The 56724-nt window shown below is 65.7% G+C and carries 46 protein-coding genes and 1 pseudogene (1 of these 47 only partly in view); 28 read left to right on the top strand and 19 right to left on the bottom strand.

Annotated elements, in window-relative coordinates:
* Positions 1-51 precede the first annotated feature (51 nt).
* Together ACQ5BL_RS09130 and ACQ5BL_RS09125 are read right to left on the bottom strand one after the other, a co-directional pair.
* The gene (locus tag ACQ5BL_RS09130) at positions 52-618 is read right to left on the bottom strand and encodes a hypothetical protein (protein ID WP_243808949.1); all 567 of its coding nucleotides are present in this window, start codon (positions 616-618) and stop codon (positions 52-54) included.
* Between the two features lie 154 nt (positions 619-772).
* Entirely contained in the window at positions 773-3193 is a 2421-nt protein-coding gene (locus tag ACQ5BL_RS09125; RefSeq protein ID WP_243808950.1) for a DUF3772 domain-containing protein, read from the bottom strand.
* Positions 3194-3447: 254 nt separating this feature from the next.
* Between ACQ5BL_RS09125 and ACQ5BL_RS09120 the strand changes: the two genes are divergently transcribed.
* From ACQ5BL_RS09120 to ACQ5BL_RS09105, 4 genes are all read left to right on the top strand, one after another.
* Positions 3448-4488 (top strand): histone deacetylase family protein, encoded by a 1041-nt coding sequence (locus ACQ5BL_RS09120; protein WP_243808951.1) that lies wholly within the window; start codon positions 3448-3450, stop codon positions 4486-4488.
* A gap of 101 nt (positions 4489-4589) precedes the next feature.
* Positions 4590-5687 (top strand): extracellular solute-binding protein, encoded by a 1098-nt coding sequence (locus ACQ5BL_RS09115; protein WP_243808952.1) that lies wholly within the window; start codon positions 4590-4592, stop codon positions 5685-5687.
* Positions 5688-5858: 171 nt separating this feature from the next.
* On the top strand, positions 5859-6779 hold the full coding sequence (locus ACQ5BL_RS09110; RefSeq protein WP_243808953.1) for a DMT family transporter: 921 nt from the start codon (positions 5859-5861) through the stop codon (positions 6777-6779).
* Between the two features lie 176 nt (positions 6780-6955).
* Positions 6956-7090 carry a PA1414 family protein gene (locus tag ACQ5BL_RS09105; RefSeq protein ID WP_279381562.1) on the top strand — a complete coding sequence of 45 codons (135 nt, stop codon included), beginning with the start codon at positions 6956-6958 and terminating at the stop codon, positions 7088-7090.
* Between the two features lie 59 nt (positions 7091-7149).
* Here ACQ5BL_RS09105 and ACQ5BL_RS09100 read toward each other — a convergent pair whose 3' ends face one another.
* The 6 genes from ACQ5BL_RS09100 to speB form a co-directional block, all read right to left on the bottom strand.
* Complete coding sequence (locus tag ACQ5BL_RS09100) at positions 7150-7875, bottom strand: MBL fold metallo-hydrolase (RefSeq protein ID WP_207885340.1); 726 nt, start codon at positions 7873-7875, stop codon at positions 7150-7152.
* 137 nt (positions 7876-8012) lie between these two features.
* Positions 8013-9614 carry a 5-guanidino-2-oxopentanoate decarboxylase gene (locus tag ACQ5BL_RS09095; RefSeq protein ID WP_243808954.1) on the bottom strand — a complete coding sequence of 534 codons (1602 nt, stop codon included), beginning with the start codon at positions 9612-9614 and terminating at the stop codon, positions 8013-8015.
* 86 nt (positions 9615-9700) lie between these two features.
* Positions 9701-11080 carry a sodium:solute symporter gene (locus tag ACQ5BL_RS09090; protein WP_207885338.1) on the bottom strand — a complete coding sequence of 460 codons (1380 nt, stop codon included), beginning with the start codon at positions 11078-11080 and terminating at the stop codon, positions 9701-9703.
* Positions 11081-11206: 126 nt separating this feature from the next.
* The gene (locus ACQ5BL_RS09085) at positions 11207-12721 is read right to left on the bottom strand and encodes a purine-cytosine permease family protein (RefSeq protein WP_243808955.1); all 1515 of its coding nucleotides are present in this window, start codon (positions 12719-12721) and stop codon (positions 11207-11209) included.
* Positions 12722-12746: 25 nt separating this feature from the next.
* Positions 12747-13157 carry a YybH family protein gene (locus tag ACQ5BL_RS09080; RefSeq protein WP_207885336.1) on the bottom strand — a complete coding sequence of 137 codons (411 nt, stop codon included), beginning with the start codon at positions 13155-13157 and terminating at the stop codon, positions 12747-12749.
* Between the two features lie 16 nt (positions 13158-13173).
* Positions 13174-14133, bottom strand: coding sequence for an agmatinase (gene speB, locus ACQ5BL_RS09075; protein WP_207885335.1), 960 nt, complete (start codon positions 14131-14133; stop codon positions 13174-13176).
* A 287-nt stretch (positions 14134-14420) separates the two neighbouring features.
* Between speB and ACQ5BL_RS09070 the strand changes: the two genes are divergently transcribed.
* The 4 genes from ACQ5BL_RS09070 to ACQ5BL_RS09055 all read left to right on the top strand — a co-directional run bounded on the left by ACQ5BL_RS09070 (position 14421) and on the right by ACQ5BL_RS09055 (position 18613).
* Positions 14421-15317 (top strand): LysR family transcriptional regulator, encoded by an 897-nt coding sequence (locus tag ACQ5BL_RS09070; protein ID WP_207885334.1) that lies wholly within the window; start codon positions 14421-14423, stop codon positions 15315-15317.
* Positions 15314-15913, top strand: coding sequence for a tRNA-uridine aminocarboxypropyltransferase (locus ACQ5BL_RS09065; protein WP_243808956.1), 600 nt, complete (start codon positions 15314-15316; stop codon positions 15911-15913). Before ACQ5BL_RS09070 ends, ACQ5BL_RS09065 begins: the two co-directional genes overlap by 4 nt.
* A 461-nt stretch (positions 15914-16374) precedes the next feature.
* Positions 16375-17985 carry an ABC-F family ATP-binding cassette domain-containing protein gene (locus ACQ5BL_RS09060; RefSeq protein WP_243808957.1) on the top strand — a complete coding sequence of 537 codons (1611 nt, stop codon included), beginning with the start codon at positions 16375-16377 and terminating at the stop codon, positions 17983-17985.
* A 178-nt stretch (positions 17986-18163) separates the two neighbouring features.
* Entirely contained in the window at positions 18164-18613 is a 450-nt protein-coding gene (locus tag ACQ5BL_RS09055) for an acetyltransferase (RefSeq protein WP_243808958.1), read from the top strand.
* A 64-nt stretch (positions 18614-18677) separates the two neighbouring features.
* On the opposite strand, the gene ACQ5BL_RS09050 is transcribed toward ACQ5BL_RS09055, so the two are convergent.
* Positions 18678-19031: an antibiotic biosynthesis monooxygenase gene (locus tag ACQ5BL_RS09050; protein ID WP_243808959.1), complete on the bottom strand. Its 354-nt coding sequence runs from the start codon at positions 19029-19031 to the stop codon at positions 18678-18680.
* A gap of 73 nt (positions 19032-19104) precedes the next feature.
* Here ACQ5BL_RS09050 and soxR point away from each other — a divergent pair, with 73 nt between their 5' ends.
* Positions 19105-19566 (top strand): redox-sensitive transcriptional activator SoxR, encoded by a 462-nt coding sequence (soxR, locus tag ACQ5BL_RS09045; protein WP_243808960.1) that lies wholly within the window; start codon positions 19105-19107, stop codon positions 19564-19566.
* An 80-nt stretch (positions 19567-19646) separates the two neighbouring features.
* Here the strand turns inward: soxR and ACQ5BL_RS09040 are convergent, their stop codons facing one another.
* From ACQ5BL_RS09040 to ACQ5BL_RS09030, 3 genes are all read right to left on the bottom strand, one after another.
* Complete coding sequence (locus ACQ5BL_RS09040) at positions 19647-20999, bottom strand: HlyD family type I secretion periplasmic adaptor subunit (protein ID WP_207885328.1); 1353 nt, start codon at positions 20997-20999, stop codon at positions 19647-19649.
* 5 nt (positions 21000-21004) lie between these two features.
* Positions 21005-23167, bottom strand: a complete 2163-nt coding sequence (locus ACQ5BL_RS09035; protein WP_243808981.1) for a type I secretion system permease/ATPase — start codon at positions 23165-23167, stop codon at positions 21005-21007.
* A gap of 163 nt (positions 23168-23330) precedes the next feature.
* A complete protein-coding gene (locus ACQ5BL_RS09030; protein ID WP_430293102.1) occupies positions 23331-24620 on the bottom strand; it encodes a TolC family outer membrane protein in 1290 nt (429 codons plus the stop codon).
* Positions 24621-25171: 551 nt separating this feature from the next.
* Between ACQ5BL_RS09030 and ACQ5BL_RS09025 the strand changes: the two genes are divergently transcribed.
* Complete coding sequence (locus ACQ5BL_RS09025; protein WP_430293101.1) at positions 25172-34195, top strand: retention module-containing protein; 9024 nt, start codon at positions 25172-25174, stop codon at positions 34193-34195.
* A gap of 179 nt (positions 34196-34374) precedes the next feature.
* On the top strand, positions 34375-35559 hold the full coding sequence (locus ACQ5BL_RS09020) for a thiolase family protein (RefSeq protein ID WP_430293100.1): 1185 nt from the start codon (positions 34375-34377) through the stop codon (positions 35557-35559).
* Positions 35560-35846: 287 nt separating this feature from the next.
* On the opposite strand, the gene ACQ5BL_RS09015 is transcribed toward ACQ5BL_RS09020, so the two are convergent.
* A complete protein-coding gene (locus ACQ5BL_RS09015) occupies positions 35847-36056 on the bottom strand; it encodes a DUF6316 family protein (protein WP_207885324.1) in 210 nt (69 codons plus the stop codon).
* Between the two features lie 261 nt (positions 36057-36317).
* Between ACQ5BL_RS09015 and ACQ5BL_RS09010 the strand changes: the two genes are divergently transcribed.
* From ACQ5BL_RS09010 to ACQ5BL_RS08955, 12 genes are all read left to right on the top strand, one after another.
* A complete protein-coding gene (locus ACQ5BL_RS09010; RefSeq protein ID WP_207885323.1) occupies positions 36318-36956 on the top strand; it encodes a peroxiredoxin in 639 nt (212 codons plus the stop codon).
* 278 nt (positions 36957-37234) lie between these two features.
* On the top strand, positions 37235-38248 hold the full coding sequence (locus ACQ5BL_RS09005) for an aliphatic sulfonate ABC transporter substrate-binding protein (protein ID WP_243808963.1): 1014 nt from the start codon (positions 37235-37237) through the stop codon (positions 38246-38248).
* A 3-nt stretch (positions 38249-38251) separates the two neighbouring features.
* The gene (locus tag ACQ5BL_RS09000; protein WP_243808964.1) at positions 38252-39073 is read left to right on the top strand and encodes an ABC transporter permease; all 822 of its coding nucleotides are present in this window, start codon (positions 38252-38254) and stop codon (positions 39071-39073) included.
* On the top strand, positions 39073-39825 hold the full coding sequence (locus ACQ5BL_RS08995; RefSeq protein WP_243808965.1) for an ABC transporter ATP-binding protein: 753 nt from the start codon (positions 39073-39075) through the stop codon (positions 39823-39825). The genes ACQ5BL_RS09000 and ACQ5BL_RS08995 overlap by 1 nt, the downstream gene beginning before the upstream one ends.
* A 206-nt stretch (positions 39826-40031) precedes the next feature.
* On the top strand, positions 40032-40625 hold the full coding sequence (gene ssuE, locus ACQ5BL_RS08990) for an NADPH-dependent FMN reductase (RefSeq protein WP_243808966.1): 594 nt from the start codon (positions 40032-40034) through the stop codon (positions 40623-40625).
* Between the two features lie 135 nt (positions 40626-40760).
* A complete protein-coding gene (locus tag ACQ5BL_RS08985) occupies positions 40761-41726 on the top strand; it encodes a sulfonate ABC transporter substrate-binding protein (RefSeq protein ID WP_243808967.1) in 966 nt (321 codons plus the stop codon).
* 161 nt (positions 41727-41887) lie between these two features.
* Positions 41888-43036 carry an FMNH2-dependent alkanesulfonate monooxygenase gene (ssuD, locus tag ACQ5BL_RS08980; RefSeq protein WP_243808968.1) on the top strand — a complete coding sequence of 383 codons (1149 nt, stop codon included), beginning with the start codon at positions 41888-41890 and terminating at the stop codon, positions 43034-43036.
* Between the two features lie 82 nt (positions 43037-43118).
* A complete protein-coding gene (ssuC, locus tag ACQ5BL_RS08975; protein WP_207885316.1) occupies positions 43119-43913 on the top strand; it encodes an aliphatic sulfonate ABC transporter permease SsuC in 795 nt (264 codons plus the stop codon).
* On the top strand, positions 43910-44737 hold the full coding sequence (gene ssuB, locus ACQ5BL_RS08970) for an aliphatic sulfonates ABC transporter ATP-binding protein (RefSeq protein WP_207885315.1): 828 nt from the start codon (positions 43910-43912) through the stop codon (positions 44735-44737). The genes ssuC and ssuB overlap by 4 nt, the downstream gene beginning before the upstream one ends.
* Positions 44738-44783: 46 nt before the next feature.
* Positions 44784-44999: a TOBE domain-containing protein gene (locus ACQ5BL_RS08965; protein WP_003455791.1), complete on the top strand. Its 216-nt coding sequence runs from the start codon at positions 44784-44786 to the stop codon at positions 44997-44999.
* A gap of 248 nt (positions 45000-45247) precedes the next feature.
* Entirely contained in the window at positions 45248-45667 is a 420-nt protein-coding gene (locus tag ACQ5BL_RS08960; protein WP_243808969.1) for an MAPEG family protein, read from the top strand.
* Between the two features lie 125 nt (positions 45668-45792).
* Positions 45793-46752 carry a DMT family transporter gene (locus tag ACQ5BL_RS08955; protein WP_243808970.1) on the top strand — a complete coding sequence of 320 codons (960 nt, stop codon included), beginning with the start codon at positions 45793-45795 and terminating at the stop codon, positions 46750-46752.
* 141 nt (positions 46753-46893) lie between these two features.
* Here ACQ5BL_RS08955 and aqpZ read toward each other — a convergent pair whose 3' ends face one another.
* From aqpZ to ACQ5BL_RS08935, 4 genes are all read right to left on the bottom strand, one after another.
* Positions 46894-47574, bottom strand: coding sequence for an aquaporin Z (aqpZ, locus tag ACQ5BL_RS08950; protein WP_207885312.1), 681 nt, complete (start codon positions 47572-47574; stop codon positions 46894-46896).
* Positions 47575-47728: 154 nt separating this feature from the next.
* Positions 47729-48352, bottom strand: a complete 624-nt coding sequence (locus ACQ5BL_RS08945) for an NAD(P)H-dependent oxidoreductase (RefSeq protein ID WP_243808971.1) — start codon at positions 48350-48352, stop codon at positions 47729-47731.
* Positions 48345-49739 carry a class II fumarate hydratase gene (locus ACQ5BL_RS08940; RefSeq protein WP_243808972.1) on the bottom strand — a complete coding sequence of 465 codons (1395 nt, stop codon included), beginning with the start codon at positions 49737-49739 and terminating at the stop codon, positions 48345-48347. Before ACQ5BL_RS08940 ends, ACQ5BL_RS08945 begins: the two co-directional genes overlap by 8 nt.
* Positions 49740-49828: 89 nt before the next feature.
* Positions 49829-50842 carry a DUF2804 domain-containing protein gene (locus tag ACQ5BL_RS08935; protein ID WP_243808973.1) on the bottom strand — a complete coding sequence of 338 codons (1014 nt, stop codon included), beginning with the start codon at positions 50840-50842 and terminating at the stop codon, positions 49829-49831.
* A gap of 121 nt (positions 50843-50963) precedes the next feature.
* Between ACQ5BL_RS08935 and ACQ5BL_RS08930 the strand changes: the two are divergent.
* From ACQ5BL_RS08930 to ACQ5BL_RS08910, 5 genes and pseudogenes are all read left to right on the top strand, one after another.
* A pseudogene (locus tag ACQ5BL_RS08930) lies at positions 50964-51522 on the top strand (DUF2059 domain-containing protein).
* A 39-nt stretch (positions 51523-51561) separates the two neighbouring features.
* Positions 51562-51870: a BolA family protein gene (locus ACQ5BL_RS08925; RefSeq protein WP_243808974.1), complete on the top strand. Its 309-nt coding sequence runs from the start codon at positions 51562-51564 to the stop codon at positions 51868-51870.
* A gap of 155 nt (positions 51871-52025) precedes the next feature.
* Complete coding sequence (locus ACQ5BL_RS08920) at positions 52026-52961, top strand: rhodanese-related sulfurtransferase (RefSeq protein ID WP_243808975.1); 936 nt, start codon at positions 52026-52028, stop codon at positions 52959-52961.
* Positions 52962-52997: 36 nt separating this feature from the next.
* Positions 52998-53600 (top strand): DsbA family protein, encoded by a 603-nt coding sequence (locus ACQ5BL_RS08915; protein ID WP_243808982.1) that lies wholly within the window; start codon positions 52998-53000, stop codon positions 53598-53600.
* Positions 53593-55386 carry an ABC transporter ATP-binding protein gene (locus ACQ5BL_RS08910; RefSeq protein ID WP_430293099.1) on the top strand — a complete coding sequence of 598 codons (1794 nt, stop codon included), beginning with the start codon at positions 53593-53595 and terminating at the stop codon, positions 55384-55386. Before ACQ5BL_RS08915 ends, ACQ5BL_RS08910 begins: the two co-directional genes overlap by 8 nt.
* On the opposite strand, the gene ACQ5BL_RS08905 is transcribed toward ACQ5BL_RS08910, so the two are convergent.
* Positions 55387-56274 carry a class I SAM-dependent methyltransferase gene (locus ACQ5BL_RS08905; protein ID WP_243808977.1) on the bottom strand — a complete coding sequence of 296 codons (888 nt, stop codon included), beginning with the start codon at positions 56272-56274 and terminating at the stop codon, positions 55387-55389.
* Positions 56275-56394: 120 nt separating this feature from the next.
* Positions 56395-56724, bottom strand: the 3' end of a protein-coding gene (locus ACQ5BL_RS08900; RefSeq protein ID WP_243434620.1) for a helix-turn-helix transcriptional regulator. 774 nt of this gene lie beyond the right edge of the window; only the last 330 of its 1104 coding nucleotides appear in the window; the start codon falls outside the window, past its right edge; it ends in the stop codon at positions 56395-56397.

Raw genomic sequence — 56724 nt, 5'->3', positions numbered from 1 at the left:
CCTGCAAAGCGCGCATCCGGCCCTTGGTCGGGCCGGATGCGGCTGGTCGGATCAGCCCTTGGCCGGGGTGATGCCGTAGATCTTCTGGAACTTGCTGATCAGGGCGACCGGCTTGGACTCTTCCTTCTGCATCAGGTAGACCACGCGCTCGCCGTTGGGGCCGCTGGCGATCTCGGTGTGGCGGAAGATCGGTTCGCCCAGGTTGTTCATGTCGATCATGTCGCCGTAGCGCTGGGCCACGAAGATCACGCCGTCCTTGCGGATTTCGCCGTAGAAGCCGGCTGCCGGCGGCAGGCTCTGCTTGTAGAACTGGTAGGAGGCGATCTTCTTCGGATCCTTGTCCTTGTCTTCGGCGCGTACGACCAGCACGACGTTCTGGCCGAACTTGTCCTTCTCGCCCACATCCCTGGTGTAGGTGGTCTTGCCGGTCACCAGGTAGTCGCGGTAGACGGTGGCGTCGTCGAACAGGTAGAGGGTCTCGTCGGTGCGCACCAGATACCAGTCATCGTTGTTCGGGGTGACTTCCTTGCTGGCGACCGGCGGCTGCATGGCGCAGGCGCCGAGGCCGGCGACGAGCAGGGCGATGGATGCGGCTTTGAACACTTTATTGTTGAACATCGGTTTACCTCCCCAGGTTGAAAGTCAGGGAGTGTCGCCAGCGTTTGTAACGGGGTTATGACGGGTAGATGAACGATTTGTGCGCGCCGGCGGTTGCCGAAGGTCGGGCGCGTTTCCTGAATCAGCTTGAAAGGACGGCCGACCTGCGGCCGGCTCATTCTGCCGGGTCCGGCGCGGTTTTTTCCGGAGGGGGCAGTGGCTGCTGCAGCACCATGCTTTGCGGCGAGGACAGCGGGATGCCCAGCTCACGCAGGCGGCCGAGAATGGTGAACAGCAGGTCGCTGCGCGCCGTCGCCACCGCTCGCGGGCTGTTCACGTAGCCCGATATGCCCAGGGTCAGCCCGGTGGCGCCGAGCTCCTTGAACGTCACCGACGGGGCCGGCGTGGCGGTGATCGATTCGTGTTCGGCGAAAGCGGCCAGCAGCACCTCGCGGACCTTCAGCACATCGGTATCCAGCGGCAGCGTCAGGCTGATGCTGACCACCCCCAGCGCGTTGCTCATGGTCACGTTGCGCACGTTCTGCGAGATGAACTGCGAGTTGGGGACGATCACCGTGGACTGGTCGGACATCTGGATCTCCGTGGCGCGCACGTTGATCCGCCGGATGTCGCCTTCGACACCGCCGGTCAGGCTGACCCAGTCGCCGACCTTCACCGGGCGCTCGGTGAGCAGGATCAGGCCGGAGATGAAGTTCTGCACGATGGCCTGCAGGCCGAAACCGATGCCCACCGACAGGGCGCTGACCACCCAGGTCAGGCTGGTGAGGTTGATGCGCAGCGCCGAGAGCACCAGCAGCACCAGGATGACCATGCCGATGTAGCCGACCAGGGTCACCAGCGAGGCGCGCATACCCACGTCCATGCTGGTTTCCGGTAGCAGTTCGTCGGCCAGCCAACGCTTGAGCAGGCGCAGGCCGAACAGGCCGCCGCCGAGCGTCGCCAGGGCCAGCAGGATGTCCTGCGGGACGATGTTCAGTCGCCCCAGCGACTGGCCGCTTTCCACCAGCTGCAGCATGCCCTGCAGCAGTTCGCCGGGGCTGGTGCCGGAGGTGGAGAAGGCCACCAGCAGGGTCGACAGCACCAGCAGGGTACGGCCGGCACCGATCAGCAGGGTGGTGAACTGCGATTGATGCTGCGGATTGACCCCGAGGTTCTGCGCCAGGCGCTCGCCGAGCGGGTGCTTGGGTGACAGCAGGGCTTCGCAGAGGTCGCCGAACAGCGCGGTCAGCAGGTAGCCGCTGGCGCAGATGACACTGGCCCAGAGCAGCTTGCCGGCGAGGAAATAGGCCAGCGAGAGGTAGCCGGTGATGAGCGCCAGCAGGATCAGCAATACCGTGAACAGGATGGCCAGGGCGATCACGTTGGCGAGTGGGGACGTCTCATGCTCGTCCGCTTCGCGGCAGCTGCGACGGTAGCGATACAGCGCGGCGGCGAACAGCGCCGCCGTGGCCAGGGCGGTGACACCGTTGACCGCTACGGTCAGGGCAAGGCTGGCGCCGCTGGCGCTGTTCAGGCGTTCCTGGGTGCCAAGCAGCAGGAGCATCCAGGCCATCAGCCAGGGAAAGGGCGACAGGGCCTTGGCCACCGGGTCGGGCAGGTTCGGCAGGCGCCAGGACGGGCGCTGCACCGCCAGCAGGCCGCGTCCGAGACCGGCGGTGAAGGTGCAGAAAACTTCCAGGGCGAGAAACTGGTCCGCCAGGTTGGACATGGCGCCGTTGAGCTGTTCGTGCCAGTCCAGCCCTTCGCGGATCAGCGCGGCGCCACCCCCCAGGGTGAGGATGGTCGCCAGGCTCACCGACAGGGCCAGGGCACTCCGGCGCAGCCGGCCGACGGGGATCCAGCGGATCATCACCTGGGTCAGCAGCCCTTCCAGCAGGCGCCGTCCCGGTATCCACAACAGCACGGCGGCGATCAGGCAGGCAATGAAGGGCGTACGGTTGGCGGGCTGCCAGGCCTGGGCGAAACCCTCGGCAATCTGGTCGTGGACGGTATGCAGGCGCGCCAGGTCATCGTCGGTGGGGCGGATCAGGTTGGACCAGAAACGCGGGCTGAACGGGGGCGAGGAGCGCGTGGCGATCTGCGAGTTGAACTGGCTGCGGCGCAGGTTGACGATCTGCGCGGCGAGGTCCTGGGCGGCGCTGTCCAGTTGGGTGGCGCGCTGCACCTGCTTGGCCAGTGCCGTCTGCTGCGACTGGAGGTCGTTGCGCTGGCGGGTGAGGTTTTCCGCTTCGCCGGGCACTTCCGGACCGAGGACCTTGAGCTGGTCTTCCGTGCGTGCCAGGTTGGTGCTGAGGTCCCCCGCGCTCTGCTCGGCGTGCAGTTGGACCTGCAACGCGGCCTGTCGCAAGCTGGAGAGGAGGCTGTCGTCGATGTCGGCGGAGACGCGTTGGCGAATCAGTTCCAGGCGATCGCCCAACTGGTCCAGGTCGGCCGTATCGGGCAGGTCCGGCAGTTCGAGGGAGGGCGCCGGCGTCGCTTCGGTCGGCTCGTCCGCCTGCACGGCAGTAGCGCCTGCCAGCGACAACAGCAGTGCCAGCAGGGCATGGGAGCATGCCCGTGCGATGGTATTCCGCATCTTCCCCTCATCCCTTGATCATGGCGTGATACCGGGAGTAGGCCGGTTCCCGCCGTGGCGATTTCCTGAAGCATAGCGAGGCGGGGTGCCGCAGGGGAGGGTTTCGTGGTGAACTGTTGGTGAGTGCGGTTAGTTAAGGGTCATAAATTCTGGCCATATCGATCCCCTTTTGGCCGCCCACGCTGTTCTGCGCCGTGTCCAGGCTGGGCAGAATCCTGCCACCCGAGAACAAGAATCCCTGCGAGGTCACTCCCATGCTCACGGTATACAGCGACGATCACCGCCTGCACTTCGGCCAGTCCGAACTGGTCGATGGCAAACTCCAGCCCTGCTTCGAAATGCCCAGCCGCGCGGACACCGTGCTGGCCCGCGTGAAGTCGCAGAACCTCGGCGAGGTCATTGCGCCGAAGGACTTCGGCCTGGACCCGATCCTGCGCACCCACAACACCCGCTACGTAGAATTCCTCAAGGGCGCCTGGGCCCGCTGGGCGGCCGAAGGCCACACCGGCGACCTGGTCTCCACCACCTTCCCGGGCCGCCGCCTGCGCCGTGACGGTCCGATCCCCACCGCGCTGATGGGCGAGCTGGGTCACTACAGCTTCGACACCGAGGCGCCGATCACCGCCGGTACCTGGCAGGCCATCTACAGCTCGGCCCAGGTCGCGCTGACCGCCCAGGACCATATGCGTCAGGGCGCCAACATGGCCTTCGGCCTGTGCCGTCCGCCGGGCCACCACGCCGGCAGCGACTTCATGGGCGGCTACTGCTTCCTGAACAACGCCGCCATCGTCAGCCAGGCCTTCCTCGACCAGGGCGCCAGGCGTGTGGCCATCCTCGACGTGGACTACCACCACGGCAATGGCACCCAGGACATCTTCTACCGCCGCAACGATGTGCTGTTCGCCTCGATCCATGGCGACCCGCTGGTGGAGTACCCGTACTTCCTCGGCCACGCCGACGAGCACGGCGAAGGCGCCGGTGAAGGCTACAACCACAACTACCCGCTGGCCCACGGCACCGGCTGGGATGGCTGGTCCGCCGCGCTGGAAGACGCTTGCCGCAAGATCGCCGCCTACGCGCCGGACGCGGTGGTGGTCTCGCTGGGCGTGGACACCTACAAGGACGACCCGATCTCCCAGTTCAAGCTGGACAGCCCCGACTACCTGAAGATGGGCGAGCGTATCGCCGCCATGGGCATCCCGACCCTGTTCATCATGGAAGGTGGGTACGCGGTCGAGGCCATCGGCGTGAACGCGGTGAACGTGCTGCAAGGCTACGAAGGCCGCGCGCGTTGACAGATGCCATCGGGCGGACGAGAGTCCGCTCGATGGCATTCTCGCTCGCAAGGCATTTTTGCTCGTAAGGCATTGCGCGGGCGCATCCAATGGGGAAGGACATGAACAAGAATAAAGTGCTGCGCGGCCTGTTCGCCGCGGCTACCCTCGTTATCGCCTGCGCTGCCCACGCCGAGCCCGAAGTTCGCATCTACAACTGGTTCGACTACATCGGTCCGGACACCCTCAAGGGTTTCCAGCAGGAAACCGGCATCAAGCCTCAGTACGACGTCTTCGACAGCAATGAAGTGCTGGAGGCCAAGCTGCTTTCCGGCCATTCCGGCTATGACGTGGTGGTGCCCAGCGACGGCTTCCTGCCCAACTACCTGAAGGCCGGCGTGTTCCAGCCGCTGGACAAGGGCAAGCTGCCGAACTGGAAGAACCTTAACCCCGCGCTGCTCAAGGTGCTTCAGGCAAAGGACCCGGGCAACCAGTACGTGATGCCCTACATGTGGGGCACCAACGGCATCGCCTACAACGTCGACAAGGTCAAGGCCGTGCTCGGTGACGATGCGCCGGTGGATTCCTGGGACCTGGTCTTCAAGCCGGAGAACCTCGCCAAGCTGAAATCCTGCGGCGTGGCCTTCCTCGACTCGCCCACCGAAGTGATCCCGCAGGTGCTGTTCTACCTGGGCCTGTCGCCGAACAGCCGCAATCCCGAGGACTACAAGAAGGCCGAGGCATTGCTGATGCAGCTGCGTCCGCATATCACCTACTTCAGTTCCTCGAAGTTCTTCACCGATCTTGCCAATGGCGATATCTGCGTCGCCCTGGCCTGGTCCGGTGGCGCGATGCAGGCGGCCGCTCGCGCCAAGGAAGCCGGCAACGGCGTCCATATCGAGTACCGCATTCCCAAGGAGGGCGCGCCGGTCTGGTTCGACGTGCTGGCGATTCCGAAGGACTCCAGGAATGTCGATCAGGCCTATGCCTTCCTCAATTACCTGCTACGTCCGGAAGTGGTGGCGCCGATCTCCGACTACGTTGCCTACGCCAACCCCAACCAGGCGGCGGACAAGCTGATCTCGGCGGCGCTGCGCGACAACCCCAACGTCTATCCGTCGGCCGAGGTACAGGCCCGTTTGTATTCGGTGGAGATGCTCCCGCCGAAGCTGGAACGCATCCGCACCCGCACCTGGAGCCAGGTGAAGTCGGGCAAGTGATGTCGCTGGTGGCTGGCTGGACAGCGGGTTTCCGTTGGCGGCCAGTCGTCGTGAACTGAAATAATCGGCGGGCGTTAGTTGCGCTGATTTTTCCCAGGACGTTCCCATCTCACTGATGAGCCTTGCCATGCCCAGTCCGACTGTCGACCGTGCCGTTGCCCGGAGACGCCCATGATTCCCGAACGCAAGAACGCCGATGCGTTCGCCATCCAGACGATGACCGGACTGTGCGTGATCTGGGGCATCCAGCAGGTGGCGGTGAAACTGGCGGCGCCGGATGTCGCGCCGATCATGCAGGCCTTCGGGCGCAACCTGATCGCCGCCGTGCTGCTGGGCTTGTGGATGTGCTGGCGCGGCGGCTGGGAAGGGCTGCGCCAGGGCACGCTGAAGGGCGGCATGCTGGCCGGGGTGCTGTGCGCCGCGGAGTTCTTCTTCATTGCCCAGGGGCTGGTATACACCTCCGCCTCGCACATGGCGGTATTCCTCTACACGGCGCCGATCTTCTCCGCGCTGGCCCTGCACTTCCTGCTGCCCAGCGAACGCCTGCGGCGCTTGCAGTGGCTGGGTATCGCAGTGTGCTTCGGCGGCATCCTGCTGTGCTTTGGTGGCGGTTTCGACCTCGCCGGGATGGATGGCCGCATGTTGCTGGGCGATCTCTTCGGCGTGCTCGCCGGCCTGTCCTGGGGCATGACCACGGTGGCGGTGCGTACGACGCGCCTGTCCGAGGCACCGCCGAGCCTGACATTGTTCTACCAGATGTTCGTCGCCGCCTTGATGCTGCCGTTCGCCGCACTGGCGCTGGGCAAGACCCATGAGGTCAGCTTCACCGCCATCGGCGTGGGCAGCGTGCTGTTCCAGGGTGTGGTGGTGTCGTTCTTCAGCTATTTCTGCTGGTTCTGGCTGCTGCGTCGTTACCTGGCGTCGAACCTGGCGGTGTTTTCCTTCATGACGCCGATGTTCGGCATTGCCTTCGGCGTGCTGATCCTGGGTGAACCGCTGAGCCTGAACTTTGTCGGCGGCGCGGTACTGGTGCTGGCCGGCATTACCCTGGTCAGCAGCGAGCAGTGGATACGGCGAAAGCTGCGCCGGTGATCGGCCGATGTGCCGCGCCCTTGATTCAGGTCAGGCGTCGCGGCGGCGGTAACCGATAGGCTTTGTATCAAGGAATGAGTAGCGCGGGCGGAGAGTGGGACGCCGAGCTATTCTTTCCCAGGGTGGCCCATGGTGGTACGGGCCACCCGACCCGAATTGGAATGAGGAGGCATCCCATGAAAGTCTGGCTGCAAGGCATCGCGTGGAAACTGGCTGTCACGCTCGGACTGATCGAGCCTCCACGCATGCAACCCATCCCCATCCGCAGCGACGAACAGCGTCGCCTGATGGAGCAGCGCCGGCGCTACTGATCGCGCCTCGGCCAACCGCTGAAGAAAAACCCGCCTGATGGCGGGTTTTTTCTTGCCCGCTATTCGTGGGCCTTGAACCAGTCGTCGATCATCGACTTCAGGCGCTCTCCGGAAAAGCTCGGGAAATGCCCGCCGTGCACGGTGCGCACCGGCAGCTCGCGCAGGCGCGCCAGGCTTTTCGCGTAGTCATCGAGGTTCGAATGGTAGGCATCCTCGATCAGCGGGCCGTCGTAGATGATGTCGCCGGAGAATAGCGTCCGGGTCTTCTCTTCCCACAGGCTGATGCCGCCCGGGGAATGCCCCGGCGTGTGCAGCACCTGCAGGGTCCGGTCGCCCAGGTCGAGCACGTCGCCCTCGTCGATGGTGCGCGTCGCCGGCGCGGCCTTGACCCGGTATTCGGCATAGCACAGCGGGCAGTCGGGATGAGCGTCGAACATCTCGTCGCCGACGAAGGCGGTGGCCAGGGTGCGTTCGCCGTCGGGGTTGGCGAGGATGTCGGCTTCGGCCGGATGCACCAGGCGTTCGTCGAACTCGTGGTGGCCGGCGATGTGGTCGAAGTGGGTGTGGCTGGCGACTGCCAGCAGCGGGCGTTCGGTGAGCCAGGGCAGTTGCTCGCGCAGGCTGACCAGACCGGAGCCGCTGTCCACCAGCACGTCGCGGTCGCGGCCCTGGATGTGCCACAGGTTGCAGCGGTAGAAGGGGCGGACGTAGGGCTCGTGGATCAGGCTGACGCCGTCGTAGCAGTGGCGGACCTCGAACCAGCGGTCACGGGTGACGATTTTCATCTGTCGGGTTCCGGAGGAGGTGTGGGAGCGCAGCGCCGCGTGTTCTTCGTAGGAGCGAGCTTGCTCGCGAACCGCCCAGCTCGGGTTTGTTCGCGAGCAAGCTCGCTCCTACAGGGGACGTCCCCTGTGTGATGGGATTACGGCGCGAAGGGCGCCGCTTCCATCACTTCCACGATCAGCGGGCGATCGCTCGGGGCGTTGCGCAGCAGCTCCTGCAGGTGGTCATGGTCGCGGGCGCGCTCGGCGGCGCAGCCGAAGCCCTTGGCGATGGCGAGGAAGTCCGGAGTGTAGATGTCCACGCCCAGCGGGATGATGTCGCGGCGTTCCATGTAGCGCTTGATCTCGCCGTAGCCGTAGTTGTTCCACAGCAGCACGACGATGCCTACCTTGGCTTCCACGGCGCTGGCCAGTTCGGTCATGGTGAACTGCAGGCCGCCGTCGCCCATCAGGCTGATCACCGGGCGGCCCGGCTCGCCGAGCTTGGCGCCGATGGCCGCCGGCAGGCCGTAGCCCAGGGTGCCGTAGCCGGTGGAGGCGTTGAACCAGCGGCGGCCGCCGTCCAGTTCCACCAGGTGGTTGCCGCTGTAGACGGTCTGGGTGGAATCGCCGACGAAGCGGGCATCGGGCAGCACTTCGAGGATCTTGGCGAACAGGGTGCGGTAGTGCTCCCAGCCGCTGAAGTCCTCGGCCAGTTGCGCACGCACCTTGGCCGCGCGCTGGGCGCCGGGGCTGTTGGTATCGGCTTCGCGGGCCGGCAGCAGCTCCAGCAGGCCGCGCATGGCGGTGCGGGCGTCGGCGTGGATGGCGATCTTCGGCGTCTGGTTGCGCATCAGCTGCTGCGGGTCGATGTCGACGCGGATCAGCTCGCCGCCGATCTTGAAGTTGCCGTCGAACACCACGTCGTAGTCGGTCTCGCCCAGCTCGGTGCCGATGGCCAGGACCACGTCGGCCTCCAGCGCCAGTTCACGTACAGGGATCAGCGACTGGTTGCTGCCGATCAGCAGCGGATGGTCGGGCTGCAGCAGGCCCTTGGCATTGATGGTCAGTGCGGTCGGCGCATCCAGGGCGATGGCCAGGGCGCGGGCTTCGGCCTGGGCTTCGACGCAGCCGCCACCGAGCAGCAGCAGCGGCTTCTGCGCCTTGGCCAGCTTGGCGGCGGCCTCGTGCAGCGGCGAGCGCGCCGGGGCCGGGCGGGCCAGTTGCACGCGCGGGCGCACCTGCATGTGGTCGGCCGGAGCCGTGATGATGTCCAGCGGCAGCTCGATGTGTACCGGGCGCGGACGCTCGCTGTCGAACACGGCGAAGGCGCGGGCTAGCACAGCCGGCAGCTCGTCGACGCTCATCAGGGTGTGGCTGAAGGCACTGACGCCGGCGACCATGGCGCGCTGGTTCGGCAGCTCGTGCAGGTAGCCGTTGCCGTGGGCCAGGCGCGAGCGCTCGTTGACGCTCGAGATCACCAGCATGGGGATGGAGTCGGCGTAGGCCTGGCCCATGGCGGTGAGGATATTGGTCATGCCCGGGCCGGTGATGATGAAGCACACGCCCGGCTTGCCGGTGACGCGGGCATAGCCGTCGGCCATGAAGCCGGCGCCCTGTTCGTGGCGCGGGGTGATGTGGCGGATATCGCTGTGGGGCAGGCCACGGTACAGCTCGACGGTGTGCACGCCGGGGATACCGAAGACGGTGTCGACGCCCCAGGCTTCGAGTTGCTTGACGAGGAATTCGCCGCAGGTGGTCATGGCAGTTTCCTTACAGGGAGAGGTCGTGAAATGAAACGGGGCGCGGTGATCGACTCGCCGCGCCCCATTCTTTATGTGGTGCTCGATCAGGCTGCGTCGGCGACCGCAACCGGGCGGGGCGAGAGCAGGCTGACGACGATGAAGCTGACCAGGCCGACGGCCAGACTGTAGTAGATCGGGGTGTTGGCGTCGAAGCCATCCTTGAGCATGAACACCAGGGCGGTGATGAAGCCCAGGGCCATGCTGGTGATGGCGCCGGCGGTGGTAGCGCGCTTCCAGTAGATGGCACCGATCAGCGGGATCAGCATGCCGCCTACCAGCAGGTTGTAGGCCAGGGTCAGGGCGCTGATCACATCATTCACTACCAGGGCGATGGCCAGTACCACCAGACCGGTCAGGGCGGTGAACAGGCGGCTGGTGCCCAGGCTCGATTCCTTGCCGCCGCGCAGCTTGGGCAGCAGGTCTTCGGTGATGGTGGTGGAGGCGGCGAGCAGGCCGGCGCTGGCGGTGGACATCATGGCGGCCAGGGCGGCAGCGATCACCAGGCCACGGATGCCGTCCGGCAGGGCGGACTGAACGATGGCGGCGAAGGCGTTGTTGACGTTGTCCAGGTCAGGCAGCAGCACCTTGGCGCACATGCCGATCAGGGCGCCGACCAGACCGTAGATCACGCAGTACACGCCCGCGGTGGTGCCGGCGTACTTGGCCACGTTCTCATCGCGGGCGGTGAACACGCGCTGCCAGATGTCCTGGCCGATCAGGATGCCGAAGAAGTAGATCAGGAAGTAGGTGATGATGGTGTCGTAGCCGATGGTGTGGAAGCTGAAGGCGCTGGCCGGCAGTTTCGCCACCAGCTCATCCCAGCCGCCCACGCGGTACAGGCAGATCGGCAGCAGCACGAACATCAGGCCGACGGTCTTGATGATGAACTGCACGATGTCGGTCAGGGTCAGCGACCACATGCCGCCGATGGTGGAGTACACCACGACCACGCCGCCGCCCAGCAGGACGGAGACCCAGAACGGCAGACCGAACAGCACCTGCATGACGGTGCCGATGGCCAGGGTGGAGACCACGCCGATCATCAGGGCGTAGGCGAACATGATCACTGCCGAAGCCTGGCGGGCCATCGGGTTGTAGCGACGCTCCAGGACCTGGGTGACGGTGAAGATGCGCAGCTTGAGCAGCGGCTTGGCCAGGAACAGGTTCAGCGCGATGATGCCGGCGCCGAGGGCCGCGCACAGCCAGAAGCCGGAGATGCCGTGGACGTAGCCCAGGCGCACGGTGCCGACGGTGGACGCGCCACCCAGTACGGTGGCAGCCATGGTGCCCATGTAGAAGGACGGGCCGAGGTTCCGACCGGCCACCAGGAACTCCTCATGGGTCTTGGCGCGGCGCATGCCGTACCAGCCCAGGACCAACATGCCGGCGGCATAGATCAGAACAACGAATATATCCAAGGCCATGATCGGCTCCTCACACTTGCATTGTCATTGTTGCCGCACGCTTGTGGCGTGCGGTGATTCACCGGACCGACGGAGGTCGGTCCGATGGGGCTTTGGGGTATCGCTCCGCCTGGGGCGGGCGGTCGATCAGGCTGCCGGCTCGCTGATGTCCAGTACCGGACGATCATGGCTGCCTACCCAGCGCGGGCCTTTGGGGCCATACACGCCGGCGGATTCCGGGAAGGTGCGCAGCAGGGCGATGTAGAGCAGGGCGGCCATGCCGAGGGTGACCGGCAGGCTGATGTCGATACCGCCGGCCAGGTTGCCCAGCGGACCGACGAACTGGCCCGGCAGGTTGACGAAGCACAGGCCCAGGGCCGCGCTCGGGATCCACGCACCCATGCCGCGCCAGTTCCAGCCCTTGTGGAACCAGTAGGCGCCGCCTTCCTGGCCACGGGTGAACACCTGCAGGTCGTCGGCGTGGTAGAAGCCACGGCGAATCACCAGGCCGAGGATCATGATCACCATCCAGGGGCTGGTGCAGGTGATGATCAGCACGGCGAAGGTGGACACGCTCTGCACCAGGTTCGCGGCGAAGCGACCGATGAAGATGAAGGCGATGGACAGCACGCCGATCAGCAGGGTGGCCTGTACGCGGTTGAGCAGGCGCGGGAACACGCTGGACATGTCCAGGCCGGTGCCGTACAGCGAGGTGGTGCCGGTGGACATGCCGCCGATCACCGCGATCAGGCACACGGGCAGGAAGAACCAGCTCGGCGATACCGCCAGCAGGCCGCCGACGTAGTTGTTCTGCGCAATGTAGTCCGGGGCGTTGACTGCGACGATGGTGGCGGTCGCCAGGCCGAACAGGAACGGGATCAGGGTCGCCAGCTGGGCGAGGATCACTGCCAGCATGATGCGCTTCTGCGAGGTCTCGCGCGGGATGTAGCGCGCCCAGTCACCGAGGAAGGCGCCGAACGACACCGGGTTGCTCATGGCCAGCAGGGCGGCGCCGATGAAGGCGGCCCAGAAACCTTCGCCGCCCATCTGCACGGTGCCGGCATAGCTGGCATCGAAGGGGCCGGAGAAGGCGAACAGGCCGAGCAGGAACAGCAGGCTGGCGGCCCACACGGCGATCTTGTTGACCATCAGCATGAAGCGGAAGCCGTAGATGCAGACGATCAGCACCAGCACGGCGAACAGGCCGTAGGCCAGGCCCAGGGTCAGGTCGGTTTCCGGCAGGTCGAACAGGCGCTTGGCGCCACCGATCAGCGCATCGCCCGAGCTCCATACGGAGAGGGAGAAGAAGGCCACGGCGGTGAGCAGCGACAGGAACGAGCCGACGATCCGCCCGTGCACGCCGAAGTGGGCGCCCGAGGAGACCGCGTTGTTGGTGCCGTTGAGCGGGCCGAACAGGCCCATGGGCGCGAGGATCAGCGAGCCGACCAGCACGCCGAGGACGATGGCCCAGACGCCGGCCTGGAACGACAGCCCGAACAGAACCGGGAAGCTGCCGAGCACAGCGGTGGCGAAGGTGTTGGCGCCGCCGAAGATCATGCGGAACAGATCGGTGGGCGTGGCGTTGCGTTCGTGATCCGGGATCTGCTCGACCCCGAATGTCTCGATCGTTGTAATGGCGTGTGCGTTGTTCTTGTTATCCATGACTTCCTCCCGGGATGCCCTGTCTTTATGGCGTCGGAGACGGTGACAGGTGCTCGTGCGTGGCCAGCCAGCGGCCTTGTTTCGGATCACGGCGGAAGACGATGGTCTCCCGTTCGTGGTTCAGGCTTTCCTCTCCCTGGATGCGCAGCCGCGTGGCGACGTCGTGGCAGAACACGGCCACGTCGTCACTCTGCAGGCTGACAAAGGTATTGCTGGATTGGCATTCGAGGACTTCGAAGCCATCGTCACGCAGCCAGCCTTCCCACACCTCGCGATACGCCGCGCGCGACAGCAGCGGCTGCGGCCAGGTGTGGAAGATGAAGCTGGCGTCTTCGCTGAAGGCCGCGAAGTAGGCCTCGGTGTCGGTGCGCGCGAAGGCTGCCACGAGATCGCGGGCAGCCTCCAACACCTGTGCTACGCAGGCATCGTTATTCATCGGTGGTCTCGCGCGCTTAGCGGCGCTCTACGCCCGGGAGGATGCAGAGCATTTCGTACAGCAGGTTGGCGCCGAGCAGCGAGGTGTTGCCGGTGGTGTCGTAGGGCGGGGAGACTTCCACCAGGTCGCAACCGATGATGTCCAGGCCCTGGCAGCCACGCACGATTTCCATGGCCTGGATGGTGGTCAGGCCACCGATTTCCGGGGTGCCGGTACCGGGCGCCCAGGCCGGGTCGATACCGTCGATGTCGAAGGACAGGTAAACCGGGCCGCCGCCGACTTTCTCGCGTACTTCAGCCATCAGCGGGGCCAGCGATTTGTGCCAGCACTCTTCGGCCTGCACCACGCGGAAGCCCTGCTTGCGGCTCCAGTTGAAGTCTTCGGCGGTATAGCCCTGGGCGCGCAGGCCGATCTGCACCACGCGGTCGCAGTCGAGCAGGCCTTCTTCCACCGCACGGCGGAAGGTGGTGCCGTGGGCGATCTTCTCGCCGAACATGTGATCGTTGACGTCCGCGTGGGCGTCGATGTGCACCAGGCCGACCTTGCCATGCTTCTTGTGGATGGCACGCAGGATCGGCAGGGTGATGGTGTGGTCGCCACCCAGGGTCAGCGGGATGATGCCGCGGTCGAGAATGCCGTCGTAGGCTTCCTCGATAATGCGCACGGCTTCCAGCAGGTTGAAGGTGTTGATCGCCACGTCACCGATGTCGGCGATGTTCAGCGAGTCGAACGGCGCGGCGCCGGTGGCCATGTTGTACGGACGGATCATCACCGATTCGGCGCGGATTTCGCGCGGCCCGAAACGAGTGCCGGAGCGCAGGGAGGTGCCGATGTCCAGGGGCACGCCGACGAAGGCGGCATCGAGCTCGTTGAGCTCTTCGGGGGACTGGATATGCGGCAGGCGCATCATGGTGGCGATGCCGCCGAAACGCGGCATTTCGTTACCGCCCAGGGGCTGGTGAAGTTTCTTGTCCATGGGGAGGGCCTCAGGCTGATCGCTGTCTTCGTGGAAACAGGCTTGTTGATACTGAGGTCGGATTCTCATCAGGTTGGGTAGTGGGAAAAATCGCTGGCTACAAATAATCAGTTCAGAGTTTTCTAAACTTTCCCTGGGCGCTAGACTGCGCCACCTCGTCGCAGGGGTAAGGTTGCCGGGCGCATGGGACCTGACCTGCGGATCGATAGGCAGCTTGCTATCGTTCGTTTCGCTGGTGCAGAAAGTACTGAACTAGAGCGGCTTTGCCGCCGTTTTACGGAGTCCATATGACCGCCAGTGCATTGCCTGACATCAAGCTGCTGCGGATTTTTGCCTGCGTGGTGCGCAGCCAGGGCTTCGCCGCCGCCCAGCAGGAGCTGAACCTGTCGACCTCGGCGATCAGCACCTACATGAGCCAGCTGGAGAACCAGCTGGGCATCGTGCTCTGCCACCGCGGCCGTGGCGGCTTCGGGCTGACCAGCAAAGGTGAGCTGTTCTACCAGGAAACCTTGCGCATCCTCGGCGAACTGGAAGGCTTCGAGCGCTACGCGGCGACCCTGAAGGGCGAGTTGCGCGGCACCCTCAACCTCGGCGTGCTGGACTCCACCGTGAGCGATCCGGCACTGCCGCTGGCCGACGTCATCGGCTCTTTCAGCAGCCTGCACCCGGCGGTGCACCTGCATTTGCAGGTGCAGAGTCCCTACGAGTTGCAGCTGGCGGTATTGGACAACCGCCTGGACCTGGCCATCGGCTCCTTCTTCAGCCGGATGAACGGCCTGGTCTACCAGCCTCTCTATAGGGAGCAGCACTGGTTGTACTGCAGCGACCGCCACCCGCTGTTCGATGGCCGGCGCATTCCCGCCGAGCTGATCACCCAGCAGCGCATGGTCGGCCGCGGCTATTGGAGCCAGGCGGAGCTGGCGCGGCACGGCTTCAAGCACAGTGCCGGCACCGTGGAGAGTATGGAGGCGCAGCTGATCCTGATCCTCTCCGGCGGCTACATCGGCTACCTGCCCGAGCACTACGCCCACCCCTGGGTGGAGCAGGGCCGCCTGCGGGCCTTGCTGCCGACCACCTTCGGCTACCAGGCACCGTTCTCCCTGATCCTGCGTCGCGGCCGCTCCCGCGAGCCGCTGATCCAGAATTTCCGCGACCTGCTGCGTACGCAGCCGAACACGCCATGAGCCGCGCCCGCTGCCCGCGTTGCGAGCGCCCGTTGACGCACTGTCTGTGCGCGCTGATCCCGCATCTGGACAACCGCACCCATGTGCTCCTGCTGCAGCATCCGAGCGAGGTCGGCCATGCGCTGAACACCGCGCGGCTGGCAGTGCTCGGCTTGGCTAATGCCGAGCTGCGGGTGGGGGAAGATTTCAGCGGACTGGACCTGTCGGCCTGGGATGCCTGGCTGTTGTTCCCTGGCGAGTCCGCCGTCACGCTTGCCGATGTGGCGGCGCGGCCCGTGGATAAACCGCGCTTGCTGGTGGTGCCCGACGGCACCTGGCGCAAGGCGCGCAAGTTGTTGCACCTCAACCCCGATCTTGCAGCGCTCCCGCGAGTCGTCCTGCCGGAGGGGCTGACCTCGCGCTATCGCCTGCGCAAGGCGCCGGCCGAAGGCGCGCTGTCGACCATCGAGGCGGTGGTGCATGCCCTCGATGCGCTGGATGCGCCGCAGTCCCATGCCGAACTGCTGCAGCCGTTCGATGCGCTGATCGAAGGGCAGATCGCGGCGATGGGAGAGGAGATCTTCCAGCGTAATCACGGGCCGCGTCCTTCATCCTGACAACGGCGGACCTTGTCCGCCATCGCGTGCATGGCACGCTCCTACAATTTGGCACCGCGCGTCTCTTGCAGGAGCAACTGTCTTCTTCTGGACAATCTGTGCCGACACGCCCCCTCACCCCAGCCCTGGCTGCGCGCCCCGCTCCTGAGGGAGAGGGGGCAGATCGTGCCGGCTGACGTCATGGTTTCATCCTGCACCGGACGGTCCCCTCTCCCGCTTGAGGAGCGGGGCGCGCAGCCAGGGTTAGGGTGAGGGGCTTTTGATCTCGTAGGAGCGGGCCATGCCCGCGAACCGGCCGGCAGGCCGGCGCTCCTGCCACGGGCGCAGGATTGTTATACTGCACCCCTCATTCCCCTTCGCGAGGTGTTCGTCCGATGCGCAATTGATGCCGCCGTGGTTTCACGGCCCGTTTCCGTCCCAGGTTCTGCCTGGGGGATTTCCGGCATCAATCTGGATGGCATATGACGAGCCCTCTCACCCTGGCGCTGCACGGCGTCTCCTTCCATCTGCCCAGTGGCGAACCGCTGCTGAGCGACCTCAACGAAACTTTCGACGATCGCCGCACCGCGCTGGTCGGGCGCAATGGCGCGGGCAAGTCGGTGCTGGCGCGCATCATGGCCGGCCAGCTGCAGCCCAGCGGCGGGCGCTGCCTGCGTTCGGGGCCTGCGCATTACCTGCCACAACGCATCGAACCGCAGGCGTTTCGCAGCGTGGCCGATCTTGCTGGCGTACAGCCCTTGCTGGATGCGCTGGCTCGGGTCGAGGCAGGCGGCGTCGACCCCACCGATTTCGAGTGCCTCGACGGGCGCTGGGATATCCGCGCGCGCCTGGAGGCCGAGTTGGCAGCCAGCGGACTTGGGCACCTGCGACCCGACACGCCGGCCGCACAACTGAGCGGCGGCGAGTGCACGCGGGTCGCGCTGCTCGGCGCCTGGCTCAGCGGAGCGGACTGGTTGATCCTCGACGAGCCGAGCAACCACCTCGACCGTGCCGGGCGCGAAGCGCTTCGTGAACAGTTGCAGCGCTGGCGCGGCGGGGTGGTACTGATCAGTCATGACCGCCTGCTGCTGGACGACCTGCCGCGCATCGTCGAACTGTCTTGCGCCGGGCTGCGCAGCTACGCCGGCGGCTACGGCTTCTATCGCGACGTTCGCCAGCAGGAGCAGGACAACGCGCAGCGCGAATTGCAGCACCGCAAGCTGGAGCGCGACCGGCAGCTACGGGCGATGCAGGAGCAGCGCGAGCGCCAGGAACATCGGCAGGCAAAAGGACGGAAGGAAGCGCGTGAGGCCAACCAGGCGAAGATCCTCGTCGACCGGCAAAAGGAGCGTAGTCAGGCCAGCATCGCCCGCCTGAACACCCAGCACGGCGATCGCCGCGAGCAGCTGGCGCGCGAGGTGCGGGAGGCATTCGGGCAGCTGCGCGAGGCGGTCGAGGTGGTGCTCAACGCACCGGACTGCGAGCTGCCCGAGCAGCGCGGCGTACTCTCGCTGGAGGCGGTGCGCTTGCCGTTCGGCAATGCCGCGCCGCTGGATCTGCAACTGATGGGGCCGCGCCGCGTGGCGGTGATCGGAGGCAATGGCAGCGGCAAGTCGACCTTGCTCAGGATTGTGGCCGGCCAATTGAGCCCTGCGTCAGGTGCGTGCGAGGTGAAGGTGCGCGGTGCCTATCTGGATCAGCATCTGACGGCGCTGCTGCCCGGGCGCTCGGTGCTGGAGCAGCTGCAGGCGCGCAATCGAGTGGTGGAGCAGTCCGTGCTGCGCACGCGACTGGCGCAACTGGGATTGCCCGCCGCGCGGGTCGATCAGCCGGCCGGCGTGCTGAGCGGCGGCGAGCGATTGAAGGCGGCGCTGGCGTGCGAAATCTACGCGGAACAACCGGCGCAGCTGCTGTTGCTGGACGAGCCGGACAACCATCTGGACCTGGCGTCCCGCGAGGCGCTGGAGATCCTGCTACGGCAATACCGGGGGGCGCTGCTGGTGGTCTCCCACGACGACGCGTTCCTCGCCCGGCTGGAGCTGGAAGCGCGCCTGGAATGCAGGGAGGACGGCTGGCGCTGGCACCGCGAGTGAGGCTTTACCCGCCGGGAAAGGCTGGTTAGGATCGACGTCCCTTCTTTTCCGGCTGCCTCTGCCGTGCTCCGCCCAGGCGTTGAATCGCGAAGCGGGCATTCATGCTGCCGACGCTCCAACGGCCGTCACCCTGCGTGGCGTGCTATCCCTTTGTGATCTGCTGAATCAGGATGCATTCATGCTCATTCGCCAACGCATCGCCGCGGACAATCCGCGCCTGCTCGACATCTGGCTGCACGCCGTGCGCGCCACCCATCACTTCCTCCAGGCGTCGGATATCGACGCGCTGCTGCCGCAGGTCCGCGACCTGTACCTGCCCGCCGTCGAGGTGTGGGTGGCGGTGGACAGCGACGACCAGCCATTGGGCTTCATCGGGCTCAATGAGAACCATGTGGAAATGCTCTTCATCGATCCCGAGGTGCGCGGCCAGGGCATCGGCACCCGGCTGCTCGATTTCCTGCGCGAGTCGCGCGATTCGCTGAGTGTCGACGTCAATGAGCAGAACCCGCAGGCGGTGGGGTTCTATCTGCACTACGGCTTCGTGCAGACCGGACGTTCGCCCACCGATGGGGAGGGGCGACCGTTTCCGCTGTTGCACATGAGCCTGCCGGGCACAGCCCCCTTGTAGGAGCGCCCCATGGGCGCGATCGCGGGCATGGCCCGCTCCTACAGGTAAAGCAAGGCTGTGCGCCCTATGCCAGGACCTGCTCCGTCTCCCCACTGCCGAATCGAATACTCCGCGCACCGAGCTTGAGCAGGCTGTCGGCGAACAGGTCACTGGCGGTGCTGCGGCAATCCCAGGCGGCTTCCCAGTCTTCCCGGCGGCGCCAGTGCAGGCGGCCGACCAGGCGTTGCGGTTCGCTTTCGGCGTGCAGTTCGCTGGTGAGGTAGCCGGGGCGCTGGTGGAAGAGTTGCTGGAGATGCTCCAGGTAGTCACCCAGTTTCGCGGCGATCTGTGCGCGCTGCTGCGGCGTCACGCCGATCTCGATCTGCAGGACGAAATGCGGATTGTCCACGCAGGCGTGGGTCAGGCTGGGCTGGGTCATGGTTCTTGGCTCCTGTCTTGAACCGAATGCCCGGCGAGGGTAAAACCTCAACTTAAGTTGAGGTCAATAGCCCATGAGAGAATCTTCTTCCTGTTCGCTCCATCGGGAGCTGAGTGTCGGCGAGCTGGCCAGGCGCGCTGGCGTGGCGGTTTCGGCCCTGCATTTCTACGAGGCCAAGGGGCTGATCAGCAGCAGCCGCAATGCCGGCAACCAGCGTCGTTATCCGCGCGACACGCTGCGGCGGGTGGCGGTGATCAAGGTCGCGCAAAGGGTTGGCATTCCCCTGGGGGAAATTGCCGCGGCGCTGGATTCACTGCCCAGGGGCCACAGCCCGACGGCGGCGGACTGGGCGCGATTGTCGGCGCGCTGGCGGGATGATCTGAACGAGCGGATCGAGAAATTGCTGCTGTTGCGCGATCAGCTCGACGGCTGTATCGGCTGCGGTTGTCTGTCGATGGAGGCCTGCCCGCTGCGCAATCCGGGGGATCGGCTGGCGGAGGAGGGGCCGGGGGCGCATTGGCGAGGGGACGAGTGATGGAGGGTTCGCGAGCAAGCTCGCTCCTACAGGTGACGGTGCTCTTCATGTAGGAGCGAGCTTGCTCGCGAAAATATGTCTCACCGCTCCCGCAACGCTTCCCACCGTGCCTTGAGCACAGGCTTGAGAATGTAGTCGAGCACGCTCTTCTCACCGGTGATGATGTCCACCGTCGCCACCATGCCGGGGATGATCAGCAGCGGCTTGGCGTCGGTGCCCAGGTGGTTCTTGTCGGTGCGCACCTGGATCAGATAGAAGCTGTTGCCCTTGTCGTCGGTGATGGTGTCGGCGCTGATCAGCTCCAGCTTGGCCTTGAGCCCGCCGTAGATGGTGTAGTCGTAGGCGGTGAATTTCACCGTGGCGCTTTGCCCGGGATGGAGGAAGGCGATGTCCTGCGGGCGCACCCGCGCTTCCACCAGCAGGTTGTCCTCCAGCGGGACGATTTCGATCATGTCGCTACCCGGCTGCACCACGCCGCCGATGGTGTTGACCTTGAGCTGCTTGACGATGCCGCGCATGGGCGAGACCACCAGGGTGCGGTTGACCTTGTCGTCGATGGCGCGGCTGGTGGCGGTGAGTTTGTTGAAGTCGGTGCGGACTTCGTTGAGCTCCTTCAGCGCGTCGCTGCGAAAGCCCAGCTTCGACTCCTCGACCTTGCGCTGGATTTCGTTCACCGCCGCTTCCGCGCGGGGAATGGCCAGGCTGGTGGCGTTGAGGTCGCCGTTGATCTCCACGGCGCTGCGGCGCAGGCGCAGCAGCTCCACGGGAGAGACGGCGCCGCTTTTCACCAGCGGCTCGGACATGTTGATCTCCTGCTGCACCAGGCCGAGGCTCGAGCGGTACTGCTGTTGCTTGGCGCGGAACTCCTGGAGTTCCTGGCTCTTCTGCCGCAGCTGTTCCTGGAGGATGTTCTGCTCGCTGTTCTGGCGCTGCTGGCGGGTCTGGTAGAGGGCCAGCTGGTCTTCCACCACCTGCGGGGCGTCTTTCTTCAGCGCATCGGTGAATACCGGTTCGCGGCCTTCGGCTTCCGCGCTCAGGCGCTCGACGCGGGCTTCGAGGGAGTTGCGGTCGGCTTCGGTTTCGCCCTTGTTGGAGACGAAGCGGGTGTCGTCCAGGCGCAGCAGCGGCTGGTTCTTGTTCACCACCTGGCCTTCGCGAACGAAGATTTCCGAGACGATGCCGCCTTCCAGGTTCTGAATGGTCTGCACCTTGGAGGAGGGGATAGCCTTGCCTTCGCCCTTGGTCACTTCCTCGATGTCGGCGAAATAGGCCCAGACGATGGCCACCACCAGCAGGGCGAAGGCTGCCCAGAGGGTGATGCGGGTGGCGTTGGGCGAGTCTTCCAGCAAGGTGCCCTGGACCTCGGGCATGAACTCGGTGTCGCGGGCGCCGTTGCCGCCGAGGTAGTCGCGGATCGATTGGGAGAACTGCATGGCGATTACCCCGCTGCCGGGCCGACGTGGCCCTTGCGCAATGCTTCGATGACCGCGTCTTTCGGGCCGTCGGCGACGATGCGGCCGCTGTCGAGCACCAGCAGGCGGTCGACCAGGCTGAGCATCGAGGTACGGTGGGTGACCAGCAGCAGGGTCTTGTCGCGGCAGGCTTCGTGGAGACGCTTGCGGAGGATTTCCTCGCTGCTGTTGTCCATGGCGCTGGTGGGCTCGTCCAGCAGCAGGATCGGCGGGTCGAGCAGCATGGCACGGGCCATCAGCACGGCCTGGCGCTGGCCACCGGAGAGCAGTTGGCCACGCTCGCCCACCGGGCGGTCGAAGCCGGCCGGGTGCTGCCGGGCCAGCTCGCTGACCCCGGTCAGCTCGGCCACCTCCAGCATCCGCGCATCGCTGATGTAGCGTGCGCCGAGGGTGAGGTTGTCGCGCAGGCTGCCGGCCAGCAGCGGCAGGTCATGGGCCACGTAGCCGATCTGCTGGCGCAGGTCGGCGACGTCGATCTGCCGCAGGTCCAGGCCGTCGAGCAGGATCTGTCCTTCGTCGGGCTGGTAGAAACCCATCAGCAGGCGGCCGAAGGTGCTCTTGCCGGAACCGCTCTTGCCGATGATGCCGACCTTCTCGCCGGGCGCCAGGCGCAGGCTGATGTGGTTCAGCGCGGGGGTGGTCTGGCCCTGGTAGCTGAAACTGAGCTGGCGGACTTCCAGGGCGCCGTGCAGTTGCGTGCGTTCCAGCGGACGCTGGCGCGGCTGGCGCTCCTGCGGCAGGGCCATCAGCGCGTCGGTGCTGGTCATGGTCAGGCGCGCCTGCTGGTAGCGGGTGATCAGCCCGGCGATCTGCCCCAGTGGGGCGAGCACGCGGCTGTTGAGCATGTAGCTGGCGACCAGCGCGCCGACGCTGAGGTTGCCGTCGAGAATGCTGTAGACCCCGGCGCAGATCATCGCCAAGCCGGCGAACTGCTGCAGGAACAGGGTGCCGTTGGTGGCCAGGGCAGAGAGGAAGCGGGCGTGGTTGTCCAGGCGGGCGAGGGCGCCGTGGGTGCTTTCCCAGCGGTACTGGCGCTCGCTCTCGGCGCCGCAGGCCTTGAGGGTTTCCAGGCCGCCGAGGGTTTCGATCAGCAGTGCCTGGCGCTCGGCGCCCAGGGTCAGGCTCTTCTGCACCGTGTCGCGCAGGCGGCTCTGGATGATCAGGGCGAAGACGATGGTGATCGGGAAGGCCAGCAGCGGGATCGCGATGAGCCAGCCGCCGAGCAGACCGATGACCAGGATCATCAGCAGCGAGAAGGGCAGGTCGATCAGGCTGGTCAGGGTCAGCGCGGTGAGGAATTCACGCAGGCCCTGGAAGTCATGGATGCTCTGGGCGAAGCCGCCGACCGTCTCGGGCTTGGCCACCATCGACATGCCGGTGATGCGTTCGAAGAGGGTCGCCGAGAGCACCACGTCGGTCTTCTTGCCGGCCATGTCCAGCAGGTTGGAACGCAGTACCCGCAGCAGCAGTTCGAACATCGTCCCCAGCAGCAGGCCGGCGGCCAGTACCCAGAGGGTCGAGAGTGCCTGGTTGGGCACCACGCGGTCGTAGGTCTGCATGACGAACAGCGGCACCAGCATGCCCAGCAGGTTGATCAGCAGGCTGGCCACCAGCGCGTCGGTGTACAGCCAGCGCGACAGCCCGAGGGTATCGCGGAACCAGGCTTCCACCCGCGGCACCAGCGGTTTGCGCGCGGCCTCCAGCTCGTGGCGCGGGCGAGCGAACAGGGCCTGGCCGCTGTACTGGGCGGCCAGCTCTTCGGCGCTGACGGACTGCTCGCCACCTTCGGTCTCGCAGGGCAGGATCAGCGCCTGGCCGTCGTCGCGCCATTGGCGCAGCACGGCGCTGCGGCCGTCGTTGAGCAGCAGCAGCACCGGCAGGTTGAGGCTGGAGATGCTCTTCAGTTCACGGCGCAGCAGGCGGCCCTGCAGCCCGGCGCGAGCCGCCGCACGGGGCAGCAGGCTGGCGGACAGGCGCTGGTCGGGCAGCGGCAGGCCGGCGGCCAGGGTGTTGCGGCTGACCGTGCAGCCGTGCAGGCGGCAGAGGATCAGCAGACCGTCGAGCAGAGGGTCGTCATGGCTCAGGCGTGGGTCGCCGGGCGCGGGTACGCCGCGCTCCTGGATGATCATGGTCACGCTACTTCCTCCCGGGCCCAGTCGCCGCCGGTCGCCCCCCGCGGGGTGCCGGCCTATCGCCGCACGACGGTTCCGCGCCCTCTGTCGTATCGCTTCACGACCGCCACCCCGGTGCCGGATGGCACGGGGGTACGGAGGGCGGCCGTGTGCGACTTTCTTATTTCAGATCAGGCAGGCGTGCCTCGTTCTTCACATCCGTGAGGGCCACGGCTTCGTGCGGCGCCACCACGTGCTGGGACTTGAGCAGGTAACCCATGCTGGCGAGCACGCGGTACATCGAGTACTCCTCGGTGTAGCGGACCTCGGTATAGCGGCGGTTGGCGGTGAACAGTTCGTTCTCGCTGTCCAGCAGGTCGAGCAGGGTGCGCTGGCCGAGGGTGAACTGCTGCTGGTACGCCTCACGCACTTTGCGGGTGTAGTCGGCGTATTCGCGGGCCGGTTGGGTCTGTTTCTTGGCGTTCTCCATCGCGTCCCAGGCCAGCGAGAGGTTCTCGTTGATCAGGCGCAGGGCGTTGTTGCGGATGTCCTGGGCCTCGTTGATCTCGTGCGAGGTAGCGTTCAGGTGGGCCTTGTCGCGCATCCCGTTGAACAGGTTGTAGCGCATCACCACCTGGGCTTGCCACTGGTTGAAATGGCCTTCCTCGCCGTCGATGTTGTTGTTGGCGCTCTTGGCCAGTTCGGCGTCGAAGCGCGGGTAGAAGGGCGCCTTGGCGGCCTCGTACTGGGCTTCGGCGGCGTTCACGTCGGCTTGGGCGGATTTGAGCAGCGGGTTGTCGCTGAGCATGTTCTGCCGTGCCGCCAGCAAGTCCGGCGGCACTTCCGCCTTCACGGTGGAGGGCGACTCCAGCTGGTCCGGCATCCGTCCGGTGGCGCTATAGAAGCTGGCTTCGGCGTCGGCCAGGTTCACCTCTTCGGTGTAGAGGTTGTTCTGCGCCAGGGCCAGACGGGCGATGGCCTGATCGTTGTCGGCGGTGCTGCCAACGCCACGCTCGCTGCGCAGGCGGATCTGGTCACCGATGCGTTCGTGGGCCTGCAGGTTGTTCTTCGCCAGGGCCACCATCTCGCGACGCTTGAGCACGTCGAGGTAGACCTCGACGGTGCGCAGGGCGGCGTTCTCCGAGGTGCCGAGGATACGGAAGGCCTTGGAGTTGACGTTGGCCTCGTTGCGCTTGACCTCGTTGGGAGTGCCGAAACCGTCGAACAGCATCTGCCGAAGGCGGATTTCGGACTCGCCGCGGTTCATGGTTTCGTCATTGTGGTCGCCCTGGGCGCGGGTGGAGGGACTGTCGGTGTTCTCCCGGCCGTAGCCGAGCAGAAGGTCGACGGTTGGCAGATAGCCGCCCCTGGCAAACTTCAGTTCCTCGTCCGCAGTCAGGCGGCTGTTTACGCTCTGGCTGATTTCCGGGTGGTATTGCAGTGTGCTTTGTATAGCCTCGGTCAGTGTCATGGCCTGCCCATGGGCGCATGATGCTGCGATAAATACACCGCTCCATAGTGCCGCGTTACGACTGCGCATGGCTTTGCTCCTAGCGTTCTCTTACCTGTGATGCCCTTTGAGTCGCCAATTTTTTGGCTTTTTTCTCTTATCAAGCGTTTCACGCCTGTAACATCACAGCTAAGAACAACTTTCCAAACAGCTCAGAAGAATTTTTCACAAGACTTATTCAGAAAAAATCTTATGAGACATCTGAAAAGCAGCACATTGTTTAAGCCTGCAAGCCCCGGTATTTCCCGGGTATGGGCGAGGACGGTGCTTGTAAACGAAGCCAGGTACGGTTTGGAGCAGTTAGGGCGGGGACTACAGCAGAAGGACACGAAAAAGCGTCGTCGTAGTGACAAAAAAATGTCGCTGGCTTTTTGATGCTGAGACGCCACCAGTCCTTTTCGCCACCTTCGCAACTTTCTTCGCGCATCCGAATACACAAGCGTGCCTTGGCCTGTTTCGGATAGCTGCATGCCGGTGGAACCGGTTCAGGCAGTGGAGCGGAGGAAGGACTCATGGCTACGTTGATGGGTGTCGTCAGTAAAGTGGTCGGCGAAGTGTTTGCGGTAGCCGCCGATGGATCGCGTCGTCCTTTGAGCCAGGGAGACAAGGTGTTCGTTGGTGAACAGCTGGTCACCGGTGCCCATGGCTCTGTAGTGCTGAAAATCGCCGGCGGCGGCGAAGTCACCCTCGGGCGCGACAGCTCCCTTCCCATGACCGCGCAGCTGCAGTCTGCAGCCCACCACTCGCAGGACGGCCAGCAACAGCAGGCTGTCACCCAGCAGCCCGCGACACCGACCAAGCAGGACATCACTGACGTGAAGGCCCTGCAAGCGGCAATCGCCGCTGGCGTGGACCCGACCAAGGCAGCCGAAGCCACCGCCGCCGGCCCGAGTGCCGGTACTGCCGGCGGTGCCAACGGGCAGCCGGGCGGTGGGCACTCCTTCGTACTCCTGACCGAGGTTGCCGGGCATGTCGGCCCGGAGATCGGTTTCCCTACCGGCCCGATCACCTGGGGCCCATTGTTCCCGCAAGACCGCGTTGCCGCGCCGCTCGATGAGGCGTCCAGCTCCGGTCCCGGTGCCATCAGCATCGGTGAAAATGCCTTGGGCGGCCCCGGTGGCGCGACTCAGGGCGGCAGTCTGAACTACGACTTCGGCTCCAATGGCGTCGGCGGTTTCACTTGGGGCACGGCCGGCCTGCCCAACCTGACGTCCGGCGGCGTGCCGCTGACCTACACCGTCAGCGCCGATGGCCATACGCTCACCGCCAGTGCCAACGGCACTCCGGTGTTCACCCTGACGCTGACCAACATCAACACCGGCGCCTTCGAACTCACCCTGCTGCAGCCGGTGGACCATCCGGGGGCGGGGCAGGACACCCTGACCCTCAACGTGCCCTACACCATCACTGACGGCACTGGAGGCACCAGCACCAGCAACCTGGCCGTCGGTATCGTCGACGCCCTGCCGAATGCTGCGCTTTCCGCCAACGGTGGGGTGGACGGCGCGCTGCTGACCCACGACGCCGCTACCCTGGGCGTTGCGTCCGATAGCAACAGCGCCGATTTCAGCGCGGCCTTCCAGGTCAACGCCAACTACGGCGCCGACGGCGCCGGCAGCACCGTGCTGAGCTACAGCCTCCATCTGGCCGGCGCAGACGGCAGCAACTCCGGATTGACCAGCGGCGGCGCCGCCATCTTCCTGCACAGCATCGGCGGCGTGATCGTGGCGTCCACCTCCGCCAGCGTGGCCGGTGTCTCTGCGGCGAACACCATCTTCTCGCTGTCGGTGAACGGCAGCACCGGCGTGGTCACCCTGACCCAGTTCAGCGCGATCGACCATGCACAGCCGGGCAGCGACGCCAACTTCGCCGGCCAGCATGCCGTGCTCGACCTGGGTCTGGTGCAGTTGCAGGGCACGCTGGTGGTCACCGACCGTGACGGCGACACCGCTACGTCCTCCAGTACGCTGGACCTGGGTGGCCGCGTGAGCTTCGCCGATGATGGTCCGAGCATTGCGATCGGCCTTGGCGAGGGGCAGGTGGGAGCCCTGGTTACCCATGATGCGCTGACCATCGGTAGCGCTTCCGACAGCTCCACGGCCGACTTCTCCGGTGCCTTCACCATCACCCAGCAGAGCACCGGTGCCGACACTCCGGCCTCGGTGGTGAGCTGGACCTACGCCGTGCACCTGGACGTGAACGGAGGAACCGCTTCGGGGCTTTCCAGCGGCGGCCAGGCCATCTACCTGTATCAGATCGGCAATCAGGTGGTGGGCAGCACTGCGAGCACTCAGGCTGGCGTGACCGCCGGCAACACCGTGTTCGGCCTGAGTGTCGACGGTAGCGGCAAGGTCACCCTGACCCAGTACGCCGAACTCGATCATCCCAAGCCGGGCCATGATCAGCAGATCTCTCTCGATACCGGTCTGGTCAGCCTGCAGGGCACCGCCAGCATCACCGACTTCGACGGTGACAAGGCCACCTCTTCGGCAAGCCTCGATCTCGGTGGCAAGGTGGCCTTCAGCGACGATCGCCCAAGCATTGGCGTTGGCGTCAATGGTGCGCAGGCGGGGGCTCTGGAGACCCATGATGCGCTGACCATCGGCGGCGCTTCGGACAGTTCTACGGCCAACTTCTCCGGCGTCTTCACCATCACCCAGCAGAGCAGCGGCGCCGACACCCCGGCCTCGGCGGTGAGCTGGAGCTACAGCGTGCACCTGGACGTTCCCGGTGGCAGCGCTTCGGGGCTTTCCAGCGGCGGCCAGGCCATCTTCCTGTATCAGGTTGGCAACCAGGTGGTGGGCAGCACGGCCAGCTCCCTGGCTGGCGTGACCCCCGGCAACACTGTGTTCGGCCTCAGCGTCGACGGCAGCGGCAAGGTGACCCTGACCCAATACGCCGAACTCGACCATACCCAGCCGGGGCATGATCAGCAGATTTCCCTTGATACCGGTCTGGTCAGCCTGCAGGGCACTGCCAGCATCACCGACTTCGACGGTGACAAGGCTACCTCTACCGCCAGTCTCGACCTGGGCGGCAAGGTGACCTTCCATGACGACGGCCCGAGTATCCACGTTGGCCCCGGCAATGCCGAGATCGGTAATCTGGAAACCCATGATCACCTGACCATCGGTAACGCCTCCGATAGCGATACAACCGATTTCTCCGGTGCCTTCGCCATCACCCAGCAGAGCAGTGGTGCCGATACTCCGGCCTCGGCGGTGAGCTGGACCTATGCCGTGCACCTGGACGTGAACGGAGGAACCGCTTCCGGCCTGACCAGCGGTGGGCAGACCATCTACCTGTACCAGATCGGCAATCAGGTGGTGGGCAGCACGGCGAGCACTCAGGGTGCCGTGACCGCCGGCAACACCGTGTTCGGCCTCAGCGTCGACGGCAGCGGCAAGGTCACCCTGACCCAGTACGCCGAACTCGACCATCCCAAGTCGGGCAATGACCAGCAGATATCCCTGGGCAGCGACCTGGTGAGCCTGCAGGGCACCGCGAGCATCACCGACTTCGACGGCGACAAGGCCACCTCCACGGCGAGCCTGGATCTCGGTGGCAAGGTGACCTTCGATGACGACGGTCCGAGCATCAGCGTGGGTCTCAGCAATGCCCAGGTCGGCGGTCTGGAAACCCATGATCACCTGACCATCGGTAACGCTTCCGACAGCGATACAACCGATTTCTCCGGTGCCTTCGCCATCACCCAGCAGAGCAGCGGTGCCGATACTCCGGCCTCGGCGGTGAGCTGGACCTATGCCGTGCATCTGGATGTCGGCGCGGGGACCTCCTCGGGCCTGACCAGCGGCGGGCAGGCCATCTACCTGTACCAGATCGGCAATCAGGTGGTGGGCAGCACGGCGAGCACTCAGGGTGCCGTGACCGCCGGCAACACCGTGTTCGGCCTCAGCGTCGACGGTAGCGGCAAGGTGACCCTGACCCAGTACGCCGAACTCGATCATCCCAAGCCGGGCAGTGACCAGCAGATCTCCCTGGGCAGCGACCTGGTGAGCCTGCAGGGCACCGCGAGCATCACCGACTTCGACGGCGACAAGGCCACTTCCACCGCCAGTCTCGACCTGGGCGGCAAGGTGACCTTCAACGACGATGGCCCGAGCATTACCGCCGATCTCAGTGGCGCACAGATCGCTGACCTGGAAACCCAGGACGCGCTGACTATCGGCAATGCCTCCGACCACGATACCGTGGACTTCTCCGGCGCCTTCACGGTCACCCAGCAGAGCAGCGGCGCCGATACTCCGGCCTCGGCGGTGAGCTGGACCTATGCCGTGCATCTGGACGTGGCGGGCGGCACCGCCTCCGGCCTGACCAGCGGTGGGCAGACCATCTACCTGTACCAGATCGGCAATCAGGTGGTGGGCAGCACGGCCAGCACCCAAGGTGCGGTGGATACCAGCAACACCGTGTTCGGCCTGAGTGTCGACGGCAGCGGCAAGGTCACCCTGACCCAATATGCCGAACTCGATCATCCCAAGCCGGGCAGTGACCAGCAGATATCCCTGGGCAGCGACCTAGTGAGCCTGCAGGGCACCGCGAGCATCACCGACTTCGACGGCGACAAGGCCACTTCCACCGCCAGTCTCGACCTGGGCGGCAAGGTGACCTTCAACGACGATGGTCCGAGCATCAGCGTGGGCCTCGGCAATGCCGAGATCGGTAACCTGGAAACCCATGATCATCTGACCATTGGTAACGCCTCCGACACTGCGACGACCGACTTCTCCGGTGCCTTCGTCATCACCCAGCAGAACAGCGGTGCCGATACTCCGGCCTCGGCAGTGAGCTGGACCTATGCTGTGCACCTGGACGTGGCGGGCGGCACCGCTTCCGGTCTGAGCAGCGGTGGCCAGGCCATCTTCCTGTACCAGGTTGGCACGCAGGTAGTGGGTAGCACCTCCAGCACCTTGGCGGGTGTGACCCCCGGCAACACCGTGTTCGGCTTGAGCGTTGACGGCAGCGGCAAGGTGACCCTGACCCAGTACGCTGCTATCGATCATACCCAGCCCGACCATGATCAACAGATCTCCCTGGGCAGCGACCTGGTGAGCCTGCAGGGTACAGCGAGCATCACCGACTTCGACGGTGACAAGGCCACCTCCACCGCCAGTCTTGACCTGGGCGGTAAGGTGACCTTCGACGACGACACCCCGAGCAGCAACATCAGCCTCAGTGATGCTCAGGTCGGCAGTCTGGAAACCCATGACGCGCTGACTATTGGCGATGCCTCCGACCACGATACGGTGGACTTCTCCGGTGCCTTCACCATCACCCAGGAAATCGCTGGCGCCGACATCCCTGCCTCGGCAGTGAGCTGGACCTATGCCATGCATCTGGACGTGGCGGGCGGCACTGCCTCCGGCCTGACCAGCGGCGGCCAGACCATCTACCTGTACCAGATCGGCACGCAGGTGGTGGGCAGCACGGCGAGCACTCAGGCTGGCGTGACCGCCGGCAACACCGTGTTCGGCCTGAGTGTCGACGGCAGCGGCAAGGTCACCCTGACCCAGTACGCCGAACTCGATCATCCCAAGCCGGGCAGTGACCAGCAGATTTCCCTGGGCAGCGACCTGGTGAGCCTGCAGGGCACCGCGAGCATCACCGACTTCGACGGCGACAAGGCCACTTCCACCGCCAGTCTCGACCTGGGCGGCAAGGTGACCTTCGATGATGACGGTCCGAGCATCAGCGTTGGTTTGAGCAACGCTCAGATCGATGCACTGGAAACCCATGACGCCTTGACCATAGGCAGCGCTTCCGACAGCGATACGGTCGACTTCTCCGGTGCCTTCACCGTCACCCAGCAAAATGCCGGTGCCGACACTCCGGCCTCGGCAGTGAGCTGGACCTATGCCGTGCACCTGGATGTCGGCGCGGGGACCTCCTCGGGCCTGACCAGCGGTGGGCAGGCCATCTACCTGTACCAGATCGGCAATCAGGTGGTGGGCAGCACGGCCACTACCCAGGGCGGTGTGCTTGCCGGCAACACGGTGTTCGGCCTGAGCGTCGACGGCAGCGGCAAGGTGACCCTGACCCAATATGCCGAACTCGATCATCCCAAGCCGGGCAGTGACCTGCAGATCTCCCTGGGCAGCAACCTGGTGAGCCTGCAGGGCACCGCGAGCATCACTGACTTTGACGGTGACAAGGCCAGCGCCACGAAGAGCCTCGACCTGGGTGGCAAGGTCACCTTCGACGACGATGGTCCGAGCATCAGCGTTGGCTTGAGCAACGCTCAGATCGATGCGCTGGAAACCCATGATGCCCTGACCATCGGTGCCAACTCCGACCACGATACGGTCGACTTCTCCGGTGCCTTCACCGTCACCCAGCAAAATGCCGGTGCCGACACTCCGGCCTCGGCAGTGAGCTGGACCTATGCCGTGCACCTGGATGTCGGCGCGGGGACCTCCTCGGGCCTGACCAGCGGCGGGCAGGCCATCTACCTGTACCAGATCGGCAATCAGGTGGTGGGCAGCACTGCGAGCACTCAGGCTGGCGTGACCGCCGGCAACACCGTGTTCGGCCTCAGCGTCGACGGCAGCGGCAAGGTGACCCTGACCCAGTACGCCGAACTCGATCATCCCAAGCCGGGCAGCGACCTGCAGATCTCCCTGGGCAGCAACCTGGTGAGCCTGCAGGGCACCGCGAGCATCACCGACTTTGACGGTGACAAGGCCAACGCCACGAAGAGCCTTGACCTGGGTGGCAAGGTCACCTTCGATGACGACGGTCCGAGCATCAGCGTAGGTTTGAGCAACGCTCAGATCGATGCACTGGAAACCCATGATGCCCTGACCATCGGTGCCAACTCCGACCACGATACGGTCGACTTCTCCGGTGCCTTCACCGTCACCCAGCAAAATGCCGGTGCCGACACTCCAGCCTCGGCAGTGAGCTGGACCTATGCCGTGCACCTGGATGTCGGCGCGGGGACCTCCTCGGGCCTGACCAGCGGTGGGCAGACCATCTACCTGTACCAGATCGGCAATCAGGTGGTGGGCAGCACGGCGAGCACCCAGGCTGGCGTGACCGCCGGTAACACCGTGTTCGGCCTCAGCGTCGACGGCAGCGGCAAGGTGACCCTGACCCAGTATTCCGAACTCGATCATCCCAAGCCGGGCAGTGACCTGCAGATATCCCTGGGCAGCAACCTGGTGAGCCTGCAGGGCACCGCGAGCATCACTGACTTTGACGGTGACAAGGCCAACGCCACGAAGAGCCTTGACCTGGGTGGCAAGGTCACCTTCGACGACGATGGTCCGAGCATCAGCGTTGGCTTGAGCAACGCTCAGATCGATGCGCTGGAAACCCATGATGCCCTGACCATCGGTGCCAACTCCGACCACGATACGGCCGACTTCTCCGGTGCCTTCACCGTCACCCAGCAGAGTGCGGGTGCCGACAGCCCGGCCTCGGCGGTGAGTTGGACCTACGCACTTCAATTGAGTGCAGGCGTGACGCAGGGAAGTTTCTCCGGGCTGAGCAGTGGCGGCGCGGCAATTTACCTCTACACCATCGGTGGCCAGGTCGTCGGCAGCACCGCCAACAGCCTTGGGGCGGTGAGCGCCGGCAATACCGTCTTCTCGCTCTCGGCGAACAGCAGTACCGGGGTAGTCACCCTGACCCAGAACAGCGCAATCGACCATGCGCTGCCGGGCAGCGACAGCAACTATGACAGCCAAGAGGCCATGCTCAATACGGGCCTGGTGCAGTTGCACGGTACCGCCAGCATCACCGACTTCGACGGTGACACCTCCACCTCCTCCACTAACCTCGACCTTGGCGGCAAAGTGACCTTCGCCGATGACGGCCCCTCGGTGAACATGCTGCCGCCCATCCAGAACGTCTTCGATGCCAAAGGCTTCCACCTGGACGGCATCCTGGACGTCAACTTCGGCGCCGACGGTCCCGGGGGCTTCGACCTCAGCGGCAACACCGCGCCCAGCGGCCTGCACTACGTGGTCACCAGCCTGGCGGGCGGCGGCTCCCTGTTGACTGCACTGGATGCCGGCAACAAACCCTTCTTCACGCTCCAGGTCAATGGCGACGGCAGCTACAGCTTCGATGTGGTCAATTCGCGGCCGACTGCCCAGGTGGGGTATGACCTGACCAAGATCGTTGCCAGTGGGCCGGCACCTTCGTTCACCCTGACGTCGTCCGGACTCAGCGCAACCTTCACCACCACCACCGGTCACCTGGTGAACCCGTCAACCAATGGTATGGGGATCGACAACAACACGATCGATACCGGTGAGCAACTCAACATCGCCTTCAGCGATACCGTCTATAACGCGAGCTTCAAGGTTCAAAAGCTCTCTACCGGCGACACCCTCACCTGGAGCGTGCTGAGTGCGGCCGGGGCGCTACTGGCCACCGGCACCTTCGTACCGCCGGCCGGTACCGGGGAGGGCGACACCACGACCTGGAACCTGTTGACCAATGGGCATTTCGTCACCGGTTCGGCTGCCCAACTGGTGGAGAGCGGATTCAGTACGGTGATACTGGGCAGCAGCGATGGCGATTACCGGGTCCAGACCCTGTCCGCCGACCGCGCCGTGCTGCCGCCGGACCTGGCGCTCAACTTCGGTGTTGGCGTCACTGATGGCGATGGCGACCATGCCAACCTGAATATTGGCCTGGAAATGAATACCCCGACCCTGCTGGTGGTGGGTAGCAATGACAGCGACAGCGGCACCTCGACGGCCCAGCACACCATTCCGAATCCGACCGATGCCGACAAGAGCGGCGATATCGTGGGCGGCAACGGCAGCGATGTGCTGGTGGGGGACAAGGGAGGTACAGCGCAGCCGCTCGGGAATGACCACCTGGTGGGCGGTGCAGGCAACGATATCCTCTTCGGCGACTCCATCAACACCGATAACCTGAGCTGGGCAGGCCATGCCGCGGGCACTCACAACGGTGCCGGTCTCCAGGGGCTGGTGGACTACCTGACCGCCACCAATGGCGGAACGGCGCCGTCCACCGCGCAATTGCTCAACTACATCGCCGCGCACGCCCCGGAGCTCAGTGCCGTAGGCGATAGCATTGGCGGCAATGACATCCTCGAAGGCGGGGCGGGCAATGACCTGATGTTCGGCCAGGGCGGCAATGACAAGCTGATCGGCGGCCCGGGCGACGACATGATGTTCGGCGGCACAGGCGCGGATGAGTTCATCTGGAAGGCGGGCGACACCGGCCACGATGTGATCAAGGATTTCAACATCGCCGAAGGTGACACGCTGAACCTGACCGACCTGCTACAGGGAGAGACCGCCACGGTTTCGTCGTTGGAGAATTACTTGCACTTCTCGGTGACCTCCGGCACCACCAGCATTGGCATCATGCCCACCGGCACCGGCCCGGTGACCCAGACCATCGACCTGGCCAACGTCGATCTGTCCGCGAAGTATGCCGGCCATGCGGGCAACGGTGTGCTCTCGTCGGGCGATACCCAGGCTGTGCTCAACGGCCTCCTGGGCGACCATGTGATCAAGACCGACACTGTCTGACCGCTGTCGCCTCGTACTCGAAACCGCCGCCTCCGGGCGGCGGTTTCGTTTGCGCCGGCCCAACGAGGCTGGAGGCACACCTATACGGCTGGTGAATGATCGTCGCCGTGCGTCCGCTCTGCCGCCTATGCTCGGGGCCTCGCATTCCTCCCATCGAACAACAAGCAACGAGGTTTCCCATGCGCGAAGTGGTGATCGTCGACAGCGTCCGTACCGGCCTGGCCAAGTCCATCCGGGGTAAGTTCAACATGACCCGCCCGGACGACATGGTCGCCCATTGCATCGATGCGCTGCTGATGCGCAATCACCTCGACCCGCTGCTGGTGGACGACTGCGTGGTGGGGGCCGGTTCCAACGAAGGCGCCCAGGGCCACAACATCGGCCGCAACGCGGCAGTGCTGTCGAAGCTCGGCATCCACGTCGCCGGCATGACCCTCAACCGCTACTGCTCCTCCGGCCTGCAGGCCATCGCGATTGCCGCCAACCAGGTGGCCTCCGGCTGCAGCGACATCCTGGTTGCCGGTGGCGTCGAGTCCATCACCATGACCATGGGCAAGCAGAACCTCGACAACTTCGTGAATCCGCGCCTGAAGGCCGAGTTTCCCGGCATCTACTACCCCATGGGCCAGACTGCCGAGATCGTCGCCCGCCGCTACAACGTCACCCGCGAGCAGCAGGACCTCTACGCCCTGCAAAGCCAGCAGCGCACCGCCCGCGCCCAGGCCGAAGGCCTGTTCAACGATGAAATCGTGCCGATGAGCGTGAAGTACCAGGTGGAGGACAAGGCCACCGGCGAGAAGAAGGTGCTCGACGGTGTGGTCGACCGCGATGACTGCAACCGCCCGGACACCACCCTCGAGGGCCTGAACTCCCTCAAGCCGGTGTTCGCCGAGGACGGCTCGGTCACTGCCGGCAACGCCTCGCAGCTTTCCGACGGTGCCTCCATGACCCTCGTCATGAGCCTGGAAAAAGCCCTGGAACTGGGCCTGAAACCCAAGGCCTTCTTCCGCGGCTTCACCGTCGCCGGCTGCGAGCCCGACGAAATGGGTATCGGTCCGGTGTTCTCGGTGCCCAAACTGCTCAAGGCCAAGGGCCTGCAGGTGAGTGACATCGACCTCTGGGAGCTCAACGAAGCCTTCGCTTCGCAGTGCCTCTACGCTCGCGATCGCCTGGGCATCGACAACGAGAAGTACAACGTCAACGGCGGCTCCATCTCCATCGGCCACCCCTTCGGCATGACTGGCTCGCGCCAGGTCGGTCACCTGGTACGCGAGCTGCAGCGCCGCAACCTGCGCTACGGCATCGTCACCATGTGCGTAGGCGGCGGCATGGGGGCCACCGGTTTGTTCGAGGCGGTGCGCTGAGCCGCGCCCGGTAGTGCGTTCCTCGGTCCCGCTCCACGCAAGCGGGATCGTCGTGACGAAAAAGCCCCCGACACAGGTGTCGGGGGCTTTTCATTTCGGGAAGCCAGGGATTCTGGCAGGACGGCCATTCGCTTGCCGCGATCTGCTGACGAATCCCGAATGTGGCGTATCGGACGACGTTGATTGGCAGGGGCGAGCAGGCTCGCGAACAACGATTTTCGGCTGAGCGAGCAGGCCGGACGGATGCGAAGGCAAGCGCCCGGTGTTTCCCTTTCCGCTACGTCGGATCAGCGCGCCGCGCGTACGAACAGGCCGGCAGCTACCTTCATGCGGTCGATGTACTTCGTAATCGCGCGTTCGGCATCGAAGCGGGTGAAGTACGGCCCTTCCAGTGTCCCCTCCCGGGTGGAGAAGAAGTATTGGCCGTTGACCGAAGTGATTCGGTCGCTGCGGTAGTGGGTTGCCGACTGGGCGTCGTTAGACCGTTGTCCGACCATGAAGTTGCCTCCTTTCCCAAAGGATCAATTACCTAGGAGTGTATGCGGCCAACTCGCGTATCTCCGGGCTTGCGACGAACGGCAGGGGTTTCGTCCCGGCGTCGAAACTTACTGACTGGAAGGTTTGCTGAAGCGCCGACGGCGAATGCCGGCAGGGAAGTGTTATGGTTTTATTTTGGTTATAAGAAAATCAAAATATATTCTTTTTAATGCGTAAACGCCTTGTGCATAGTGGATCCCAACACGAACAAGGAGAGACCCATGAGCTTGCGACTTGGCGACATCGCCCCCGACTTCGAACAGGAATCCAGCGAAGGCCGCATCCGTTTCCATGAATGGCTCGGCAACAGCTGGGGCGTTCTGTTCTCCCACCCGGCCGACTTCACCCCGGTGTGCACCACCGAACTGGGCCTTACCGCCAAGCTGAAAGACCAGTTCGCCGAGCGCGGCGTCAAGGCGATCGCCCTGTCCGTCGATCCGGTGGACTCCCACGTGAAGTGGATCGACGACATCAACGAGACCCAGAACACCGTGGTCAACTTCCCGATCCTCGCCGACGCCGACCGCAAGGTGTCCGAGCTGTATGACCTGATCCACCCGAACGCCAACGACACCCTCACCGTGCGTTCGCTGTTCGTCATCGACCCGAACAAGAAGGTGCGCCTGACCATCACCTACCCGGCGAGCACCGGGCGCAACTTCAACGAGATCCTGCGGGTGATCGATTCGCTGCAGCTCACTGACAACCACAAGGTCGCCACGCCGGGCAACTGGCAGGACGGCGATGACGTGGTGATCGTGCCCTCGCTCAAGGACGAGGACGAAATCAGGCAGCGCTTCCCCAAGGGCTATCGTGCCATCAGGCCGTACCTGCGCCTGACGCCCCAACCGAACAAGTGATCCGAAGCGGCTGCGCGTCGGCCAGCCTGCGTTGCCAGCGACAGCGAGATGCTCATGTGCCGTAGCACACTCCGCTCTCACTGCCACTGGCGCCTTGCCTGGCTCTAGCTCGCGCGCTCCGGGTCTTGATGTTTCAACCTCGAGCAGGGTAATAGGGCCGGTTCGCCGGCCCATTTTTTTCATCTTTTACGCGCGGACCACGCCGCGCTTTTTTCTTCCAGATCTGACTTGCCCGCCACACGGGGAGAAGACGTCAGCCCACGCCAAGGAGAACGACCATGGGTCATTCCACCTGGCGCCGCAGCCTGGCCGTCGCTCTTCTCGCGAGCCTGCCGATCGGCGCCTACAACAGTTCCGCCCAAGCCGCAGACGCACCGAAAGAGGTGCGCCTGGATTACGCCTATTACGCGCCCACCAGCCTGGTGCTCAAGCACTTCGGCTGGCTGGAAAAGTCCCTCAAGCCGCAGGGCACCGAGGTGCGCTGGGTGTTCAGCCAGGGCAGCAATCGCTCGCTGGAATACCTCAACGCCGGCAGCACCGACTTCGCCTCCACCGCCGGCCTGGCCGCCGTGCTCAGCCGCGCCAATGGCAGCCCGCTGAAGACCGTCTACATCGCCAGCCGCCCGGAGTGGACCGCTCTGGTGGTGCCCAAGGATTCGCCGCTCAAATCCGTCGCCGACCTCAAGGGCAAGAAGATCGCCGCCACCAAGGGCACCGACCCCTACCTGTTCCTGCTGCGTAGCCTGCAGCAGGCGGGGCTGGACAAGAACGACGTGGAGATCGTCCACCTGCAGCACCCGGACGGCCGCGCCGCGCTGGAGCAGGGCAGGGTGGACGCCTGGGCTGGCCTCGATCCACACATGGCCGCCAGCGAGCTGCAGGCCGGCTCGCGGCTGCTGTACCGCAACGTCGACTTCAACAGCTACGGCGTGCTCAGCGTCACCGAGAAGTTCGAGCAGGAGCAGCCGGCGCTGATCAAGCAGGTCATCGCCGCCTACGAAGAGGCGCGCCAGTGGGCCATCGCCCATCCGGAGGAGACCGCCAAGCTGCTCGCCGAGGAAGCCAAGCTGCCGCTGGAAGTGGCCAAGCTTCAGCTCTCGCGCACCGACTTCAGCAAGCCGCTGCCGGGTGCCGAGCAGATCGTCGCGCTGAAGGCCGCCGCGCCCATCCTGGTGGACGAACAACTGGTGCGCCCGGGGACTGACGTCACCGCCGTGGTCGATCAGTTGATCGACCCGCAACTGGCCGGGGAAGTGATCGGCAAACCCGCCGTCGCCAAGGCGGAGCAGTAATCCATGCCAACCCAGAGCCTGCGCCTGGCCCGCCTGCGTCGCGCACCGAATCTGCGCTGGCCACGGCTGGGCTGGCGTGCCTGGCTGGTGCCGCTGCTGCTGTGCGCGGGGCTGGAGTTGTCGGTGCGCGTCGGTTGGTTGGCCGAGCACCAGATGCCGGCGCCCAGCAGCGTCGCGCTGACGCTCTGGCAACTGGCCCAGGGCGAGCTGTGGAAGCATGTTGCCGCCAGCCTGGCGCGGGTCGCTGCCGGTTTCTTCATCGGCGCGGTCGCCGCCGTGCTGATCGGCACCTGGGTAGGCCTGAGCCAACGGGCCGAAGCCTATCTGGAGCCGACTTTCCAGGCGCTGCGGGCTATCCCCAGCCTGGCCTGGGTGCCGTTGCTGCTGCTTTGGCTGGGCATCGATGAAACCCCGAAGATCGTGCTGATCGCCCTCGGCGCCTTCTTCCCCGTCTACCTCTCGCTGGTGGCCGGCGTGCGCAATGTCGACCGCAAGTGGGTGGAGCTGGGCCGGCTGTATCACCTGTCGCCCTTCGCCCTGGTGCGGCGCATCCTCCTCCCCGCCGCGCTGCCAAGCCTGTTTACCGGCCTGCGCGGCGCGCTGAGCCTGAGCTGGATGTTCCTCGTCGCCGCCGAACTGATCGCCGCCACCCGCGGCCTGGGCTACCTGCTCAGCGATGGCCGGGAAACCTCGCGGCCGGACATTGTAATTGCCGCCATCCTGGTGCTGGCGGTACTCGGCAAGCTCAGCGACAGCCTGCTCAAGGCGCTGGAACAACGTGCGTTGGCCTGGCGCGATACCTTCCTTGGCAATGGTGAGCAGTGATGAGCGCGCTGCTGGAACTACGTGATATCCGCAAAAGCTTCTCCGGCGTGCGCGTGCTCGACGACGTCAGCCTGAGCCTGGCGCCGGGCGAAGTGGTCAGCCTGCTCGGCCCCAGCGGCTGCGGCAAGAGCACCTTGCTGCGCATCGCCGCCGGGCTGGACGATGAATTCTCCGGTGTACTGGAGCGCAACCCGCTGCTGGGTTTCGGCCCGGACGGCGACACCGGTCGCGGCGGCGGTGGCGTCGGCGTGGTGTTCCAGGAGCCGCGCCTGCTGCCCTGGCTGACCGTGGCGCAGAACGTTGGCTTCGCCGACGGCTGGCTGGCCGACGACCACCGCATCGCACACCTGCTGCGCGACGTGGGCCTGGAAGGCAAGGGCGACCTGCTGCCCAAGCAGCTCTCCGGCGGCATGGCGCAGCGCGCAGCCATCGCCCGTGGCCTCTACGGTCGGCCGCAGGTGCTGCTGCTGGACGAACCCTTCAGCGCGGTGGACGCCTTTACCCGCATTCGTCTGCAGGACCTGATCCAGCAACTGGCGCTGGAGTACGACATCAGCATCCTGCTGGTCACCCACGACCTCGACGAGGCCTTCTACCTCAGTGACCGGGTCCTGCTGCTGGGCGGCAGCCCCAGCCGCCTGCGCCGCGAATTCCCCGTGCCCCTGCCGCGCCCGCGTGATCGCCGCGCGGTGGAGCTGGCCTACCTGCGCGGCGAAGCGCTGACCGAGCTGCACCAGTCCCACGTCATCTGACGCCCCCCATGCACCAGACTTCCCCTGTAGGAGCGGGCCATGCCCGCGATTCGCGCGCATGGCGCGCTCCTGCTTTTGAAACAAAATAGAATAACTAAATGAATAAATAACATTTATTGGAATATGCGGAGGGCTGTTAAGGTCTATGCACATTGGTTAGCAGGAGAATGGCTAACCAGCTCTGATCGTTATAAGGAATCGCGCAAATGTACGTAGTCACCCTTGCCGGCAGCCCCAGCCAGCGTTCCCGTTCCGGCGTCCTTCTGGACATCGCGCGGAACTGGCTGCATGCCCACGGCGCCGAGGTGCGCTCCTACAGCGTGCGCGACTTCCCGGCCGAAGACCTGCTGCACGCACGCTTCGACAGCCCCCGGGTCATCGAGCTGATCGAGCAGGTGGCCCGTGCCGACGGCCTGGTGATTGCCACCCCCGTTTACAAGGCGTCCATCGCCGGTGCGCTGAAGGTCCTGCTGGACCTGCTGCCGGAGCGGGCGCTGAGCCACAAGGTAGTGCTGCCCCTGGCCACGGGCGGCAGCAACGCCCACATGCTGGCGGTGGACTACGCGCTCAAGCCGGTTCTCGCCGCGCTCAAGGCCCAGGAGACCCTGCACGGCGTGTTCGCCGAGGACAACCAGGTGCAGTACGCCGAAGGCAGCACGCCGGCACGCCTCGACCCGGCCCTGGAGCATCGCCTGCTGGATTCGCTGGAGCAGTTCCACGGCGCCCTGGCGCGTCGCCCCAGACCCATCGACCCGAACCTGCTCAACGAACGGCTGATCAACGCCCGCTGGAGCATCTGACCGACATTTTCCAGGGAGACGAACGCCAAGCCCCGACCCGGCAGGCAACGACTTCCGAACAACACGAAAAGGCCCTCACCGTCCCGACAACGGGACCGCAGGTCCGGCAAGCACACTCGATAAAGGAGCACTCCCATGCGGACCCTCACTTTGCGTAGTGGACTGGCGGCCCTGCTGATCGCGGCCCTGTCCTACAACGCCCAGGCAGACGAACAACCCGGTACCCTGCGTATCGGCTACCAGAAGTACGGCACCCTGGTGCTGCTCAAGGCCCGCGGCACGCTGGAGAAACGCCTGGCCGAGCAGGGCGTCAAGGTGCAATGGACCGAATTCCCCGGTGGCCCGCAGCTGCTGGAAGGCCTGAACGTCGGCAGCATCGACTTCGGTGTCACCGGCGAAACCCCGCCGGTGTTCGCCCAGGCCGCGGGTGCCGATCTGGTCTACGTCGCCCACGAACCGCCGGCGCCGACCAGCGAGGCGATCCTGCTGCCCAAGGATTCGCCGATCAAATCCCTCGCCGAACTCAAGGGCAAGAAGGTCGCCCTGAACAAGGGCTCCAACGTGCACTACCTGCTGGTGCGCGCCCTGGAGAAGGGCGGGCTGAAGTACAGCGATATCCAGCCCGTCTACCTGCCGCCGGCTGACGCCCGCGCCGCCTTCGAGCGCGGCAGCGTGGATGCCTGGGTGATCTGGGACCCGTACCAGGCCGCCGCCGAGAAGCAGCTCTCCGCCCGCACCCTGGTGGATGGCACCGGCCTGGTGGACAACCACCAGTTCTACCTCGCCTCCCGCCCGTACGCGAACAACCACCCGCAGGTGATCACCACCCTGATCGACGAAGTGCGCTCGGTGGGCGAATGGTCGGCGCACAACCCGCAGCAGGTCACCGACCAGGTCGCGCCGCTGCTCGGCCTGCCGGCGGACATCACCCTCACTGCGGTGAAACGCCAGGGCTACGGTGCCCAGCCGATTACCCCGGAGGTCACCGCCGCGCAACAGAAGATCGCCGACACCTTCACCGACCTGAAGCTGATCCCCAAGAAGCTGAGCATCAAGGACGTGGTGTGGACGGCGCCGGCCAAGGTGGCCGCCGCCCAATGACATACCTGTAGGAGCGAGCTTGCTCGCGAACGGATTTCCTGGCGGCTCAGCAGCCGTGCGGGTTCGCGAGCAAGCTCGCTCCTACAAAAGCAGCACGACGCACACCAAACCCATCATCGCGCGGCTACGCCACGCCGGCGCGCTTATCTGGAGTTACTGCGATGAGTCTCAACATCTTCTGGTTCCTGCCGACCCACGGCGACGGCCACTACCTGGGCACCGCCGAAGGCGCCCGCGCGGTGGACCACGGTTATCTGCAACAGGTCGCCCAGGCAGCCGACCGCCTCGGCTTCGGCGGCGTGCTGATCCCCACCGGTCGCTCCTGCGAGGACTCCTGGCTGGTGGCCGCCTCGCTGATCCCGGTGACCCAGCGCCTGAAGTTCCTGGTCGCGCTGCGCCCGGGCATCATTTCCCCGACCGTGGCCGCCCGCCAGGCCGCAACCCTCGACCGGCTCTCCGGCGGGCGCGCGCTGTTCAACCTGGTGACTGGTGGCGACCCGGACGAGCTGGCCGGCGACGGCCTGCACCTGAGCCACGCCGAACGCTACGAAGCCTCGGTGGAGTTCACCCGCATCTGGCGCCGCGTACTGGAAGGCGAGACCGTCGACTACGATGGCAAGCACCTGCAGGTGAAGGGCGCCAAGCTGCTCTATCCGCCGATCCAGCAACCGCGTCCGTCGCTGTATTTCGGTGGCTCCTCCGATGCCGCCCAGGACCTCGCCGCCGAGCAGGTCGAGCTGTACCTGACCTGGGGCGAGCCGCCGGCCGCCGTCGCCGAGAAGATCGCCCAGGTCCGCGAGAAGGCCGCCAAGCAGGGCCGCACTGTGCGCTTCGGCATCCGCCTGCATGTGATCGTCCGCGAGACCAACGAAGAAGCCTGGCAGGCCGCTGACCGCCTGATTTCCCACCTGGACGACGACACTATCGCCCGCGCCCAGGCCTCCCTGGCGCGCTTCGATTCCGTCGGCCAGCAACGCATGGCCGCCCTGCACGGCGGCAGCAAGGACAACCTGGAAGTCAGCCCCAACCTCTGGGCCGGTGTCGGCCTGGTGCGTGGCGGGGCCGGCACCGCGCTGGTGGGCGATGGCCCGACCGTGGCGGCCCGTGTGAAGGAGTACGCGGACCTCGGCATCGACACCTTCATCTTCTCCGGCTACCCGCATCTGGAAGAGTCCTACCGGGTTGCCGAACTGCTCTTCCCGCACCTGGACATCGCCCGTCCGCAGGCGCCGCAAGCACGTGGCTACGTCAGTCCGTTCGGCGAGATGGTGGCGAACGACATCCTGCCGAAAGCCGCCTCTGCGAGCTGAGGAGACGACGCGGCGGATTGCGCCCACGCGCCATCCGCCCGGTGTAGGAGCGGGCCATGCCCGCGATGCATGAGAGCAGAAGATGAGCAACAGACACGTGAACTCAATCGCCCAACGCCTCGCGCCCTGGGCCCTGCCGGTCGGCCTGCTGCTGATCTGGCAACTGGCCGTGGAAACCGGCTGGCTGTCCAGCCGCATCCTGCCCGCGCCCAGCGCGGTGGCCGAGGCCGGCTATCACCTGGTGGTCAGCGGCGAGCTCTGGCAACACCTGGCGATCAGCACCTGGCGTGCCGCCGTCGGCTTCCTCATCGGTGGCAGCATCGGCCTGGTGCTGGGCCTGATCACCGGCCTGTCGAAATGGGGCGAGCGCTTCCTCGACAGCTCGGTGCAGATGATCCGCAACGTGCCGCACCTGGCGCTGATCCCGCTGGTGATCCTGTGGTTCGGCATCGACGAGTCGGCGAAGATCTTCCTGGTCGCCCTCGGCACCCTGTTCCCGATCTACCTCAACACCTACCACGGTATCCGCAACATCGATCCGGGCCTGCTGGAAATGTCGCGCAGCTACGGGCTGTCCGGCTTCGCGCTGTTCCGCCAGGTGATCCTGCCCGGCGCGCTGCCCTCGATCCTGGTCGGCGTGCGTTTCGCCCTGGGCTTCATGTGGCTGACCCTGATCGTCGCCGAGACCATCTCCGCCAACTCCGGCATCGGCTACCTGGCGATGAACGCCCGGGAGTTCCTGCAGACCGACGTGGTGGTGCTGGCGATCCTCCTGTACGCCGTGCTCGGCAAGCTGGCCGACCTCGCCGCTCGCGGCCTGGAACGCATCTGGCTGCGCTGGCACCCGGCTTACCAGAGCAAGGCAGGTGCCGCATGAATGCCCTGAATCCCCTGTCGTCAAATCATCTGCCGCAACAACTCAAGCCGGGCATCCCCCTGGTGGTCGACGGCGTGGTCAAGCGCTTCGGCGAGCGTGAGGTGCTCAAGGGCATCGACCTGCGGATTCCCGCCGGCCAGTTCGTCGCCATCGTCGGTCGCAGTGGTTGCGGCAAGAGCACCCTGCTGCGCCTGCTGGCCGGGCTCGACACCGCCAGCGAGGGCCAGCTGCTGGCCGGCTCCGCGCCGCTGGAAAGCGCCCGCGAAGAGACCCGCCTGATGTTCCAGGATTCGCGCCTGCTGCCCTGGAAGCGGGTGATCGACAACGTCGGCCTGGGCCTGAAGGGCGACTGGCGCGCCAAGGCGCTTGAAGCGCTGGAAGCCGTCGGCCTGTCCGACCGCGCCAACGAATGGCCGGCGGGCTTGTCCGGCGGCCAGAAGCAGCGCGTGGCCCTGGCTCGCGCACTGATCCACCGGCCGCGCCTGCTGTTGCTCGACGAGCCGCTGGGCGCGCTGGATGCCCTGACCCGCATCGAGATGCAGCAGCTGATCGAGCGCCTCTGGCAGCAGCATGGCTTCACCGTGCTGCTGGTCACCCACGACGTCAGCGAGGCCGTGGCCGTGGCTGACCGGGTGATCCTCATCGAGGACGGGGCGATCGGCCTGGACCTCAACGTCGAGCTGCACCGGCCGCGTGCCCGTGGCTCGGCCAGGCTGGCCGCGCTGGAGGCCGAAGTGCTCGAACGCGTGCTGTCGCTGCCGGCTCAGCCACCCGAGCCGGAACCCGTATCCCCACTGCCCACGCAATTGCGCTGGGCACTTTGATCCAACGTTCATCCGTGACACCCCCATTCTCCCAAGGAGCTACGCCATGACCATCAAAGCCATCAACGTCCGCAACCAGTTCAAAGGCACCATCAAGGAAATCATCGAAGGCCCGGTACTGTCGGAAATCGACGTACAGACCGCCGCCGGCATCGTCACCTCGGTGATCACCACCCGTTCCGTGCGCGAGCTGGAACTGGGCATCGGTAGCGAAGTGATCGCCTTCGTCAAATCCACCGAGGTGTCCATCGCCAAGCTGTGATGCAAGCAGGCGAGGAGGGCGGGCAGTCCGGCGACGGGCTGCCCGTTTTCGTTTCGCCGATCGACGATCTAGCCGGCGTGCGTAGGAGCGGACTTCGTCCGCGATCGATTCCCGGCAGCTCCGATCTGGCCGGTTGCCCATCGCGGACGAAGTCCGCTCCTACCCCAAGCCCACCTTTGTGCTGGCTAGAGCAATTGCTCTACTTCTCCTAGACTCCCGCTCAAACCTACAAGAGAAAGGAGTCCTGCATGTCCCTGAGTCCCTCTGCCTTCGCGTTGCTCGGCCTGGTCGCCTGGACCGTGCTGCTGGTCCTGCTGCTGGTCAGCCAGCGTGGCCTGCTGGTAATGGCCGGCCGCATGCAGGTCAACGTCTTCGCCGCCGATGGCAGCAATACGCCCGGCACCTTCGGCCAGCGCCTGGTGCGCGCCCACGCCAACTGCGTGGAGAACGTACCGCTGTTCGCCGCCGTGCTGCTCTATGCGATGGTCACTGGCCAGAGCCTGGTGACCGATCCGCTGGCGCCGGCCCTGCTGGGCGCGCGCATCCTGCAGTCGGTGGTGCACCTGATCAGTACCTCCGCGCTGGCGGTGTGGATTCGCTTCGCCGCGTTCTTCGTCCAGTTGCTGATCCTGGTCTGGTGGCTGCTGCGCCTGTCGACCCTGATCTAGGGCCTTGACCGGGAGCGACGCGGCGTTGTCGCCGGGCGACCGGAACAGTTGCGTCGCGCAACTGTTCCTATGGCGTGATACCGCCATGACTTAGCATGGCGAACCGCACACGCGTCGAGGCTCCCATGCACGTTTCTTCCGGCCGCTGGCAATTCGGCCTGTTCCTCGCCCTGATCACCGCCGTGCTCTGGGGCATCCTGCCGATCAAGCTCAAGGAAGTCCTGAAGACCATGGACCCGGTCACCGTGACCTGGTACCGCCTGGTGGTCTCCGGTGGCGTGCTGCTCGTCTACCTGACACTGACCCGCCAGTTGCCGGCCTTCCGCCCCATCGGCCGGCGCGGTGCGGGACTGGTGCTGGCGGCCGTGCTCGGCCTGACCGGCAACTACGTGTTCTACCTGATCGGCCTACGCATGCTCACGCCGGGCACCACGCAACTGGTGATCCAGATCGCGCCGATCCTCCTGTTGCTGGGCAGCCTGCTGGTGTTCAAGGAAAGCTTCAGCGTCGGCCAGGGCCTCGGGCTCGCCGTATTGCTGCTGGGGTTCGGGCTGTTCTTCAACCAGCGCCTGGCGGAACTGTTCGGCTCGCTGGGCAACTACACCACCGGCGTGCTGATCGTCGTCTTCGCCGCCTTCATCTGGACCGCCTACGGCCTGGCGCAGAAGCAACTGCTCACGCAGTGGAGCTCGGTGCAGGTGATGATGGTGATCTACCTGGGCTGCGCCGCGTTACTCACGCCCTGGGCGCACCCGCTGGAGGCATTGCAGCTGAGCCCGCTGCAGGGCTGGCTGCTGCTGGCCTGCTGCCTGAACACCCTGGTCGCCTATGGCGCCTTCGCCGAGGCCCTGGCGCACTGGGAGGCGTCCCGCGTCAGCGCCACGCTCGCCATCACGCCGCTGGTGACCTTCGCCTCGGTGGCGCTGGCCGCCTCGCTGTGGCCCGACTACGTGCACCCGGAAAACCTCAATGGCCTGGCTTACCTCGGCGCACTGCTGGTGGTGAGCGGCTCGGCACTGACCGCCCTGGCGCCTTCGCTGCTGCGCAGCTACCGGGCGCGCCGCCAGCGTCTGGCGGATACCTGAGTCCCTGGGGGCTGCACGTTCTTGCTTTTCGTAGGCCTTGAATGCGCCTGTTACGCATTGCACTGGGGCCAATGAGCTTTCTTCTGAAACGAAAACGGGCGCCCTCAGGCGCCCGTCTCGTATCCAGGCGATCTCGGTGGCTCAGGCCGCCGGACGCACCACGCGATAGACCAGCGCACCGATCACCCCGCCCACCAGCGGGCCGACCCAGAACAGCCATAGCTGCTTCATGAACAGTGGGTCGGCGAAGATCGCCACGCCCAGGCTGCGTGCCGGGTTCACCGAGGTATTGTCGATCGGGATGCTGATCAGGTGGATCAGGGTCAGAGTCAGGCCGATGGCGATCGGGGCAAAGCCTGCCGGGGCCAGCTTGCTGTCGGTGGCGCCCATGATCACGAACAGGAAGAACGCGGTCAGCAGCACCTCGATGGCCAGCGCCGACTGCATGCTGTAGCCGGTCGGCGAGCCTTCACCGAAGCCGTTGGCGGCAAAGCCCGCCAGCGCGTCGAAGCCCGGCTTGCCGGAAGCGATGTAGAACAGTACGGCACCGGCGAGCACACCGCCGATGACCTGAGCAACGATGTACGGCACGACGTCCAGGGTGCGGACGCGACCGCCGGCCCACAGGCCGAGGGTGACGGCGGGGTTGAGGTGGCAGCCGGAAATCGGGCCGATGGCATAGGCCATGGTGACCACGGTCAGGCCGAAGGCCAGGGCGACACCCAGAACACCAATGGCGTGGGCCGCGAAGATGGCGCTGCCGCAACCACCGAACACCAGCCAGAAGGTGCCGATCATTTCGGCGGAAAGTTTGCGAAGCATATTGCCTCCAGAGGCAAGAGAGACGCCCGGGGATGGGCGCTGGCATCCTAAGGAAGGCGCTTGCGGATTGGAGGTCGGAGAATTCCCAAGACGGCTGTGGAAACGGCTGCTGATCGGAGGGAAGGAGGGTAGTGGCCGGCTACCCTCCGGGTGCTTACACCTGCGTGCCCAGCTGCTCCGCCCGGCGCAGCCAGGTCTGGCGTTGCTCCTCGCTGGAGCCGCGGATCGGGCTGAATTCCTCCAGATGGTGGAGCTCGATACCGCAGGGCGCGAGGATGCAACGGGTCATCTGGCGATGCGCCGGAGCACCCTGGCGCAGGCGGTAGTGCCAGTGGGTCTGGTCGTGGCTGACCAGCAGGTCGGCGGTGCGCCCGCCGAGCAGCGGTTCGAACTCGCGGGATTCGGCCGAGCGGTAGCGGAAGGCGAAACCCGGCTGCAGCACGCGGTCGAAGAAGCCCTGCAGCAGCGCCGGCAGGCCGCCCCACCAGACCGGGTAGATGAATGCCAGGTGCTGCGCCCAGTGGATCTGCCGTTGCGCTTCCAGCACGTCCGGCTCCAGGCTCTGGCTCTGCTCGTAGCCGCCGCGCAATACCGGGTCGAAGTTCAGTTCACCGAGCTTCAGCGTGTGCAGCACATGGCCCTTGGCGCGGGCGCCCTGGGCGTAGGCTTCGGCCACCGCATGGCAGAAGCCGCCGGGTTTGGGGGAACCGACCACCAGCAGCACGCGCTTGCCGTCGCCCTCGATCGGTGTGGCGCCATGCTTGGCCGCATCAACCATTCTGGCCTGCCTCCAGCATGGTTTCCGGGCGTACCCACTGGTCGAACTCGGCGTCGGTCAGGTAGCCCAGCTCCAGAGCCGCTTCGCGCAGGGTCTTGCCTTCGGCGTAGGCCTTCTTGGCGATCTCGGCGGCCTTGTCGTAGCCGATGTGCGGGTTCAGCGCGGTGACCAGCATCAGGCCGCGCTCCAGGTGTTCGCGCATCTTCGCCGCGTCCGGCTCCATGCCGGCCACGCAGTGGCTGTTGAAGTTGCGGCAGCCGTCGGCGAGCAGGCGCACGGATTCGAGCAGGTTGTGGATGATCACCGGCTTGAACACGTTCAGCTGCAGGTGGCCCTGGCTGGCGGCGAAGGTGACGGTCGCGTCGTTGCCGAACACCTGGCAGGCGAGCATCGACAGCGCCTCGCACTGGGTCGGGTTGACCTTGCCGGGCATGATCGAGGAGCCCGGCTCGTTGGCCGGCAGCTTCACCTCGGCGAAGCCCGCGCGGGGGCCGGAGCCGAGCAGGCGCAGGTCGTTGGCGATTTTCATCAGCGCGGTGGCCAGAGCTTTCAGGGCGCCGGAGAGGATCACCAGCGGCTCGTGGCCGGCGAGGGCGGCGAACTTGTTCGGTGCGGAGACGAAGGGCAGGCCGGTGAGATCGGCCAGCTCGGCGGCGATGGCATCGGCGAATTCCTTCGGCGCGTTCAGCCCGGTACCGACGGCGGTGCCGCCCTGCGCCAGTTCAAGGACCGCCGGCAACGCCGCGCGGATGGCGCGCTCGGCGTAGTCCAACTGGGCGACGAAGGCGGAGAGTTCCTGGCCGAAGGTGATGGGCGTGGCATCCATCAGGTGGGTACGGCCGGTCTTCACCAGGCTGGCGTGGCGCGCGGCCTGGTGAGCCAGGCCGCCGCGGAGTTCGGCGATGGCTGGCAGCAGGTCGCCATGCACGGCGCGGGCGGCGGCCAGGTGCATGGCGGTGGGAAAGCTGTCGTTGGAGCTCTGCGCGCGGTTGACGTGATCATTGGGGTGCACCGGCTTCTTGCCGCCGCGACCGTTGCCGGCGATCTCGTTGGCGCGGCCGGCGATCACCTCGTTGACGTTCATGTTGCTCTGCGTGCCGCTGCCGGTCTGCCAGACCACCAGCGGGAACTGGTCGTCGTGCTCGCCGGCAAGCACTTCATCGGCGGCCTCTTCGATCAGGCTGGTGATGTTCTCCGGCAACTCGCCCAACTGCGCGTTCACACGGGCCGCGGCCTTCTTCACCAACGCCAGGGCATGCACCACGGCCAGCGGCATGCGCTGGCCGCCGATGGCGAAGTTCTCCAGCGAACGCTGGGTCTGCGCGCCCCAATAGGCGTCGTCGGGGACCTCGATGGGGCCGAGGCTGTCGGTTTCGGTGCGGCTCATGATGCGTTCTCCTGGAGTGACTCGGGCAGTTTAGGCCGTTGTCGGAGCTCCGGGTTCCGCGTCGGATCAATTGCCGCGATAGAGCAGCTTCACCAGCGTGCCCGGGTCGCGCCCACCCAGCCGAGGGCTTCGCGTACCGGAACGTGCTCGCCGTCGAGGCTGCGTAGCGATCCATCGAAATGGCCGAACCACTGGCTGGTCTCGGCATACAGCGGCCCCAGGCGCGGACAGGCGCGGTGCAGCTTGCGCGGGGTGAAGGTGAGGTCGACCCGCTCGCAGGGGCTGCGCAGGCGCCACGGCGCCAGGGGATCGTGGGGCGTCTGCTGGATTTCGACGTCGTGCTCCAGGCGCTGCAGCTCGCCGCCGAACCACAGGGCGTTTTCCTTGAGCGGGGTGTGGTCCGTCCAGCCGCTGCCGAAGTTGCCGGCGATTCCGCCGGGTGCGGCGAAGGCGGCGCGCGTCCAGTGGCTGCGGAAGGGCCACACGCCGCGGCCGAAGTCCAGGGCGGCGAAGCTCTCGCCGACGCTGCACGGGTAGACGCGGCGGCCCAGTTGCAGGCTGCCGCGCACCGGCAGGCCCATCTGCCGGCTGCAGGCGTGGAAGCACTGGCCGGCCATGGGCACGACCAGATTGACCGACTCCAGGTGCGCGGGGCGCTGGACTTCCAGCGCCAGGTCCAGCGGCTGGCCGCCGAGGTCGGGGGCGCTGGCGGTGATGCGCAACTGGCCGGGCTGTTCGACGAAGCTCAGGCTCAGGTCGCCGTGCTGGAAGCTGTGGCTCTGGTTCGGCACGTCGGGCAGCTCGCAGCCGCGGCCCAGCGGGGTGATCTGGGTGCGATGCACCGAGCGGCCGCTTTCCAGGTCGAGGAAGTAGATGGCGCCGTAGCCCAGGTAGTCGAGGTCGGCGATGGTCAGCGAGAGCATCCAGCCCGGTGCATTGATGCACCAGTGGTTCCAGCGCTTGCGCCGGCCCGGATTGCCCGGCAGGCGGCAGACCGTCTGTGGCCGGCTCGACCAACCAATGGCCGCGTCGTTCAGGCGGCCCCGCGCGTCGCACAGGGGGCGCGCGTTCGCGTAGGGCGGAACATGGGTAAAGGTATTCATTGGACACATCCATGTGGCAACGCGGTGCAGCATGCCGGTTTGCCGATAGGTCGACAAGAGAAGGTGGTCACTTCCCTGCTGTTCGGCGGTCTCTTGAGCACTTTCCGAACTTAGGCGCAGAATGGCGGGTCCCACCCGGACACACTTTCAGACTCAAGGACTGCCCCATGACCGCTCTTCGTACTCTCTGCACCGCAGCTCTACTGGTGGGTTTCAGCTCCATCGCCCTGGCCGACGCCAACACCGAGGCGGAGAAATTCCTCAAGCAGGTTCACGCCGACAAACTCACCGTGCCGGTCTATGCGCAGGTCCAGCAGATGCTCGCCCAGCGTTTCGCCCAGTCCAAGGCGCCCGAAAGCAAGAAGCCGGTGCTGGAGCGCTACCAGGCCAAGGCCAACGCCGAGCTCGATCGCGCGGTAGGCTGGAACAAGCTGCAGCCTGAACTGGTCAAGCTCTACACCAGCAACTTCAGCGAGTCCGAGCTCAAGCAGATCAACGATTTCTACGCGTCCCCGGTGGGCCGCAAGATGCTCGAGAAGATGCCGCGCCTGACCGCCGAATCCGCCCAGCTGACCCAGGCCAAGCTGCAGACCGCCGTGGAGCCGGTGAACAAGCTGATGGCCGACATGGACAAGGAACTGGGCGTCAAGGCCCCGGCTGCTCCGGCCCAGAAGCCCTGATTTCCCTGGCTTTTCCTGAATTGCTGACAGAGAACCGACATGAGCATGCGTGACCGTATCCAATCCGCCCTGGGCGCCCTCGAACCGCAGCACCTCGATGTGCTCGACGAGAGCCACATGCACAGCCGCGGGCAGGAAACGCACTACAAGGCCGTGATCGTCAGCCCGGTATTCGCCGGGCTGAACGCGGTGAAGCGGCACCAGAAGGTCTACGCCAGCCTGGGCGACTTGATGGGGCAGTTCCACGCGTTGGCCCTGCACACCTACACCCCGGAGGAGTGGGCGCAGCAGGGACAGGCGCCGGAGTCGCCGACCTGCCGTGGCGGCAGCAAGCATGATCTGCATTGACGGCAGGCCGCACTGATCAGCTGCGGATGCGGGCAACGCCCCGCTCCGGTAGAATGCGACTCCCAGCGCCGGCTCTCGCCGGCGCTGTCATTTTCAGCTGTTGTAATTCCCAAGACCCGGTCCGCCCTTTACGCGGGCGACCACTGGAGTGATGCATGACCACCGAACGAATCGTCGTCGCGGCGTTGTACAAGTTCGTCTCCCTGCCCGACTACGTCGCCCTGCGCGAACCCCTGCTGCAAACCCTGCTGGACAATGGCGTGAAGGGCACCCTGCTGCTTGCCGAGGAAGGCATCAACGGCACCGTCTCCGGCACCCGCGCCGGTATAGACGGCCTGCTCGCCTGGCTGCGCAATGACCCGCGCCTGGCCGACGTGGACCACAAGGAGTCCTACTGCGACGAGCAACCCTTCTACCGCACCAAGGTGAAGCTGAAGAAGGAGATCGTCACCCTCGGCGTGCCGGGCGTGGACCCGAACGCCAAGGTCGGCACCTACGTCGAGCCCAGGGACTGGAACGCGCTGATTTCCGACCCGGAAGTGCTGCTGATCGACACCCGCAACGACTACGAAGTGGCCATCGGCACCTTCGAGGGCGCCATCGATCCGAAGACCAAGTCGTTCCGCGAGTTCCCCGACTACATCCGCGCGCATTACGACCCGGCCAAGCACAAGAAGGTCGCGATGTTCTGCACCGGCGGTATCCGCTGCGAGAAGGCGTCGAGCTACATGCTCAGCGAAGGCTTCGAAGAGGTGTTCCACCTCAAGGGCGGCATCCTCAAGTACCTGGAGGAGGTGCCCGAGGCCGAAACCCTCTGGCGTGGCGACTGCTTCGTGTTCGACAACCGCGTGACCGTGCGCCATGACCTGACCGAGGGCGACTACGATCAGTGCCATGCCTGCCGTAATCCGATCTCGGCCGAGGACCGTGCCTCCGAGCATTACGCCCCGGGCATCAGTTGCCCGCACTGCTGGGATTCGCTGCCGGAGAAGACCCGCGCCAGCGCCCGCGAGCGGCAGAAACAGATCGAGCTGGCGCGCGAGCGCAACCAGCCGCACCCCATTGGCCGTGACCCCCGCGCGGAGAACTGACACGTGAAAAGCCGCCTGCTCTATGTGATGGACCCGATGTGCTCCTGGTGCTGGGGGTTCGCCCCGGTGGCCGGGCAGCTGGTCGAGCAGGCGCGCGCCGCCGGCGTGCCGCTGGCGCTGGTGATGGGCGGGCTGCGCACGGGGCAGGGCGCCGCACTGGAGCCGGCCACCAAGCGCTACATCCTCGAGCACTGGCAGGCGGTGCACGACGCTACCGGCCAGCCGTTCCGCTTCGAGGGTGCGCTGCCCGACGGTTTCGTCTACGACACCGAGCCGGCCTGCCGGGCGGTGGTCACCGCCCGACGCCTCGACGAGGACTGCGCCTGGGCGCTGGTCGGCCTGATCCAGCAGGCGTTCTACGCCGAAGGCCGTGACGTCACCCAGGCCAGCGTGCTCACCGAGCTGGCCGAACGCGCCGGTCTGCCGCGCATCGAGTTCGCCGCAGCCTTCGACAGCCAGGAAAACCACCTGGCGACCCTGGCCGATTTCTCCTGGGCCCGCGACCTGGGTATCGCCGGCTTCCCCACGCTGCTGGCCGAGCGCGATGGCCAGTTGGCCCTGCTGACAAACGGCTACCAGCCGCTCAACGAGCTGGCGCCGCTGCTGGATCGCTGGCTGGAGCGCGGGCGGCATGCCTGAGCTGTCCGCTGACCGCCTGAGCTGGGCGGAGATTCGTCGGCTCGCTTTCCGCCACCGCAAGGCCCTGCTCCTCGCCAACCTGGTCACCGTGCTGGCTACTGCCTGCAGCGTGCCGATCCCGCTGCTGCTGCCGCTGCTGGTGGACGAAGTGCTGCTGGGCAAGGGCGACGCCGCCTTGCAGGTGATGAACCACTGGCTGCCCGACGGCTGGCAGAAGCCCGCCGGCTACATCGGCCTGATGCTGCTGGTGACCCTGATGCTGCGCAGCTGCGCGCTGGTGTTCAATGTGCTCCAGGCCAGGCTGTTCGCACGGCTGTCCAAGGACGTGGTGTACCGCATCCGCCTGCGTCTGATCGAGCGCCTGAAGCGCATCGCCCTGAGCGAGTACGAAACCCTCGGCGGCGGCTCGGTCAGCGCGCACCTGGTCACCGATCTCGATACCCTCGACAAGTTCGTCGGCGACACCCTGAGCCGCTTCCTGGTGGCGCTGCTGACCCTCTGTGGCACCGCCGGCATCCTGATCTGGATGCACTGGAAGCTGGCGCTGCTGATCCTGCTGTTCAACCCGCTGGTGATCTTCGCCACGGTGCAGCTGGGCAAGCGCGTCAAGCACCTGAAGAAACTGGAGAACGACAGCACGGCGCGCTTCACCCAGGCGCTGACCGAAACCCTGGAAGCCATCCAGGAAGTGCGCGCCGGCAACCGCCAGGGCTTTTTCCTCGGCCGCCTGGGTGTGCGCGCTCGCGAGGTACGCGACTATGCGGTGGCCTCGCAGTGGAAGAGCGACGCGGCCGGACGCGCCAGTGGCCTGTTGTTCCAGTTCGGCATCGACCTGTTCCGTGCGGCGGCGATGCTCACCGTGCTGTTTTCCGACCTGTCGATCGGCCAGATGCTGGCGGTGTTCAGCTACCTCTGGTTCATGATCGGCCCGGTGGAGCAACTGCTCAGCCTGCAATACGCCTTCTACGCCGCCGGCGGCGCGCTGACCCGCATCAACGAGCTGCTGGCCCGCGCCGACGAGCCGCAGTATCCGCCGCGCCGCGATCCCTTCGTCGGTCAGGGCACGGTTGGCATCCAGGTGCGCGACCTGAGCTTCGCCTACCGCGACGAACGGGTGCTCGATGGCATGGACCTGGACATTGCCGCCGGCGAGAAAGTCGCCATTGTCGGCGCCAGCGGCGGCGGCAAGAGCACCCTGGTGCAGTTGCTGCTGGGTCTTTACCAGCCGCAGTCCGGCAGCATCCGCTACGGCGGCGTGGCGCTGGAAGAAATCGGCCTGGCTTGCGTGCGCGAGCATGTGGCCGTGGTGCTGCAGCACCCGGCGCTGTTCAACGACACGGTGCGCGCCAACCTGACCATGGGCCGCGAACGCAGCGACGAAGCCTGCTGGCGCGCGCTGGAAGTGGCGCAACTGGCGGACACCATCCTCACCCTGCCGCAAGGCCTGGACAGCGTGGTGGGCCGCTCCGGCGTGCGGCTCTCCGGCGGCCAGCGGCAGCGCCTGGCCATCGCCCGCATGGTGCTGGCCGAACCCCGGGTGGTGATCCTCGACGAGGCGACCTCGGCGCTGGATGCGGCCACCGAGTACGCCTTGCACCAGGCGCTGGGGCGCTTCCTGGAAGGGCGCACCACCCTGATCATCGCCCACCGCCTGTCAGCGGTTAAGCAGGCGGACCGGGTGCTGGTGTTCGATGGTGGGCGCATTGCCGAGGATGGCGATCATCAGCAACTGATCGCCGAAGGCGGGCTCTATGCCCGCCTGTACGGTCACTTGCAGCAGAACTGATCAGCCGAAGCGGGTGACCTCGAGGAAGCTCACGCAGTTACCCAGGTCGTGGAAGATTCGCGTTTGGCTGATGTCCTTGTGGGTGATGCCCTGCAGCAGGTCGATCAGCTCGGCGTCGCTGCGGTAGTGCGGCTCCCAGTCCAGCAGCCCCTCCAGATAGGCGATGTCCGGTATCCCCGGCAGGAAGTTGCTCAGCAGCAGGCGCCCGCCCGGCAGCAGGCGGGCGAACAGGTTGCGGGTGAGGTCGTGGGCGTCCTGGTCGTTGAGGACTTCATAGAGCCCGGCGCAGTAGATCAGGTCGAAATGACGCAGGTCGTTGCGGCTGTAGAACAGCTCGTCGAGGCCGCAATGCACGGCCCGGATGCCTTGCGCGGCGTAGCAGGATTCCACGGTTTGCAGCGACTGGAGCTGGGCGTCGAGGGCGACGAACTCGCGGAAATGCCCGTCGCGCACGGCTCGCGAAAGGTCCGCCTCGCGCAGGTGGCCGCAGCCCACGCAGAGGATGCGCGCCTGACCCCCGAATTGCTCGCAGGTGCGGTCGATCTCCCGTGCCAGCAACTGGCGGCGCGAGCGCAGGGCGCGCGAGGCGGGCGCGGAACTGGCGTAGCGGAACAGCTCATCGGTGGGCCCGTCGGGCAGCACGGAGGGCAGGGTGCTGTCGATGCCGTAGAGATAATCCAGCAGCACGGCGTTGCCGGCACCTTCGCCCATCGGCCGCTCGCGCCGGCGGGGGAAGGGCAGGACCCGGGATTGCTCCACGGGCGCTGAGTGACCGATGGCCAGCGCCAGCAACTCGGAGTTGCTGTCCTTGATGCGGCGCAGTTGCCGTTCGAGTTCTTCGATGGCTTGAGTGATCGATTCCGGATTCTGCTGGGTCCGATTGTCCATTGCCGTCCACCTGGGATGCCGATTGCGTGGCCGGCCCTTGCCGGGCCGGTACTTCAGTCATCACGTTAGGGGGGACGCGGCCGCAGGCCATCATCTGAATGAATGATGAAGTTCGCCGGATCAGCGCTGCCCCAGGCGCATCAGCAGGCTGACCAGCTCCGCCTGGCGGCTGGTGTGGGTCTTGCGGAACAGCGCGCGCAGCTGGCTGCGCACGGTATTGATGGAGGTGCCCAGGTACTCGGTGCATTGCTCCGGCGAAAGTCCGCGTACCAGAAGGTCGCCCAGGCGCTGCTCGGCCGGGGTGAGGCCGAACAGTTCGCTGAGCAGGCGGCTCTGGCGCTGCGGGTCGAGCAGGGCGAGCAGGGCCAGCGGGCGCTGGAAGTTCTGGTTGAAACCGGCCTCGGCCGGCACCGGGGTGACCAGCAGCTCCAGCGCGCTGCCATCGCTGAG

The sequence above is a fragment of the Pseudomonas sp. B1-22 genome (genome assembly GCF_050474425.1).
GTDB lineage: Bacteria > Pseudomonadota > Gammaproteobacteria > Pseudomonadales > Pseudomonadaceae > Pseudomonas.
The sequence above is the reverse complement of the archived record's forward strand: the minus strand, read 5'-3'. Positions and strand labels throughout refer to the sequence as shown.

Bases quoted from the DNA above. Each gene is read 5' to 3' on its own strand.
- ACQ5BL_RS08960 (WP_243808969.1), top strand. From the start codon at position 45,248: ATGTCCCTGAGTCCCTCTGCCTTCGCGTTGCTCGGCCTGGTCGCCTGG.
- ssuC (WP_207885316.1), top strand. From the start codon at position 43,119: ATGAGCAACAGACACGTGAACTCAATCGCCCAACGCCTCGCGCCCTGG.
- ACQ5BL_RS09055 (WP_243808958.1), top strand. From the start codon at position 18,164: ATGCTCATTCGCCAACGCATCGCCGCGGACAATCCGCGCCTGCTCGAC.
- ACQ5BL_RS08925 (WP_243808974.1), top strand. From the start codon at position 51,562: ATGAGCATGCGTGACCGTATCCAATCCGCCCTGGGCGCCCTCGAACCG.
- ACQ5BL_RS09090 (WP_207885338.1), bottom strand. From the start codon at position 11,080: ATGGCCTTGGATATATTCGTTGTTCTGATCTATGCCGCCGGCATGTTG.
- ACQ5BL_RS09110 (WP_243808953.1), top strand. From the start codon at position 5,859: ATGATTCCCGAACGCAAGAACGCCGATGCGTTCGCCATCCAGACGATG.
- ACQ5BL_RS09130 (WP_243808949.1), bottom strand. From the start codon at position 618: ATGTTCAACAATAAAGTGTTCAAAGCCGCATCCATCGCCCTGCTCGTC.
- ACQ5BL_RS08965 (WP_003455791.1), top strand. From the start codon at position 44,784: ATGACCATCAAAGCCATCAACGTCCGCAACCAGTTCAAAGGCACCATC.
- ACQ5BL_RS09040 (WP_207885328.1), bottom strand. From the start codon at position 20,999: ATGCAGTTCTCCCAATCGATCCGCGACTACCTCGGCGGCAACGGCGCC.
- ACQ5BL_RS09105 (WP_279381562.1), top strand. From the start codon at position 6,956: ATGAAAGTCTGGCTGCAAGGCATCGCGTGGAAACTGGCTGTCACGCTC.
- ACQ5BL_RS09125 (WP_243808950.1), bottom strand. From the start codon at position 3,193: ATGCGGAATACCATCGCACGGGCATGCTCCCATGCCCTGCTGGCACTG.
- ACQ5BL_RS08940 (WP_243808972.1), bottom strand. From the start codon at position 49,739: ATGAGCCGCACCGAAACCGACAGCCTCGGCCCCATCGAGGTCCCCGAC.
- aqpZ (WP_207885312.1), bottom strand. From the start codon at position 47,574: ATGCTTCGCAAACTTTCCGCCGAAATGATCGGCACCTTCTGGCTGGTG.
- ACQ5BL_RS09030 (WP_430293102.1), bottom strand. From the start codon at position 24,620: ATGACACTGACCGAGGCTATACAAAGCACACTGCAATACCACCCGGAA.
- ACQ5BL_RS08920 (WP_243808975.1), top strand. From the start codon at position 52,026: ATGACCACCGAACGAATCGTCGTCGCGGCGTTGTACAAGTTCGTCTCC.
- ACQ5BL_RS09085 (WP_243808955.1), bottom strand. From the start codon at position 12,721: ATGGATAACAAGAACAACGCACACGCCATTACAACGATCGAGACATTC.
- ACQ5BL_RS09095 (WP_243808954.1), bottom strand. From the start codon at position 9,614: ATGACCACCTGCGGCGAATTCCTCGTCAAGCAACTCGAAGCCTGGGGC.
- soxR (WP_243808960.1), top strand. From the start codon at position 19,105: ATGAGAGAATCTTCTTCCTGTTCGCTCCATCGGGAGCTGAGTGTCGGC.
- ssuB (WP_207885315.1), top strand. From the start codon at position 43,910: ATGAATGCCCTGAATCCCCTGTCGTCAAATCATCTGCCGCAACAACTC.
- ACQ5BL_RS09060 (WP_243808957.1), top strand. From the start codon at position 16,375: ATGACGAGCCCTCTCACCCTGGCGCTGCACGGCGTCTCCTTCCATCTG.
- ACQ5BL_RS09005 (WP_243808963.1), top strand. From the start codon at position 37,235: ATGGGTCATTCCACCTGGCGCCGCAGCCTGGCCGTCGCTCTTCTCGCG.
- speB (WP_207885335.1), bottom strand. From the start codon at position 14,133: ATGGACAAGAAACTTCACCAGCCCCTGGGCGGTAACGAAATGCCGCGT.
- ACQ5BL_RS08955 (WP_243808970.1), top strand. From the start codon at position 45,793: ATGCACGTTTCTTCCGGCCGCTGGCAATTCGGCCTGTTCCTCGCCCTG.
- ACQ5BL_RS09080 (WP_207885336.1), bottom strand. From the start codon at position 13,157: ATGAATAACGATGCCTGCGTAGCACAGGTGTTGGAGGCTGCCCGCGAT.
- ACQ5BL_RS08995 (WP_243808965.1), top strand. From the start codon at position 39,073: ATGAGCGCGCTGCTGGAACTACGTGATATCCGCAAAAGCTTCTCCGGC.
- ACQ5BL_RS08915 (WP_243808982.1), top strand. From the start codon at position 52,998: ATGTGCTCCTGGTGCTGGGGGTTCGCCCCGGTGGCCGGGCAGCTGGTC.
- ACQ5BL_RS08945 (WP_243808971.1), bottom strand. From the start codon at position 48,352: ATGGTTGATGCGGCCAAGCATGGCGCCACACCGATCGAGGGCGACGGC.
- ACQ5BL_RS09115 (WP_243808952.1), top strand. From the start codon at position 4,590: ATGAACAAGAATAAAGTGCTGCGCGGCCTGTTCGCCGCGGCTACCCTC.
- ACQ5BL_RS08910 (WP_430293099.1), top strand. From the start codon at position 53,593: ATGCCTGAGCTGTCCGCTGACCGCCTGAGCTGGGCGGAGATTCGTCGG.
- ACQ5BL_RS09035 (WP_243808981.1), bottom strand. From the start codon at position 23,167: ATGATCATCCAGGAGCGCGGCGTACCCGCGCCCGGCGACCCACGCCTG.
- ACQ5BL_RS08985 (WP_243808967.1), top strand. From the start codon at position 40,761: ATGCGGACCCTCACTTTGCGTAGTGGACTGGCGGCCCTGCTGATCGCG.
- ACQ5BL_RS09020 (WP_430293100.1), top strand. From the start codon at position 34,375: ATGCGCGAAGTGGTGATCGTCGACAGCGTCCGTACCGGCCTGGCCAAG.
- ACQ5BL_RS09025 (WP_430293101.1), top strand. From the start codon at position 25,172: ATGGCTACGTTGATGGGTGTCGTCAGTAAAGTGGTCGGCGAAGTGTTT.
- ACQ5BL_RS09100 (WP_207885340.1), bottom strand. From the start codon at position 7,875: ATGAAAATCGTCACCCGTGACCGCTGGTTCGAGGTCCGCCACTGCTAC.
- ACQ5BL_RS09120 (WP_243808951.1), top strand. From the start codon at position 3,448: ATGCTCACGGTATACAGCGACGATCACCGCCTGCACTTCGGCCAGTCC.
- ACQ5BL_RS09000 (WP_243808964.1), top strand. From the start codon at position 38,252: ATGCCAACCCAGAGCCTGCGCCTGGCCCGCCTGCGTCGCGCACCGAAT.
- ACQ5BL_RS09050 (WP_243808959.1), bottom strand. From the start codon at position 19,031: ATGACCCAGCCCAGCCTGACCCACGCCTGCGTGGACAATCCGCATTTC.
- ssuE (WP_243808966.1), top strand. From the start codon at position 40,032: ATGTACGTAGTCACCCTTGCCGGCAGCCCCAGCCAGCGTTCCCGTTCC.
- ACQ5BL_RS09015 (WP_207885324.1), bottom strand. From the start codon at position 36,056: ATGGTCGGACAACGGTCTAACGACGCCCAGTCGGCAACCCACTACCGC.
- ACQ5BL_RS09065 (WP_243808956.1), top strand. From the start codon at position 15,314: ATGAGCCGCGCCCGCTGCCCGCGTTGCGAGCGCCCGTTGACGCACTGT.
- ACQ5BL_RS08935 (WP_243808973.1), bottom strand. From the start codon at position 50,842: ATGAATACCTTTACCCATGTTCCGCCCTACGCGAACGCGCGCCCCCTG.
- ssuD (WP_243808968.1), top strand. From the start codon at position 41,888: ATGAGTCTCAACATCTTCTGGTTCCTGCCGACCCACGGCGACGGCCAC.
- ACQ5BL_RS09010 (WP_207885323.1), top strand. From the start codon at position 36,318: ATGAGCTTGCGACTTGGCGACATCGCCCCCGACTTCGAACAGGAATCC.
- ACQ5BL_RS09070 (WP_207885334.1), top strand. From the start codon at position 14,421: ATGACCGCCAGTGCATTGCCTGACATCAAGCTGCTGCGGATTTTTGCC.
- ACQ5BL_RS08905 (WP_243808977.1), bottom strand. From the start codon at position 56,274: ATGGACAATCGGACCCAGCAGAATCCGGAATCGATCACTCAAGCCATC.